The following is a 57,671-nucleotide window of genomic DNA, read 5'->3' on the forward strand; positions in this document are numbered from 1 at the left end:
ACGCCATCTGTGATCGAAGCATTCGGCGCGATGTAGGCATTATTGCCATATTGGGGCGAATTGGCGACCGAAATCATAAAGGCTTCCCGCTCATATTCCTCCCCATCGATCAATAATTTATATTTCTTGGGTTTATATTTACTCAAAAGATTGATGACCGTGCGTAAGTAACCTACCGGTCCACGAAAGGTTTCGCCTGCAAATTTATCGCTTACCGAGGCATCAAAGCCGATGCCTGCGATATTGAAGAAATTCCGGTCTTCGGCCTTGGCACAATCTACGGCCAGGAATTCGAAACGGTTGATTCGGCGCAAAGCGGCCGATTCGTTCATGGGGATTCCTAAATATAAGGCGAGTCCATTTCCAGAACCTTCCGGGACAATGCCCAGTGGAATTTCCGAGCCTACCAAAGCCGATCCGATCTCATTGATCGTCCCGTCGCCCCCCACAGCGACTACCGCATCGTATTTTTCTTCGATGGCTTCTTTGGCCAGCTCATAGCCATGGTTCACATGATTTGTTAATTTAAAGGTAGGTTCAAATCGGCTTAAATCCAACACCTCCAATACCTGTTTATTAAATGCCGTTTTCTTCTTCCCCCCGGATATGGGATTGACTATAAACAGTATGCGTTTCTTTGCCATCTCAATCTGATAATTCCGCTAAAGATAATAATTTGGTTGAAATACTTTTTAAATAATGCAACTTATCGTAGCTTTGTTGCCACCGTAAAAAAAACACTTATGGCATACTTATTTACCTCCGAGTCTGTTTCTGAAGGACATCCAGATAAAGTTGCAGATCAAATTTCGGATGCATTGATCGATAATTTCCTAGCCTGGGACGAAGATGCACGCGTAGCAATCGAAACCCTAGTAACCACCGGACAGGTCGTGTTGGCTGGCGAAGTAAAATCAAAAATCTATTTAGACGTTCAAAAGATAACCCGTCAGGTGATCGAAAAGATCGGATATACCAAATCCGAGTATATGTTCGAAGCCAATTCCTGTGGTGTGCTTTCGGCCATCCATGAGCAGTCGGCTGACATCAACCAAGGGGTTGACCGCGTGACCAGGCAAGAACAGGGAGCGGGTGACCAAGGGATCATGTTCGGGTATGCGAACAATGAAACCGAGAACTACATGCCTTTGGCATTGGATATCTCCCACCGTTTATTATACGAACTAGCGGCTCTACGCCGTGAGAATGATAGCATTCCCTACCTACGTCCTGATGCGAAATCGCAGGTGACCTTGGAATACGATGACAACCACAAACCTGTGCGTATTGATACCATCGTTATTTCGACCCAGCATGATGATTTTGCGGAAGAAAAGGAAATGCAGGAGAAAATCAAATCGGATATCGTTAATATTCTGATCCCGCGTGTGAAGGCACAATTGAAACCTGAATTACAGGCATTGTTCAATGGGGAGATCAAATACCATATCAACCCAACGGGAAAATTCGTGATCGGTGGACCACATGGAGATACCGGTTTAACGGGAAGAAAGATCATTGTGGATACGTATGGTGGTAAGGGGGCACATGGTGGTGGTGCTTTCTCCGGAAAGGATCCATCCAAAGTGGACCGTTCTGCAGCGTATGCAACAAGACATATTGCCAAGAACTTAGTGGCAGCTGGTGTTGCTGATGAGTTATTGGTACAGATTTCTTATGCGATCGGTGTGAAGGATCCGATGGGTATCTATGTGAATACCTATGGTACTTCGAAGGTGAACAAAACCGATGGTGAAATCGCACAGATTATTGCTGAACTGTTTGATATGACGCCTTATGGCATTGAAACTAGATTAGGACTTAGAAAACCGATCTATGCGGAAACTGCTGCTTATGGTCATATGGGTAGAACCCCAAAAACAGTGACTAAGACATTTGAAAATTCTAACGGGGAGATAAAGACGGTAGAAGTCGATTTGTTTACCTGGGAGAAATTGGATTATGTGGATAAGGTGAAAAAGGCTTTCGGGCTGTAAAAGTATAAAAGTCTAAAAATATTATCAGCCGATAATTAAAGCAAAAAAGCAGATTCAAATGAATCGGCTTTTTTTGCTTTAATTATCACATTTCCCTATATTGTAATCTCCTTCAAAAAAGACAGATTTTGGAATTATTCATTTTTTTATGAGATTTGAAAATCTGATTAAATCTATTTCTGTGAAAAAGCTAAGTGAAAATAGGAAACTTATAACCGCCTTAAAATCCGGCTCGGAGAAGGCGTTTACAGAAATTTATAATAAATACTGGAAAAAACTGCTTGCTATTTCCTATCATATTTTAAAGGATAAAGAACAAGCCCAAGAAGTGGTTCAAGAAGTTTTTATTTCTATTTGGAATAACCGAAAAGAAATTGAAATCGATTCAATTGAAGGATACTTGGCAACTGCAGTAAAATACAGCACATTTAAAGTAATATATAAAAACAAAAGACTCAACGAGATTGAGCAAGGTTTGCAACAAGCAGATTCATATCTTGAAGACGACAAAATTGAAGCACGTTTCCTCAAAGACTATTTAGATGGGGTAATAGAAAAACTTCCAGAAAAATGTCGAATCATATTCAAATTAAGTCGAGAAACCTATTTAACCAATCAAGAAATCTCTGACAATTTAAATATTAGTGTAAAAACTGTCGAAGCACATATTACCAGAGCCATAAAAATCCTTCGTATAAACCTCCATAAGGTAGGCCTAAGCTTGGTATTCTTATTACTATTTTAATTTCACTTCTATTTTTTTTAATTCCATATAGGGTTATGTCTTTCGAGAAGGTACATATATATGAAGCCCAAAAATTATGGAAGAAAAACAAATCAAAATTCTGATTGAGAAATACCTCTCTGGAAAAGCATCTCTGGAAGAGAAAAAGAGTCTAGAGATTTGGTATAAATCCCAATTGGAGGATGATATCGTATGGGATTTAGAAGACCAAAGCTTTCAATCCTTTGAAAATAAAATAAAATCTGCCATTTGGGAAGAAACAGTTAATAAGCATGCAAAACTAAAATATCGCAAAAGGATATCTTATTCTGCAGCAGCTGCCATTTTGTTGTTTTCATCATTTTTGATATTTCTTCAAATCAAACAGAAAGATTTTCAGCAACTAGCTAAAACTCCAATAAATCAAGTTGAAAATAGACATATCATATTACCAGATAGTAGTATTGTAATTCTAAGACCCGGAAGTGAAATTTTATTATCAAAAGAATTTGGAATTGAAGACAGAGAGGTTGAACTAATAGGTGAAGCATATTTTGATGTGACACCAAATAAAATAAAACCCTTCATTATAAATTCAGCGAATATTAAAACTACTGTACTTGGAACTGCTTTTTCAATTCTTGCTAACCCAAACGGTAAAACCATTGAAGTTATAGTTGACCATGGCAAAGTACGGGTTGAAAAACAAAATAAAACGTTAGGAATTCTCCAAGCAAAACAAAAGTTAATCATCCCAGAAAACCAACGGGTGGATGAGGATATAAAAATTCTAAATGAAGTTTCCAAAAATGAAATGGCATGGATGGAAGAAGACATGAATTTTGAAGCTTTAACTTTTTCGGATTTAACTAAAAAGCTGGAACGACGTTACCAAGTTAATATAGAATTAATGGATCCCAAATTAGCCAACTTGAAAATATCCGGAGTATATAAAGGAACAGAAAAATTGGAGGAAGTACTTACTAACTTATGCGTAACTACCAATACAACCTTTATAAAATTGAAAAACAAGAGATATCAGATTAAAGAAAACAAAAACCTTAACTAATAACAACCATTAAAACCAAAAAATATGAAACTAAACTCAAATTCTACTTAATCCAAAAAACAAGACCCCCCAAGCCCTAGGAAGCATAATGGGGAGTCCGGAGAATTAAATCAATTGTTTACACTTAATCCCATTACAAATAATGCAAAAACTACGGTTTTTTGCAAGGGGTAGATTACATCTCCTTACCACCTTGCATAAACAGTCTAACTTCCGTTTTCTTATGAAAATAAAATTGGTTTGTGCAATGTTGTCCACAATAACCTTAAACCTATTTGCGACACCAAATAGTTTTGGACAAAATGTCAATACGACTAAAGTCGAAATCAGTTTTAAACAGGCAACTTTAAAACAAATATTATCCGATTTACAAAAACAATCTGGGTTTAGCTTTTTTTATCCTAGTGATATTGTTGCCCAGTATAATGAAATTTCAATTGATTTATCCAATGAAATAATGGCTGAAGCTTTGAACATGGTGCTGAAAAATACGCCATTAACTTATGTACAGCGAGGAAATAACATTATTTTATTTGTAGGAGATAAACCAACGGAAAAGTTAAACAAAAGTTCTGAAGTTTATCAAAAAACGGTTTCTGGAATAGTTGTTAATGAACAAAATAAACCCATTGCCGGGGTTACTGTTCAGGTAAAAAATCTAAAAACTAACTCTTCAAACTTCAAACTAAACACAGCAACAGATCAAAATGGACATTGGAGTCTTATTTTACCTCATAGTCAGGTAACAATAAGCCTATCTATGATTGGATTTGAAACCCAAGATGTTGAACTTGATGGAAGGTCAGAATTAACCATTCAGTTGAAACCTGCAAAAGCCCAAGAAATAGAAGATGTGGTAATTACTGGTTTATTTGAAAGACCTAAGGAAATGTATACTGGGGCAGCAAGATCTTTCACCCAAGAACAATTACAGAATGTTTCCAGCGACAATGTATTAACTGCTTTGCGATCTTTAGATCCCTCTTTTCAAATGCCGGAAAACATAAATTTAGGAGCTAATCCTAATGCTCTACCCGAGGTAACTCTAAGAGGAGGAAATAGTCTAATAGATCCAAACACTTCCACCAATAATCCATTTAATTATTCAAACAATCCAAATACTCCCCTATTTATTTTAGATGGTTTTGAGGTCTCTTTAGCACGAATCAATGATCTGGATTTGACACGAATAAAAAGCATCGATTTATTGAAGGACGCTACTGCGACATCTATCTACGGATCTAGAGCAGCAAATGGAGTTGTAGTAATAGAAACTATACGACCTAAAGCAGGGAAACTAAATTTAACCTATACTGGAAATGCCACCATTGAATCCCCTGACATCTTAGATTACGATGTGTTAAATTCTTCTGAAAAATTAGCTATTGAAAAGCAGATTGGTGTATATGACTATTCCTGGAATTCAGTCGATCAACAACTGAAAACCATATACAATGAGAGATTAAGGGCTGTTACTTCAGGAGTAAACACAGATTGGCTAGCACAACCAATCCGTACAGGGATTGGACAAAAACACAATATTTATGTGGAAGGAGGGAAAGACGAAATTCAATATGGAATCAACTTAAATTATTATAACAACTCTGGAGTTATGAAAGGTTCTAACCGTCAGACTATGACTGGTAATACTTTTCTATCCTATCGTTTTAAGAATCTAATGTTCAAGAACGATCTTACACTGGTAAGTAATTTAGGGAATAATTCACCTTTTGGGTCTTTTAAACAGTATACCCAATTAAATCCATATTGGACTCCGTTTAATTCGGATGGTTCCTATAAGTTATATCTCGAGGAAATTTATAACGAAGATACCGGTGCAAGGCTAACAAATTTTGATACTTACAATAACCTAACGGGTTATGTTGGAAGACCGACTAATCCATTATATGATGCCAGTCTCAATATCTTGGATCAAACGAAGTACCATAGTATTATCAATAATTTTGCCTTGGAATGGCAAGCTTATTCCTGGCTAAAATTACGCGGAACATTTGCTTACCTGTTCCAAGCGGATGAATCCGATAAATTCTTACCTGCACAACATTCAACATTTGCTAACACACCCACATTTGAAAAGGGGTCATACAATAAAGGTTACGGAAAAAATCAGCGTTACGAGGGGATATTTTCAGCCAACTTAAGTAAAACGTTTGGTAAAAACCTCATATTCGCAACCCTTGGAGCAAATATATCCCAGGAGGATAACAATACACAAAGGTTTTTGGTTGTTGGATTTCCAAATGCAAGTATGGATGATATAACTCAAGGGCTTCAGTTCGACCTTGGCAGTAAACCTATCGGAACTGAAAACATAAAGCGACTAGCTGGCCTGTTTTCAAATATATCCTTTGCTCATAACAATCGATATTTATTAGATTTTTCATATAGGGTTGATGGCTCATCACAATTTGGTTCCAACAACCGGTTTGCTCCATTTTGGTCAGCTGGGGCAGGTTGGAATTTACATAATGAAAATCTAATAAAGGATATTGAAGGTATTAATAGACTTAAAATCCGTTATTCGTTTGGATACACTGGATCACAGAATTTTGATTCATTTTACGGACTTACCACATCACGATATTTTACAGCCACGGAATATCGTGGCATGATCGGCACTTATTTACTCGGATACGGAAATCCAAATTTAGCTTGGCAGAAAACTCAAAAGAACAATTTAGGAGTAGATATTACCTTATTTAACAGGCTTGATCTATCGGCGAATTATTACATTGAGAAAACCCAAGGGTCAATTGCTTCTATTTCAACAGCTCCTTCATCTGGGTTTATCGATTTTAAGGAAAATATGGGTGATTTAAAATCAAATGGCTGGGAACTATATTCGAAATTTAATATTATTTCAAATCCTAACAATCGGAACAATTGGTCTATTTTCTTGAACCTATTCTCGGTTAATAATAAAATCGAAAGGGTATCAAACACCATATCTGCTCTGAATAAAGCGGCAGATGAACAATTATCTACTTTACCAATTACTCGATTTGCTGAAGGTCAATCCACCACGGCTATCTGGGCAGTACCATCTTTGGGAATTGATCCTGCTACGGGCTATGAAATCTTCCTAACTAAGGATGGCCGATTAACAAATACATACAATCCATTAGATCAAATTATTGTGGGTGATACTCGTTCAGATCTAGAGGGTACCTTTGGGACAAACTTTGAGTATAATGGAATTGGATTAAACGCATTTTTTCGGTTCAAAATGGGGGGTCAATCTTATAATCAAACCTTGGTCGACCGAGTAGAAAATGTAAATGTTAGACTTTATAATGTTGACAGAAGAGTTTCAGAAGAACGCTGGTTAAATCAAGGAGACCACACGTTCTATAAAGGACTAATAGATGCCGATGGATATGGAAATACTACACCAACCTATGCTACATCAAGGTTTGTCCAAAATGACAATCTCCTGTCCTTAGAAAGCATCTCCCTCTTTTATCGTTTCAATGATGAAATTTCTAAAAAATGGGGTATGAGAAATACGAAGATAACGGCATTCTCAAACGATGTATTTCGATTTTCAAGTATCCGAAGAGAACGTGGCTTAGACTATCCGTTCAGCAGATCATTTACATTTCAAATATCAACTAGTTTTTAATTAAGATGAAATTAATAATGAAAATCACCATGAGAAAGAAATCCATCATTGGACTAATCTTTTTATCAATAATATTTTTTACGCTAAATTCCTGTAATAAGTGGTTGGATGTGCAACCTAGCACACAAACAACGGAAAACAAACAATTCAGCTCGCAACAAGGATACATAGATGCACTAATTGGCACTTACCAAAAAATGGCTGAAAACAATAGCTATGGAAAAAACTTAGGATATGGTGTATTGGATGTCTTGGCGCAATTGTTCCAAAACAAAGCGAATCAAACTGTTGATATGTATGGTCAATTAGCTAGATATAATTATGCCGATGCTGGTGTGGAAGCTACCATTAACAGCCTTTGGAGTGAACAATATAGTATTATTGCCCAAACAAATTACATTTTAAAAGATATTGATGCAAATCGTCATTTATTTCAACAGCACAATTTTAATTTGATCAAAGGGGAATCATTGGCAATTAGAGCAATGGTCCACTTTGATTTATTGCGATTGTTCGCTCCTGTAAAATCACAATTACAACCTATCGAACAATCTACCATCCCATATATGACAGCATTTTCAGTCAATCCTTCTAAATCATTATCCTTTGAAGAAATTATTTCTCAAATTATCATTGATCTAAAAGCTGCTGAAGAATTATTGTCCATCGATCAGGAAATAGATCAAATTAAAGACAATGCTGGGAAAAATAATCTAGAATTGTTTCAATCATTCCGACAGAACCGATTAAATTATTGGGCAGTCAAAGCTTTATTAGCTCGGGTTTATCAATATAATGAAGATAAAGAAAACGCTTTAAAATATTCTAAGGAAGTGATTTCTAGTGAAAAATTCTATTTCGTAAATGGCAACACAAATACTACAAATCCTACATTAGCTTCTTCAAATGCTATTTTTAGTACAGAACATATCTTTTCAGTCTACAAATCAGATTTAAAAACAGTATCTGATCGTTATTTCAAGACTGAAAGTAATGCCGCCGAAGGTGAAGATTATTTTTCTACTCAGACTAATTTGAACAATTATTTTGAAGTATCGGTTTCTGGCCATGCTATAGATATCCGAGGACCTCAAGCCTCCAACTCCAGGTGGAATGTATTTAATGTATCAACTGTGTACAGCAATAAATATTATGTGGGTTCAAACATTAACAATGTGAACCAAAAATTAATTCCAGTTATCAAATTAGCAGAAATGTATTATATAGCAGCTGAAGCTAGTCCTACAGTTCAGGAAGCCTTGGGATATATCAATAAAGTAAGGACAGCGCGCCTTATCCCTGCATTAACTAATACAAACATTACCAATTCAAGCCAACTAGAATCAGAAATCTTTAAAGAATATCGAAAGGAATTTATCGCTGAAGGGCAATTATGGTATTATTATAAACGTAAAAAATTCACTTCCATTCAAAATACAGTGGACTACTCGTTCAACTTAGGAAAATACGTTTTCCCGATTCCAAATAAAGAAATCGAATTTGGATTAAATTAAAATCAAAAAAATGAAAAATTGGACAAATATATTTGGCTTTTTATGTTCACTTCTATTCCTCATTGGTTGTAGTGAAGATAAACCCTTAATGTATCAAGAAGATTCAAAAGTATATTTTCTTAAAAATACTACTGAAACTTCTAGAGATAGTATCGAAAAAAGCTTTGCTTTTGACCCTACCAATGTTACTTCTGATACTATTGCACTCAACTTTAGAATCATCGGCTTTCCTAAGGACGTAGATAGAGAAATTGCAGTAAAAGTTAAAGAAGGTTCCACGGCAAAGTTAGGATATCATTTTAAAATTGATAACCTATTTATTCCCGCGAATAGCTCAAATGGGTCAGCTGAACTTATTTTTTTCAGAAGAGAGGGTCTAAAGGATAGTACAGTCAGAGCAGATTTATTAATTGCAGAAAATGAAAATTTCGAGGTGGGATATGAAGATGTAATAGGAAATTCAAAAATCAATCGAGTTACTCTACGTTTTTCGATAACAGATTTATTGAGTAAACCAACAAATTGGCAAACATTATGGCAGAATATGTTTGGGGATTATTCCAATACTAAAATTTTATTTCTAACCCAACAGTTAAATTATACAGCTTGGAACGTGCCTTATTTATTCCCACAAGACCAAAGCAATATGATCAACAAGGCTAGGATAGCAATTTATGAATATGAGAAAATGAATGGTCCTTTAATGGATGAAAACGGAAATAGAGTGATAATCCCTTAATATAATGATATGAAAATAAAATTTGAAAACACGTTTATAGCCTTCATATTGGGATTAACTATGTATGGATGCGCAAAAGATAAAGGAAATTACGAATACCAAAATGTCCCAAAAATTGAGGTTAACGATCAATCCATTGTGGGAACTATATTTATTCAACAAGGATCTTCATTAAAATTAAACCCTGAAATTCAACTTAATGGAAATAATGATGATCTATCCTACGAATGGTTTGTCTATTTAAATTCTCCAAGTGCGTCCTATGTTCAGGATAGCACAAAAATTTCTAATACGAAGAATTTAGATTACATCATTGACCCTAATATATTTACTATTGGGGAAACTTATAAATTAACCTTTAAGGTTACAAACAACATTAATGGTATTTCTTCATTTCATTTTTACCAGTTAAGTATATCTGACATTTTCACTCAAGGATGGATGTTTTTAGAAGATAAATCGGGAAAAGCAGATTTATCGATGATTTTAAATAATGGCACAGTATACCATGATATTTATTCATTTCGAAACAGCAATCATCCAATCGTAAATCCAAAATCATTTACTATTTCGAATGCATCAATAACTGATGATGTCGGGCCCAGTGGTAAAAAATATTATATCGTTGGGCAAACTGATGCCGTTGAACTTGATGGAACAACCATGAAAAAAAGATTCGATTATGAATACCTGTTCTTTTCGCCACCAAATATTATAAAGCCGTCATATATTGCTTGGGGAGGTAGTTCGGGTAGTAATGTTGGTGTTTTGTTAAATGATGGGCATGTTCATATTAATATGGTCGGAGGTTTCCCAGGAGCTAAAAAATTTGGAGCCCAGCTAAGGTCTCCAAATAATGGTTATGATTATGCTTTGGCCCCTCAACATATTTCTGGCAACAGTTATACAGATACCTATAACATCATCATGTTTGACACAAAAAACAAACGGTTTTATGGAGTTACCACAAGTGCTTTAAATTCATTTGATGAAGCTAACCAAAACAGTAGCATCTTCGATATGAATAACGTAGGCTTAGATCTAATAAAACTAGACTCCTCCAACATAACAGAGATCCGCAATGCCATTATGAAGGATGATGGAGGCAAAGGATATCTGCTCCAATTCCGAACCTTAAGAAACGCCTCAAATCCTTCAATTACTGTTGGAAAACAAGAAATAATTTCACCGGGTATAGCTCAGGCATCAGATATAACTGCCTCCACCCTTTCTCCGCATCTATTTTATGTAAATGATGGAAAACTCTATCGCTATGAAGTAACCTCAAATACATATACTATTGAATACACTCTTCCTTCAAATGAAATTGCAACAAAAATAAAATTCCAAAAACATGGATATGGCAATTCTATCCCCCGTCTTATTTTATCCACGTGGAACGGTTCAGAAGGCAAAGTATATTTCTTTAAAATAAACCAGACTGGAGCTATTGAGAGTCTTGATAAAACATTCTCTGGCTTTGGAAAAATAATTGATTTAGCCTATAAATATTAAAAACATGAAATTTAAAACTACCGCAGCATTGCTATTTATGACAAGTTCATTGTTCGCGCAGAACAAAATTGATGATGCGACAAAAAGAATGAATGAAATTGTTCAAAATGGCTCCTTAGCTCAAAAAAACACACTTGCGAATGAATTAAGTTTAGAGGCAAAAACCTCCAAGGATGCTAACCGTCTAGAAGTAATCAGTAATTACTTATATCAATTAGGACGTGAAGAAAGTTCTGATTCTCTACGAAGTGTAATTGCAAAAAAATATCCGAAAAGTCTTGTGGCAAGACAAGAATTTGTCACTAATGATTTCTATAAACAGAAAACTGCGAAAGACAAAGAAAATAGCTATAAAAAACTGTTAAAAAAATGGCCGATCCCAAAAACAGATGAAATTAAAATAGCATATGATTACCTTATTGCAAATATTGCGAATTCATATATTGAAGAAGGCAATAAAGAAAAATCTTTATCTTATCTAAATCAATTAAATGAACGTTTTTGGCGGGCCCAAGGATTTATTCCTGTTGCGACAACACTACTACAACAAGGAGACACTTTAACGGCAATTCCATTAATTCAAACCTCCATTGAAGATGCAGAATATTTTATGAACCTCCCCAAAGATCAACAAGATAATAAGGCTGGTTTTGCTGCGGTAGGATATCCTGGATATGTTTCACAATTAGCAAATATCTACAGTAATCAAGGTAAGCATAAAGAAGTGATGACATTATTGGAAAATGCCATTTCAAAAAATCCAACATATGCTTCGCGGTTCAGCAATACCTATTTCAAGGCTTTGGAAAATGCAGGCAGAAAATTGGAGGCCCTTCAACAATTAGAAATGATTTATAAATCGGGCAATTTTGCATTTAAAACTAAAATGCATGAACTTTACACTTCATTAAATGGTTCCGATAAGGGTTTTGAAGGTTATATCAATAGATTGGATAATGAAGTTATTAAATACATTCAAGAGCATATTTCACAATTTGCAATAAATCAAACTATGCCAAATTTTGAACTACTAAACCTTAAGGGCGAGAAAGTTAGTTTGGAAAGTTTAAAAGGTAAAACACTAGTATTAGATTTTTGGGCAACTTGGTGTGGTCCGTGTATAAGATCTTTCCCAGCAATGAAAGCAGCACAAGAAATGTATGCCAATGACAATAATGTAAAATTTTTATTCATCAACACTTGGGAAAGGGATAAAAATTATAAAGAAAATGTGGCAAGCTTTATTAGCAAAAACAATTATCCTTTCGAAGTGGTTTATGATGATCAGAAAGATCCTAATAATGGAAAAATATTAGCTGAAAAGTTGGGTATTACTGGAATACCTGCCAAATTTATAGTTGATAAAGATGGTATCATTCGTTATAAGTTAACAGGGTCCTCTTCTGAAATAGATTATATAAAACTTGAGATGAAAGAACTAATAGAATCTGCTAAAAAACCAATTTCGCAGCATTCATTGGCGAAAAAATAATTTTTAAATAAAAAAACAGATCCTTCCGATCTGTTTTTTTATTATTTATACCGTCGCAGACGAGGTCGGGATCTGTCTATTCACCTTCTTTACCAAACCTTGCAATACCGCTCCAGGACCAACTTCCACAAAAGCTTCAGCACCATTTGCCAACATCGTTTCCACCGTTTGGGTCCATCTAACCGCCCCAGTCAACTGCGCAATTAAATTTTCCTTAATAGCCACCGGATCCTGATAAGGGTTCGCATCATAATTCTGATAGATCGGACAAACCGGAATAGTAATCTCCGTATCTAAAATCGCCGCCTGCAATTCTTGCTTTGCAGCTTCCATCAGTGGCGAGTGAAACGCACCACCAACCGGCAATTTCAACGCCCTTTTCGCACCAGCTTCCAATAATTTCTCACAAGCTTTATCCACTCCAGCTACCGTTCCAGAAATCACCAATTGTCCGGGACAGTTATAATTCGCTGCAACCACCACATCTTCAATCTGCGCACAAACCTCTTCCACGATAATATCGTCCAAACCTAAAATGGCAGCCATCGTTCCAGGCTCCAATTCTGTGGCTTTCTGCATCGCATTTGCGCGCTTTGCCACCAACTGAAGACCATCTTCAAAAGACAATGCTCCTGCAGCTACCAAGGCAGAAAACTCCCCTAGTGAGTGCCCAGCAACCATCGCAGGCTGAAATTGATCCCCTAAAGCTTTCGCTAGAATTACGGAATGCAAAAATATGGCAGGTTGGGTAACCTTGGTCTGTTTTAGCTCTTCGTCTGTTCCGGCAAACATGATGTCTGTAATACGGAAACCCAAGATCTCATTCGCACGTTCGAAAAGTGCTTTTGATTCCTCACTCGAGTCATACAAATCTTTACCCATTCCTACGAATTGGGCTCCCTGTCCAGGGAAAATATACGCTGTCTTCATATCAGGTTCTTTTTTCTATCACAAATATAAAAATTCCTTATTCTTCTGGAATGAATGATAAGGAAGAAAGGTTATCATCGCCAAAAACATCGTTGGCGATTTCCTGGATCTCCTTCGTACTCACCTTATCGATCTTTTCAAAGACTTCCGAAAGGGTAACTACGCGGTCATAATCGAGGATATTCTTCGCTTCCGCAATGATCAGGTTCATCCGGTTCTCTTCGGCCAAAGCGATCTGCCCTTTGAACTTATTTTTTGCCCTTTGTAAAAAGGTCTCCGACAAGGGCTGTTCCTTTAGTTTGTTCAGTTCTTTTCGGACCAATCGTAATGCTTTCTCAACCTTTTCCTCATCCGTACCAAAATAGATACTGAAAAGTCCGGTATCCGAATACAAACTGTAATTTGATTCGATGGTATACGCAATACCGTATTTCTCCCGGATATTCAGGTTGAGGATAGATGCCATGCCATAACCTCCCAACAAATTGTTCAACAGCAGTAGCCCCGTTTTTCGGTCATCATAGATCCCATAACCATGTCCACCCAATACATAATGGGCCTGATTAATCGGCCTGGTCAATGCCAGCTCCTGCTTTTTAGGCTTTTGGAAACTCTCTGCGGCATGATCCCAAGGGTTAATGGCCACTCGTCCAAAAACCTTGTTGGCTATTGCCAACAGCTTCTTTTCCGTATAATTCCCCGAAATGGCGATCACCATTTTGGAAGTCGCATAATGGGTATTTATGAACTGCCTTATATCCTGTTGTTCAATAGATTTCAGATCATCCTCCAAACCAAGGATATTATGTCCCAAACCAGATCCTGCAAACACCATATCCTCAAAATCATCCATGATCGCATCTTCCGGACTATCTTGGTAAGATGCCATCTCATCCAGGATTACGCCTTTTTCCTTTTCCATTTCATCCAACGGAAAAACAGAATGGAAAATTAGATCCTCAAATAGATCCAATGCCCGGTCAAGGTAAGGATGGAGAAAAGAGGCATGTATACAGGTATACTCTTTGGTGGTATATGCATTCAGATCGCCTCCGACAGATTCCAAACGGTTCAGGATCTGATTGGTACTGCGCCTCTCCGTCCGCTTGAACAAGAGATGCTCAATAAAATGGGCTGTTCCAAATTTCCCATACTGTTCATGCCTGGAACCCACATCGACAATCAAGCAGGCATGGGTAATCGCCGACCTGTCCGGATGCAACAACACCCTCAGTCCATTATCAAGTTGGAAAATTTTTTGGTCCATCAAGCAAAGGTAGTATTTTAGCGTTAGTATTTAGTAGTTAGTAGTTAGTATTAAGACCTAGGGTTGGATAGCCTTATATAGATAGTCTTCTAATGTAAATCATGATGTTAATTCGAATACCTAACTCTGGGCAGGGTCGTACTGAAACCATGGTGAAAGTAATGTGAAAGTATGTAATTCCTATGGTTTGATCCCATTTTGATGCTTTTACCTTGGTTTAACCATACTTTAAGACCGAATTCATCAAGAAAAGTGTGTTTTATCATACGAAAATGGGATAAAATAAAGAATATAAAAAGAGGCTCCCTTTCAGAAGCCTCTCGCTTTTATGGTGTGATCTATTTTCTACTTTTTATTATCAGACATCCTTTATAAGACATCGATTATCAGACGTATAGAATCTATCTTCTGACATCTATCATCTAATATCTAAAGACATCTAAATTAGAACCTAGGCCCTCTACCGCCTGGCCCTGGGAATCCACGATCATCTGATGGTGGCAAACCAGAGAATTTCTGAAGTTTGAAGGTGAACATCAACATGAAATATCTGCCCAACCTGTTGGTTTGGGTATCCGCGTAGTAGTTTTCTGCTACTGTTCTGGAGATGTTGGTCTGTTCATTCAGTAAGTCATAGGCTTGTAGACGTAGGGTCGCGCGGTCATCTTTCATGAAACGCTGCTCGATATAGGTGTTGATGATAAATGGATTTGCACTGGTCAATGGTCCATATCCTTTATTGAAGGTCTTAGATAAATCGGCACCAAAAATAGTGGATTTGGTAATGTTTACCGATCCGTTCAATGTTGGTGTGATGGATGATACATTGTTGTTATTCTGTGTCTGCAACTGATTTCTCGATAAGTTATAGTTATAACGAACACCTGGACTGATCTCCAAGTTTTCAGAAGGCGTATAGCGGAAACTTAATCCCTGCATGAATACGTAGTTGTTGATCACGTTCTTTTCACCTACTTCAGCAGTAGGATCATTCGAGATATACGACAGGTTCGTGTTGTAAGTAACCCCTCCCATCAACATCAAGTTGTAGGTTTTCTCTTTCAGCGATTTACCGAAGTGGTAGAAGGAACTGATGTTATACACCGGATCTTCTGCATTCAAGAACCTGGTTTCTCTGATCATACCTAAACCTGGCTCATTATAACTTTTGTTGAAGTTGGTAATGCGGTCTTTGGTCAAGCTACCATTAACGAACGCAAAGAATGTATTTCCTTTTTGGAAATCTCCTCCACGATAACGGATGGTCATCTGATGTCTGAATTCAGGATCCAGATCAGGGTTACCGATCGTTGTACTTGTTCTGTTGTTACTTACTTGGTATGGTAAGATCTGATTAACGGAAGGTTCGTTGGAACGACCGGAATAGTTCAGACTCAAACTTTTCTGACGGGAAAACTTGTATTCAAACCTAGCAATAGGAATGAAATTGAAGTTCTTACGGTTGATCAACGCACTGGCGTCATCCGAGGAGGCATCTCCTTCCAAAACGGAAGGTTGAACGGAAGCACCCAATGAATATTTTACCTTCTCGTTCTCGTGCATATAACTTGCTCCGATACGATGGGTAGTGAAGGAATAATCCTGTAGGTAGTGGAAATTTAATTCCTCATCAGGATTAGAGGATCCATCTTCATTAAAGGCATCTTGGAAGTTTTTATTGTTGTATGCGTTCTTATTAAAGTCATACGTCAATTCCAATTTACCAAATTGGGAAAGAGGCTCTGTATAGGATAAGGTAGTACCTGCATTCCAACTTTTGTTATTCACTTCCTGCAAGGTTTTTTCATAGATTTCCCTTAATGGCGTATTCGCATTTTCGGGATCAGCCACCATACGTTCCAATACTCTGTCGTAATCGTTTTCGGTTGCTGAATTATCGTAATTGAAATTGAAGAATAGATTACGCCCTTTATCGTTCAATTTACGGTTATACAAACCACTGATGCTATAACGTGGAACATTGGTGTTGGTCAATACTTTTTGGGTTTGCTCATTATCCAACAAGTCGGAGATAAAAGTGCTTGCAAAGGTATTGGAGTTATTGTTCACATCGTTGTATCCGAACTGTGGAGTAAGTTTGATATAATCCCTATCGGTAATGTTCCATTCTAGATTGGCTTCCATACGATGACTGGTCGTAATTCTATTGCCATTATCTTCGGTGTTTTCCACCTGCTTCAATTCAGGAAGTGTATATTCGATCAAACTCTTTGTAAAAGTGTTATTATCATCCCTTCCGAAAGAATAGTTACCATATACTTTTAGTTTTTCAGAGAAATCATGACGGATATTCACCCCGATGGAACCTACATCTGTAATACCACTTGGGTTACCGAACATACCTCCACCTGGACGGCCACCGCCACCCATTCTTCTTCTGGCACCTCCACCGGAAGTGTTGAAATCAAATAGAGGGGCATTGATGTTATTAAGGTTTCCTAAAACCGACACTTGGGTCTTATCGGTCATGCCCATCCACATACCGGTAGCCTGGTAGGTATTATCCGTACCATAACCCGCCCGGAGGGTGGTCATAAAACCTTTGTTATATTTCGGATCGATCTGGATGTTCAATACCTTTTCGGAATCACCCGATTTATTACCGGTGATGTTGGCCATATCGCCGAAATCATCTACCACCTGGATCTTTTCGATGATATTGGCAGGTAGGTTCTGCGTAGCAGTTTTCACATCACCACCAAAGAAATCCTTACCATTAATGCGTACACGGGTAACATTCTCCCCTTGTGCAGTTACATTACCATCCTTATCAACCTCCACACCCTGAAGACGTTTCAAAGCGTCTTCGGCCACTGCTCCCTGGCGTAATTTTAAGTCTTTCGTGCTGTACTCTACGGTGTCGCCTTTTACCTGTACGGTCAAGACCCCTGCAACCACAACTTCTTCTATTTGATTGGCATTTACCGCCAATGCGAAGCTAGGTACGCGGATTTCCTTTTGCCCTTCCGGAAATTCCACTTCCTTTTCTACCGCTTGGAAGCCTAAACTACTTACCCGAATGGTGAATTTCGTTGCAGCTACGTTGGTAAACGTAAAGAAACCCGCATTCGTTGAACTTGTTTTAAGGGTGTCTGTAGCTGACATTAAGTAAACCGTAGCCCCAGAAATAGGTCTAGATTCCGTGTCTCGCAGCATACCCTCGACCACTCGATTTGCTTGTGCATGAACACTCATGCTCAGCGCTAAGATGCAAACCAACATCAAAGCTTTTCTAATTCTATCCATAAATTAATTTTATTGCTCATTCAGCTTCCCTACAATCCAGACATCCGTCTTCATCTTGTAAGGATTCTTAATGGATGGTGCCGGCCGACCGTACATCCCTCCATACCTTCCCGTCTGGCTAGGTTGGTTCTTTAACATCTTCTGCAACTGGGCAAAACGATTGTTGATCATCACCTGTATACCCAACACTTGCTTAGGATCTTTCAACCCTAATGCACTGATAGGAATTTTTGATTCATAGCTCAAGATTTCATTACCTTCCAGTTTCGCAACGGCCTGCACCCCGTAGGTATTGTCGAAAGACAAACGACCATCCACAATCCTGGAGAATCCTTTCACCCCATAACCTCTACTTCTCTTGATCAGTTCTTCGCGTACATTCATGTTCGGAAGATTCTCATCATTGGCCATTGCCCGTAGGGTCTCACTGTCGGGTACCGGAAAAATCAACTGCGCACCATCCCGCTTCTTCCCATCGGTGTTCACATTGATGATAATCCCATTGCGAACCGCATCCTGCTGTAATACCGCATCTTTGATCCGCATCGCCACATAGATGTATTCGGCATCATTGCTGACCCCAAACATCCAACTGCTATCTGCATCGATCAGATTTAACTTTCCATTCCACTCTGTCAATTCTGCATCCACTTTCACCGGAAAGCTGGGCAGGATCTGGTAATTTTCTTTCTTTTTCTGAGCCAATAAGCTAGAACAAGCAAAAATTAAACAACTAAAAATGATAATTCTTTTCATGTTTACTTTGATAACCTTCTTATTGACAACAGTATAAGTAAAAAAGTTTACTTATCATGAATCTCCTGCAAAGAAAATAATAAGAAGTGTAAATTAATGTAAATAGCGGTTTATATCACATATATTACATTTCAGTAGTTAGTAGTTAGACGTATGGCGCCGAGGTCTTAATACTAAATACTAACTACTAAATACTATCTTTACTATCTTTGTTTCATGGATTTGTTGTCGTTTTTTCAGGAGGAATTTTTGGAGGCGGGCTGTGATGAGGCTGGAAGAGGATGTTTGGCAGGGCCTGTTTTTGCTGCGGCGGTTATTTTTCCGGCGGGATATTGTAATCCGGTTTTGAACGATTCCAAGAAGCTTTCGGAGAAGAAAAGGATGGAATTAAGGCCGATTATTGAACAGGAGGCCTTGGCATTTGCGGTGGCAAGTGTTTCGGCGGAAGAGATTGATCGGATTAATATTCATAAGGCTTCGTATTTGGCGATGCATAGGGCATTGGATATGTTGCAGGTGAAGGCGGAGTATTTGATTATTGATGGGAATAAGTTTATTCCTTATGGGGAGTTGCCGTATAGCTGTATAGTAAAGGGAGATGGGAAGTATTTGTCGATTGCAGCGGCTTCTATATTGGCAAAAACGTATAGGGATGAGTATATGGAGGGTATTGCTGGAGATTTTCCGGAATATGATTGGCGGAGTAATAAGGGATATCCAACTATTAAGCATAGGCAGGCGGTTTTGGAGCTGGGGATAACGCCACATCATCGAAAGACTTTCAGGGTGACGGATCCGCAGTTGAAGTTGGTTTTGTAAAAAAACACGTCATTGCGAGGAACGAAGCAATCTTTGGACTAATCGAAAGATTGCTTCGTCGTACCTCCTCGCAATGACGGTAGAGTTCCTCGCAATGACGAGAATATTATTTCACTACCTGCGGCGCCTTACTTACCTGCGGTGATTTCCCTCTATGCTTCAGCGATATATAAATCGCCCCAGCAAATCCCAGCACCAAAATAATAGAAGCGATCAACGAAATAACATTAGAAACCTTCATACTATTCGGAGCAAAGACAAATTCCACTTTATGATTCCCGCCTGGTAATGACAATCCACGCAACAGATAATCCGTACGGATAATCGGCACTTCCTCGCCATCCACATAAGCTTTCCAACCTTTATCATAAAACACTTCCGAGAACACTGCAAACACCTGATTAGGCGCAGAATACTCATATTTCATGGTATCAGGGTGGTAAGAAACCAATTTGATATCTGAATTTACCGGCTGACCAATAGAAACTGTTCCAAACAAATCCTTTAAGCCTTCATTCACGATCGCCTCTTTCTTAGGATCGAAGGTTTTCATCGCTTCCATCTCCGCATTGCTGCCATTCACAAACTTCACATTGTTCACAAACCACGCATTTCCTAATGCCGAGCTACGACGCTGAATATTCTCTGAACCATTCTCTGGATTTTTCCCAATCAAGTAACGAACATTCATCATATCCAATACATCCTCGTTCAATCCATTATCAAACAGATTCTCGATAACCTCTTGGAAACGCATCAATTTCGCCGCATGGTATCCACCCAAGCTCTTATGGAAATAAGAGGCCGATGCATCTTGGAAAGGACTGGTCGTCAGGTCCAATACTCGGTAAGAAAGATCCTTATCCATATGGACCAACTGATCTACCTCACGCTCCGGGATCGGACGTTCATATATATCCTTATCTACAAAAGAAGTGTTGTTTAAATAGCGTTTATCAAAAGACCAAAGGTCAACCAAAGTAATCAGCCCGATTCCGGCCAACATAATGGCTACATTCGCCTTCTTCTTAATAAATGCCCATACAAACCCAAAGGTCAAGGCTACAATGAAGAAGGAGCGCCAAGCATCCGCAGATGCCATTGCCGAACGGTCCTTGATCAACGCATTGACAATCTCCGTGGTCAAAGCCTGATCCCCGGTACGTTCCTGCAACATGGAAACATATTCCTGATGGGTCGAGGTCCTCAGATTCAATAAACTAGGCATCAAAGCAATCAGTAAACAGATAGCAGCAACAGCTCCACCGGTGTACAACACTTTTTTATCCAGATCCACAATTTCAGTTCCCCTTGTGATGATTTCATGAACCGCCATGATCGCCAATAAAGGAATCAACACCGAAGGAATCACCAAGATCGATTCAACCGCCCTAAACTTGTTGTACATCGGGATATAATCGAAGAAAAGATCGGATATCAGTGGGAAATGGCGTCCGAAGGATAAGAAGATGGTCAATAAGGTTGCAGCAAGGATCCACCATTTCAATCGATCCTTTACGATCACCAAACCCAGGATAAACAGGAAGATAATTCCTGCACCAAAATACCAAGTCCCTTGGGTAAAGCTTTTTTCACCCCAATAGGTTGGTGTTAAGCCATTGGCATATTGCAGGGCTTGATCCGCTGGAATACCCATTTTGGAAAACGTTTTTACCACATTGGATTCCTCATCCAACAGCCCCGATGTTTTACCACCATAAGCGTGCGGAATCAAGAAGGTAATGGTCTCGCCAATACCCTGGCTCCAAGCATAGGCATATTCCTTATCCAAGCCATGTGCATCTTTGCCTGGCTCTGTCACTTTCGTGATATTCGCCTTTCCGCGGATGGTCAGTTTGGAATATTCGTAGGTTGGGAATAATACCGAAGCATTGACCAGAACAGCGACCAATACCCCGATCAGCTGCATGGACGTTGCCTGCAAAAAGTTTTTAAGTTTCTTGTCCCTAATCGCATAGTACAGTTCAAAGCCCACTAATACCAGTAAGGCAATAAACAGATAATAAGTCATCTGTATATGGTTTGAACGGATCTCTAAGGCTAGGAATAAGGCTAAGATAGCAGGCCCCCAGAGTCGGCTCCCCCGATAACAGAGAATGACCGCCCCAATGATGGGCGCCATATAGGCGATGGCATAGGCTTTATTGATATGCCCAGCCTCAATGTACATAAAATTATACGAGGAGAACGCCAGGGCCACCGCACCGATGGCGGCCAACCAAGGTCGAATCTTTAATACCGAAAACAGGAAATAACCCCCTAATAAGAACAACAAAAGAACATCTGCCGGTGGAGGGAAAGCTTTACGCAAAGCTGGACCTATATAACTTGCCACGTTGTTGGCATGGTCGTACCATATTTGGTAGGTTGGCATTCCGCCGAACATGGAGTTGGTCCACAAGGGCGTATTACCGTCTTTTTCTCTGAAATCAAAAATCTCTTTCTGACTTCCTCTGGCTTGCATTACATCACTCTGCAACAAGGTTTTACCCTGCCATACAGGCGTAAAGTAAAATACAACGATAAGGAGGAAAATCCCGATGATAAACAAATGTGTCTGATTTTCCTTAAACCAATTTTTCATGAATTGTAATAAAGGGTTATTAATGATATACGCCCAAAAATATAGAAATGATTTTAATATTTATGCTTTTTGAATCAAGTTCTTAATATTGGACAATTCCCCAAAGAGGACAAGAAGATCATTTTCCCGCAGTACCATATCGGCTTTGGCAATACCGGATGCTTCTTTGGAGGTTCGGGTCACTCCATCCCCTGAGGTTTCTGTTTCTACCTGAACGGTAGTCAGGACGATAACCTTATATTTATTGGTCAGATCAGCTTCTTTCAAGGTCATGCCGATATATTTGGCAGGAACCTTGGTCTCGATGATGCTGTATTTTTCGGAAACCTTGAAGGAATCTACGATATCGATATTGTCCAAGCGCATGGCCAATCGTTCTGCGGCTTCCTCTTCCGGCATGATGTATTCCTCAATGTTCATCGCTTCCAATACGGTTTTTTGCAGGTCGGAGACCACCCTACCGATGATCCGCTTTACTTTAAGCTGTTTCAGCAGCGCGATGGTTAATAGGGATGCACCTTCATCTTCACCGATCGCCACGATCACGGCATTGCTATCCCGAAGAGGGAGCGAACTCACCGCTTCTTTATCCGTACTATCCAAACATACGGTATGGGTAATTTTATCTTTGTTCTGCTCGACCAGATTCATGTTAATATCAGCCGCGATGACCTCATGTCCCGACTCCGTTAAGTGGATCGCCAAGGATCTCCCAAAATGTCCTAATCCTAATACAATATATTTCATAGCGCTTAAAACAGAATTTTTTCAGTTGGATAAATATAACTTTTGTTCTTGGTATTCTTGATGAAGGCCACCAAAAGGGTTAACATACCGACACGACCGACGAACATGGTGACCATCAGGATAATCTTACTGGTGGAACTCAAGGAAGGCGTAATGCCTAATGAAAGCCCACAAGTGGTATATGCCGATACCGATTCAAAAAGCAGGGACATCATGTCCTGGTTTGGATCGGAAAAATTCAATAAGATAAAGCTCAACGAAATGGTCAAGATCGATAAGAGGATAATGGCAAATGCCTTATTGACCGATTCGGAGGCAATTTTTCTTTTGTAGATTTCAATGGATTCCTTTCCTTTTGCCAGTGCGACAATGTTCATCAGGGAAATAGCCACCGTTGTTACTTTCACACCCCCACCCGTAGAGCCTGGAGACACCCCTATCCACATCAAGGTCACGATCATGATCAAGGTTGGAATATTCACAAAGTTCAGATCCACACTGTTGAATCCTGCAGATCGGGAGGAGTTGGCCATAAAAATGGAAGATACCCATTGCCCGTAAGTAGACTTATCCTCCATCAGGGTATGGTTTCTCTCCAGGAAAAAAAAGGAGATCGTAGCCAGGATGATCACCACGATATTGCACAATACAATAAAGCGCGAATTGAAGGAGAAGACCATGGGCTTATGTCGATAGTTTCCTTTTTGGATAACCTTACACCAAAAGGAAATGATTTTTTCCTTTACCAGGGTATAGAAATTAAAGATGGTTCCAAAACCTAAACTACCAAGAATGAACATGGAAGATACGGCCAATTGAAAATTATAATTGAATCGGTAATTCTCATTGGTTACCCCATCTTTAATGATAGTAAATCCGGAGTTACAGAATCCGGATATGGCATGGAATGCGGAGAAGAAAATCTGTTCTCCAATGGATTCAAATAATTTGGGATCCAAAGAAAAGAAGATCAATATTCCACCGATAAATTCAAAGAGGAAAGTGATAAAGATAATGGTCAATTAGGTTGAAATAACGGAGTTTAATTTATCCTCGCCCAAGATCTCCCCGAACATCAATTGGTTCTTAAAGGAAAAGCCGCCGGAAAAGAAATATCCGAAAAAGCCGGTAAAGGTCATGATCCCTAAACCCCCGATCTGTATCAAAGCCATGATCACCGATTGCCCGAAAACAGAGAAATTGGTCGATATATCTGTTACGGTTAGCCCGGTAATACAGACGGCACTTGTGGCCATGAAAAAAGCATCTACAAAACTGAGTGGAGCTTCAATGGTCGTTCTAGGGAGCATCAATAAAAAGGATCCCAAGACGATCAGTCCCAGGAAGGAAACGACGAATAAAATAGTCGGATTAAAGTAGAAGTTATCAAAAAAGAGGCTGCTTCGGGATAGTTCTGAGATAAACATGATGAAAATCCCCAGGTAAAGCCATTCATCTTTTGCGAAGTTTTCAAGGAATCCACCGGTAAAACGCGCGAGGGTGATCAGCAAAAAGTAGGCTGTTACAACGACCCCCGAATAATGGGAAACATTGATCCTGCGAGCCACCAGAATGGAGGAAAACGTCCGGATGGCCTCAAATAAAAATAGCCCGTAATACATGAAAACAACAGTCGTTTCAGTATAACGCGCTAATTCTGGATCCGTAATATAACCTACGTGCAGTACCATCGTGATGGTACAGATGAGGCTGATGTAGAACAGCACCTGATCCACCACCTTATTATGGTACCGGAATATGAATTTTAGGAAGCTGAAAAATGAATCCATTCTACAAACATAGGATTACTTCTCCTTTTTTTCTTCTTTATCTTCGTTATCTTTCTTCTTGAACAGTCCTTTAAAGAAATTACCGGTTTTTTTGATGACGTTTTTAGAGCCTTCGGTTATTTCCTTCACATTTTCCGCCGCCCCTAGGAGTTTCGCCTCACGTTCCTTACTTATACCTGCACATTGCTTAATTCCTTCCAAAAGACTTTGCCACATGGTTTTGAAGAAGGTATGTTCCGGAACACGGGTATAGTTGACTTTTCCAATATGATAAACTTCATTGGCGTCGGGGTTACTATCATTGATCAGGACATTATTGACCACAAAGGATAAGATCCCCTTTTTGGTTTTGTTCATATCCTCTCCCGGTTTGTTGAGCAGGTTGATTTTCAAATGGTCGTAATCGAAACGGAAATCACCCCAGTTACGTCGATCATTCGCTTGCATGTTGAAGCTGATTCCACGGATATTTCCTTCACCGATTTCTACGTTCAGCAAAGGTTTCAATATTTTATTGAAAGCGGTGGCCTGCATCCTTCCCAAGGTTCCCTTATAGGTATGTACACCGGCTTTGCTCATCATATTGAATCCAAAATTGATTTTTAACAATCCTTGGTTCATAATTTTCGCGCTCAGATCTGCCCGCATCCAAGGCTCTTTCTTGAGGTGAAGGCTATCGTTTGTGACATTGGTGATGATCCCCGACGCATTGTTGAAGGTTATAACCCCTTCTTGATGGAATTTCGCGGAGAATTCGCCATATAAGACATCTACATTGCTTAAGAAAACAGTATCAATATGGATCAATTGCTTCAGTTTCAACAATTGTTGGTGTGGTGATTTCCCAATTTTATTGGAGCTCTTCTTTGGATATCGTTTATCGTTGTATAAGGAGATCGATCCATTTTTGATCTGCACATTCCTGGCAATGGTCTGCTGGTCATCGATCACCCGTTTGAAGTCCAGTTTTTCAAAACGAAGGGTATCAAAGCGGAGATCGGCCATGGTTACATTCTGGCCCCTTGTCTTAAAATAGTTCCCTTTGCTCATTTTGGGTTTATATACCACCTTGGTCAATAACACATTCTGTTCTTGCGTATTGATGGTCAAGCGGTCGAATTTGGCCACATATAACCCATTAGAAAGGTCGTATTCGAAACCAGGGACATCGATTTCCACCATTTTTGTGTAGAACAAGCGGGTGGTATCCTTGATAGAGGTTTCATCCAAGAGTACATCATGCACTTTGATCCCGATGCTATCCAATAGAATGTCGGAAGATTTCCCCTCTTCAATTTTGGAGAACTTAAATTTGACGTTATCAATCTTGATATCCCTTACATTCACGGAACTGAATACATCCTTGATATTGTCGTATAAGGTTTTAGTTTCCTTCGGTTTGATCGTATCGTTATAGGCATGGTATTCGGAAATCATGTGGATATCGGGTGATTCGAAAGTGATGTTCTTTATAAATAATTTCCTTTTCCGGATCACATCCCAAAGGTTGAAGCTGCGTACTTTCAGATTGGTCAGTTTGATATGAAAACGGCTGTTCGGTGCTTCCTTGGCCAGGACCATCTTTTGGTAAACAGCAGAGTCCGGAATGAGCTCGGCGTTCTTCAAAGTCACATTTCCAAGTGTGATATTCAGATCCAGGTCGTCGTAACGAAGCGAATAGAGGCCGTTGGTGGAGTTATGCACCACTTCCTTCAATCGCTCTTCCAATAAAGGTTTCCAGTTTCGGTTAAAATACCAACCCACCCCAATAACGGCGATAATAATAACTACTAATACCCCTATAATCCATTTCCAAACTGGTTTCATACGATTCTGTAAACGATGGTTTATTGTCGTTCAATAATACGAAACAAATTTATGGCCAATATGTTTAGTTAGTTGCGATTATTTTCGTTATTGTAGATGCTGAGGTAGCTATCGTAGCGGGAAGGGTCGATCTCGCCATTCTCCAAAGCCTCCAGAACAGCACATCCAGGTTCGTTGATATGTCGGCAATTATGGAATTTACATTGGTTCATCAAAGCCCTCATTTCGGGGAAATAATGGGAGAGTTCCTGCGGTTCGATATCAACGATCCCCAATTCGCGTATTCCAGGAGTATCGATGAGTTTTCCCCCAAATGGAAGCATGATCATTTCGGCAAAGGTGGTGGTATGTTTACCTTTGTCGGACCACTCGGAGATGATCCCTGTTTTCAGTTCCAACCCAGGCACTACGGCATTGATCAAGGTCGATTTTCCTACGCCTGAATGTCCGGAAACCAAAGTGGTCTTGTCTTTCAACAGTTCTTGAAGTTCTTGGATATGCTCTCCTTTCAAAGCCGATACGGCATAACAAGGGTAGCCAAGGCCTCCGTATAAAGCCATGTATTCTGCCAGAATTTCCAATCCTTCCTCGGAGAAGAGGTCTAATTTATTGAAGACAAGGATCGCCGGAATGCTGTACGCTTCGGCCGTAACCAAGAAGCGGTCGATAAAACCGGTGGAGGTGGCCGGAGATGCTAAAGTAACAACCAATACCGCTTGGTCTAAATTAGCACCAATGATCTGGGTCTGTTTAGAAAGGTTCACTGATCTGCGGATGATATAGTTTCTTCTCGGCAGCAAGGTATTGATGACACCAGATTGTTGCCCGGGTTCGAGTTCAAACTCCACAAAATCGCCCACCGCAATGGGATTGGTTGTTTTAATGCCTTGGGTCCTGAACTTCCCTTTGATACGACATTCGTAGTTCTGCCCATCATCGTCCATGACCTGGTACCAGCTTCCTGTAGATTTTGTTACTATTCCTCTCATTTTCTATTTCATTAACAGATGAATCCGCATATCCTTTCGCAAAAATGGAAAAATTTTGTTAATCTTTGGGTCTAATGATTTTGTTAACTTTGTTTATATCGTAAATATTAAAAATTTGAAAAAGTTATTTCTTCTCGACGGGATGGCATTGATCTACCGTGCCTACTTTGCCTTGAGCAAGACCCCACGGTTAACTTCATACGGTTTAAATACAGGTGCCATCATGGGTTTTACCAATACCCTATTGGATGTCTTAAAAAACCAGAAACCCTCTCATATTGCCGTTGTATTCGATACAGAAGCCCCTACCAACAGGCATCTGGAGTTTGAAACCTATAAGGCACAGCGGGAAAAAATGCCGGAAGATCTAGCTGCTTCGATTCCTTATATTTTCCGTTTGATCGAAGGATTTAACATCCCGATCATCACCATGGATGGTTATGAGGCCGATGATATCATCGGTACCTTGGCGAAAAAGGGTGAGAAAGAAGGGTATACTGTTTATTGTATGACGCCGGATAAGGATTTCGGCCAATTGGTATCGGAAAACATCTTCATCTACAAACCTGCTCGGATGGGTAATGGCGCGGAGGTATTGGGTGTTCCGGAGATATTGGAGAAATGGGAGATCAATAACGTACATGAAGTGATTGATATATTGGGTCTATGGGGTGATGCGGTGGATAATATCCCCGGGATCCCTGGAGTTGGCGAGAAGACCGCAAAAAAATTGATCCAAGAATTTGGTTCCGTGGAGAACCTGATCCAGAATACCGACAAATTGAAGGGAAAGCTGAAGGAAAATGTGGAGAATTTTGCGGATCAAGGGTTGATCTCTAAAAAATTGGCAACCATTTTATTGGATGTACCTGTGGAATTGGACGAAAAGGGCTTGGAACTGGAAGAGCCTAATAAAGATGTTTTGGAACCACTTTTTGTGGAACTTGAATTTAAAACCTTAGGAAAACGGATTTTTGGCGATGGATTTAATATGGCCGAAAATGCGGTGCCGAAAGGCGGACAGATGGATCTTTTTGCCATTCCAACGGATGCTGGTGTTGGTATTGTAGCGGAGGAAATAGAAGATTCTTACCCATTGAATACCATTGAAAACACAACACATACGTATATATTGGCCGATGAATTTGCTGAACAGGAGAAGTTGGTGAAACTTTTAGCTTCGCAACCTTCTTTTTCTTTTGATACGGAATCGACCGGATTGGATGCGCTAAATGCGGAGATGGTCGGAATGTCTTTCAGTTTTGAACCTGGGACAGCCTATTATGTACCGGTATCCTCGGATCCGCTTCAGGCTCAGGAAACTGTTAACCTGTTCAAACCGATTTTTGAGAATGAACAGATTCAGAAAATCGGGCAGAACATCAAATACGATATGCTTATCCTTTCCCGCTATGATGTACAGGTAAAAGGGAAATTATTTGACACAATGTTGGCTCATTACCTGATCGATCCGGATACGCGCCATAATATGGACTATCTGGCCGAGACCTACCTGAAATATAGTCCGGTTTCTATTACCGAACTCATTGGTGCCAAGGGAAAGAACCAAGGCAATATGCGCGATGTGGAATTGGCGAAGATCAAGGAATATGCAGGCGAGGATGCGGACATTACCCTGCAGCTGAAACATAAATTTGAACCTTTATTGCAGGAGACTTCGACCTTGCAATTGGCAGAGGATGTGGAATTTCCGTTATTAAGGGTGTTGGCTTCGGTAGAACGCAATGGGGTTAAGATCGATGAGCTGACCTTGCAGAATTTCTCGAAGGAGATCGAAAAGGATGTGAAATTATTGGAACAGCAGATCTATGAAAAAGCTGGCTGTACCTTTAACATCGCTTCTCCAAAACAATTAGGCGAGGTGTTGTTCGATAAACTTCAATTGGATCCGAAGGCTAAGAAAACAAAAACCGGACAATATAAAACCGGAGAGGATGTATTGTTGGCACTGGCCAACAAATCGGACATTGTTCAGGACATCCTTTCCTTTAGGCAGTTACAGAAATTGAAATCAACTTATGTGGATGCGCTGCCAACCTTGGTCAACCAGCAGACTGGCTTGATCCATACTTCCTATAACCAAGCTGTAGCCGCAACGGGACGTTTGAGTTCGACGAATCCTAACCTTCAGAATATCCCTATCCGTACGGAAAAAGGCAGGGAGGTTCGAAAAGCTTTTATCAGTAGGGATGAGAATTGGACACTGTTATCGGCGGATTATTCGCAGATTGAGCTGCGTATCATGGCCGAATTGAGCAAGGACAAGAATATGCAAGATGCCTTCCATCAAGGTTTGGACATTCACCGTGCGACAGCAGCAAGGGTTTATGGGGTAGCCCTGGATGAGGTGACCTCGGATATGCGTAGGAATGCAAAGGCGGTGAACTTTGGGATTATCTATGGGCAATCGGCATTCGGCCTATCGCAAAGTTTGGGGATTCCAAGAAAAGAAGCGGCTGAGATCATTGACCAATATTTCTTACAATATACAGGTATTCGCCAATACATGAGTGAGGTGATCGAATTCGCAAAGGAGAATGGCTATGTGGAAACAATTTTAAAAAGACGTCGTTATTTAAGGGATATCAATTCGGCCAATATGACGGTTCGCGGTTTTGCGGAACGAAATGCGATCAATGCGCCTATTCAAGGTTCTGCGGCAGATCTGATCAAAATTGCGATGATCAATATCCAACAGGATATTGAGGAGAAGGGCTTGGCGGGGAAAATGATCATGCAGGTGCATGATGAGCTTGTGTTTGATGTTCCGAATCACGAAATTGAAACTTTTAAAGCGATCATTTCAGATCGTATGAAATCGGCGATCAATATGGAAGTTCCTATTGAGATCGAAATTGGTCAAGGAAGAAACTGGTTAGAGGCACATTAATCAACGCTGTTGGAAGGATAATAATCATGAAGATATTCAAGGCAATCTTAATAGGGATCATGCTTTTTGTCCTTGGGTGGAACGCCCAAGCTCAGGAAGCGAAACCTGTATTTATGGAAAGGGCGGATAGTAATCTGGTCCGTTTTTATTACGACAAGAACTACTTTTTGGTCGATAAAAACTGTGAGTTCCATTCCATTGAACGGATTGCCGAATTTAATGCCAAAACAAGCTTTTTTATTGGGGAGTTCAAGGATTATTCACTGGATGGTAAGTTATTGCTGGAAGGGAATTATCGTCAAGGCATCAAAGAGGGTGTTTTTAAAGCCTATCATCCGAATGGACAATTAAAATGGCAGATGACCTATCAACAGGGTGTTCCTGTGGGTGAATTGAATTTCTTCTATCCTGATGGCAATCTCTTGATGACGGTGCTGCATCAGGGTGAAACCGTGAAATTAATGACGTTGATGGATGACCGGGGTCGCCGTTTGGTGATGGATGGCAATGGAAAGTATAATTTCAAGGTGCCTTACGCAGGCTATAACCCCTATGGATTTCCATTTGTGCGTTTGCGCGGAAATATCAGGGATGGATTTGCAGTTGGTAAATGGCAGGTATTATTTGAGGATGACAAAGGGACGGTTGAAGCCGGCGAAGAATATTATGCGCCTAATGGCGCATTCAGGGAGGGCTACGATTACTATACACAAGAAGTATATGATGCTGCTCGATATCCACTTTGGCCTATAGAGCCTTTTATGCGCGGCGAACATTTTGTGTCCAAAGATTGTACATTTGATGACTTTACGGGATATACCATGTATTTAGGAAAGGCCATCAGCGATTATTTTGAGGGCGCAGAAATCCCTGATCTATCCAAATATGAAATCACCTATACCGTGGAGGTGGATAAGAGGGGAATTCCCAAAAAGGCAAAGGTAGCGACCAAGTTCAATCCGGATTTTGACCGTATTTTTGCTTCTGCCTTGGGGGAAATTGGAAATTATATTCCCTCATTTGTAAATGGGGAATATGTGGATGATGAATTGACAGTGAATCTCATAGCGCAAAAAGCTGGGGATGGTTCGTTGCTCTTTCATTCGGTTAAAATCATTAGAAAAGCAGAGAACCCTTAGGATTTCCTAAGTTTAATTATATTTGGAGAAATTTTTAATCATGAAATTCCATAAAGAAGGATATACCAGTTTAGCACTTGTTGTTTTATTCATATTCGTGATCTTGGCCATTGCGCATTATTTTGATGCGGGCAAGGTAGTTACTTGGATACTTTATATTATATCTGCATTCCTATTTATCACGATTGTGCAGTTCTTCAGGAGCCCAATCAAAAAGATCAGCATTGATGATGGTGTAATTTTATGCCCAGCGGATGGAAAAGTAGTGGTTATCGAAATAGCGGAGGAAACGGAATATTTCAAGGAAAGAAGATTGCAGGTTTCGATCTTTATGTCGCCTGTGAATGTGCATGTGAATAGAAATCCTGTTTCTGGAATGGTAAGTTTCTTCAAATATCATCCCGGTAAATTTTTGGTGGCTTGGCATCCGAAGTCTTCCACGGATAATGAACGTACGACGGTTGTGGTTAAACGTAAAGATGGTGTAGAAGTGTTGTTCCGCCAGATCGCCGGAGCCTTGGCCAGAAGGATCGTATGGTATGTAAAAGAGGGTCAGGAAGTAAAACAGGGCGATGAATTCGGATTTATCAAATTCGGTTCTCGTGTGGATTTATTCTTGCCTTTGAATGCCGAAATCAATGTTAAAATCAACGATAAAGTGGTAGGTGGAAAAACGGTTATCGCTCGCGTATAATCCATGAATTTCAGATCGCTCATATTGATCATCAGTTTTGTGTTCTCGCTGATCCTGGCGGGCATGAACTTTTATTATGAACGGGATTTCCCAACTTTCATCTTTATTCTCATCCTGAGTTTTATCCTTTCGTTTTCCCTACTGAACTATGTTTTTCAGAAATTTGTATACGAAAGGATAAAATCAGTCTATAAATTGATCCACAACCTGAAGTTGGGTAAAGAGCTAAAGGACGCCTTAGGTGACCATAAGTCTGACGATCCTATCGGGGATGCGGAGAAGGAGGTTAGGGATTGGGCGAAACAGAAGGCATCCGAAATCGATCAACTTAAAGCTCAGGAGAAATTCCGTAAAGAATTTCTTTCCAATATATCACACGAATTCAAGACTCCACTGTTTGCTATTCAGGGTTATATAGAAACCTTGCAGGATGGGATGATGGAGGATAATCCGGAAATGGCTGTTAATTTTCTGAATAAGGCTTCTCGGAATCTGGACAGGTTAAGCTATTTGATCCATGACCTGGATGAAATCGCTAAATTGGAATCCGGAGCTGTGCTGATTGAAAAGGAAAAATTTGATCTGCAGGTGTTGATCAAAGAGACGCTGGATGACTTGGAATATAAAGCCAACGAACAGAACATTGTTTTAGATTTTAGTTCAAAAGGAAATCATCCGATTTTTGTAAAAGCTGATCGGAAGAAGATACAGCAGGTTTTGGTGAATCTGATTGACAATTCCATCAAATATGGAAAGAGAAACGGAAAAACGAGCATTAAGACTCATCCTTTAATCGATCAGATTTTGATCGAGATTACGGATAATGGAGTTGGGATAGAGGAAAAGAACCTGCCAAGGGTTTTTGAGCGGTTTTTTAGGACAGATAAAAGTAGGTCGAGGGAGATTGGCGGTTCAGGTTTGGGCTTAGCGATTGTGAAGCATATCATTGAAGCTCATCGTCAAAATGTGCATGTGCGTAGTACCGAGGGCATTGGGACCACCTTTTCTTTTACATTGAAAAAGGCCTAATTGGGGGTATTTATAAAAACTTAACATTAACTTAACATTAAGTCCATATTTTTGCGCTACTAAAATTCAAAATATGTCGTTGAATAGCATTTTTCAATACTTCGTTCCGAAGGACAAAAAATTCTTCCCTTTATTTGAGCAAGCTGGCTCGAATTTGATCGAAATGGCTAAGTTATTAAAAGAGAGTGTTCATACCTCTGATCTACAACTTAGAAAAAACAATTCCAAATTGTTGGAAGACCTAGAACACAAAGGGGATAACCTAACCCACCAGATCCATTTAGAACTTGGAAAAAACTTTATTACTCCATTCGACCGTGAAGATATCCACGCTCTAGCGAGCTCATTGGATGATGTTGCTGACTTTATCCATGGTGCTTCAAACCGTATGGAACTATATAAGGTAGAAAACCCGAGTGATGCGATGAAAGAGATCTCTGATCTTATCGTAGAAGCTACTGAACATGTTGCCAAAGCATTATTTGAACTGAAAGACCTGAAAAACATCAGAAATATTACGGATTCTTGCGTTCGTATCAACAGTGTAGAAAACAAAGCGGATTACATCTTTGATAAAGCTGTAGCTGATCTTTTCGAATATGAAAAGGATGCGATCAACCTGATCAAGAACAAAGAGGTATTATCGGCTATGGAAGATGCTACCGATAAATGTGAGGACGTTGCCAACGTATTAGAAAGTATCCTAGTGAAAAACGCGTAATCGTTTTTTAACCTTTATTTCATTACAAAATTTTATCATGGGGATAACCACATTATTAGTTGTCGTGATTGTTTTGGCGATTGCCTTTGATTATATCAATGGTTTTCATGATGCAGCAAACTCCATCGCGACCATCGTATCGACCAAAGTGCTTACGCCATTTATGGCGGTTCTTTGGGCGGCAATTTTCAATTTCGTTGCTTATTTCGTATTTACTGACCATAAGGTTGCCAATACGATCGCCAAGACGGTAATTGAAGAGTACATCACCCTCGAGGTGATATTCGCCGGCCTCGTCGCGGCCATTTCCTGGAACTTATTTACTTGGTATTATGGAATTCCATCCAGTTCGAGCCATACATTGATCGGGGGTTTTGCCGGTTCGGGGATGGCTTTCGCTGTTTTCCAAGGTGTAAATCCAATCGAGGCCATTAACTTGAGTGCTACATTAAAGATCTTATCTTTTATTATCCTAGCGCCTCTAGTAGGTATGACGATTTCGGTCATCATTACTTTAATTATTATCAATATCTGTAAAAAAGCGCGTCCGGCAGTTGCTGAACGTTGGTTCAAGATCCTGCAGTTGATTTCATCAGCAGGTTTGAGTTTTGCGCATGGTGGTAATGATGCACAAAAGGTAATGGGTATCATTGCTACGGCATTAATTGCGCAAGGCGTAATAGGTACATTTGAAGAAATGCCTGAGTGGGTGCCATTGGCCTGTTATGCAGCCATTGCTGCTGGAACCATGAGTGGCGGTTGGAAAATCGTGAAGACCATGGGAACCAAGATTACAAAAGTAACGCCTTTGGAAGGGGTCAGTGCGGAAACTGCAGGTGCGATTACCTTAGGTATTACGGAACATTTTGGTATTCCGGTTTCCACGACGCATACGATTACCGGTGCGATCATTGGGGTTGGTGTGGTGAAAAGGGTATCAGCTGTGAGATGGGGAGTAACCATTAGTTTATTATGGGCATGGATTCTAACCATACCTGTGAGTGCCTTATTAGGTGGGCTTACCTTGGCTGTTATCCATTACATCTTGTAGCAAAAAGGCTACAAGGGGATTAACCTTGTGTCAATTTTATTGAATTGGAACAAAGTTTTATCAAAAAATTTGCGTTATAAAATGTTAATAACTATTTTTACGCAGAAAAAGCACCGTTTTTAGTATTGAAAATACGCTTTTTAAGTTTTAACATTTTTTGGCATCGTTATTGTTAAGTTATGTTAAATTGATTAACAACTAGAAACAATTAAAAATTTTAATAACCTTAAAAAAAAGAGTATGAACTATTCTACAATTAAAAAAACAGCTGTTGCAGCTTCTTTAGTAGCCGCTTTAGGTTTCGCTGAGACTGCACAAGCACAAACCCCAACAGTATTTGGTGGTAGAGGTCAGTACAGAACTTGGTCTATCGGTGTTCAAGGTGGTATTACTACTCCTAACACTATCTTAGGTGGTCAGAACGGTTTTGGTCAAAAAGTAGGTTACTTCCAAAATAAAGTGGGTGAGTACTATGGTTTAACTATCCGTAAACAATTCTCACACCTATTCGGTTTAGAATTAGAAGGTAACCGTGGTCGTATCAAAACATATAACCATGAAATGGTTACTACTCCAGAAACTGCTAATGGTGCAAGATCTGCTGAGACTGCAGTTAACTGGGCTGCTAGCTTAAATGGTGTATTCCAATTAGGTACTATCGACTTCATGAGAAGAGAAAATGCTGTTAACTTCTACGCTAAAGTAGGTATGGGAGTTATGGCTCATAACCCAGTACAATACTCAACTACTGATTTCTCTGGAACTCCTGTATTCAACAACGAAGGTAACTGGGGTGAAGAAGTATTCGGTGACCGTACTGATGTTGGAGATCGTGACAACCGTTTAACAGGATTTATCCCTGTAGGTGTTGGTGTTAAATTCAAATTATCTGAAGTTGTTGCCTTGAACTTAGGTTACACAATGAACTTCACTGATGATAACTTGTTATACGGACCAGTTCGTTACGACGGAAAACAAAAATTCTCTAACCTATACGGTGGTTTAGAATTCACTTTAGGATCTCGTGATAAAGAGAACTTAACGTTCACTAACCCAGTTGCTACTTTATATGATGAGTTGAAAGACCCTTCATTACGTAACGAAGTTGAAGCTTTGAAACAACGTGTATCCACTTTAGAAGGTACTGTTGATCAATTGAGCAAAGACTCTGATGGTGACGGTGTATCTGATAAGTTTGATAAATGTCCAGGAACTCCTGCAGGTACTGTAGTTGATGGTTCAGGATGTCCAATCAAATTCCCAGAGCAACAATTAACTGATGGTACTGTTTCTTCAGGATACTACGCTCCAATTCAATTCGAATTTGATAGCTCTGTATTGAAAACTGAATCTTACGCTACCTTAGATAAATTAGCTCAAGAATTGAAAGCTAACAACTCTAACGTAACTTTAGATGGATATGCATCTGCAGAAGGTACTGAAGCTTACAACATGAACCTTTCTAACGACCGTGCAAACGCAGTTAAACAATACTTAGTAAATGCTGGTGTTTCTGCATCAAGCATCACTGCTACAGGTTACGGAGAAGCTAATCCAGTTGCATCTAACGCTACTGAAGAAGGAAGAATCCAAAACCGTCGTGTTGAAATCAAAAAATAATTATTAGCAATAATAATTAACACATAAAGAGGTGCCGGTTCTACAACCGGCACTTTTTTTTATGCATAAATTTTACTTTCCTACCCACTGACAGTCATAGGATTGTGGATATGTTGAAAATAATATGATACGTTCCGTAATTTAATTTGCTATTTTCAACAAGGGAAAGAAGTTAATCGATAATTTTAAAGGAGGAGAATAATGGAAGAAGACTTTGAATTTGAATCACCTGAAGAGCAAAAATTCTCAGTTGATCGTTATGAAGAGATGCTGAGGAATGAAGATCAATACTTTTTCGATGCCAAGGCTTTTGAAAGCATCATTGACTATTACATAACGAAAAATGACCCCGTAAAAGCTCTACAAGTTATTGAATTCGCCGCGGCTCAGCACCCATTTGAAACAACATTCTTAATAAAAAAAGCCCAACTATTAGCAAGTACCATGCAGTACGAGCAAGCATTGGATGCTTTGACCAAAGTAGAATTTTTAGAGCCTTCGGAAGCCGACATCTATCTAATCAGGGGAACAATTTTCTCCGCCATGCAGGATCATGAACTTGCGGAAGAAAACTTTTTCAAGGCATTATCATTAAGTGATTCCAAAGACGAGATTTACTATCAGATAGCCGGTCTATACCAGATGCAGGGACATTATGCCAAAGCCATTCATTATTTAAAGAAATGTTTAAAAATTAATAATGAAAACCAGGATGCCCTATACGAAATAGCTTTTTGCTATGATGTATTGGAGCAACAGGAAGAAAGTATCGCATTTTATAAGCAATATATAGATACCGATCCTTATTCTTATGCTGCATGGTATAACCTGGGCAATGCACATCATAAATTAGAACAATATGCGGCCGCCATAGATGCATACGATTATGCAATCCTTATCAAGGATAATTTCTCATCGGCCTATTATAATAAAGGAAACGCATTGGTCAATCTAGATCGATATGCGGAAGCCATAGAAGTATATAAACATACTTTTGAATACGAACCCCCAACCGCCGATACCTATTGCGCGATTGGTGAATGCTATGAAAAATTGGAACAGATGGATGAAGCCCGTTCCTATTACAAGAAGGCGGTAAAACTGGATAGCAATCAAAGCGATGCCTGGTTTGGAATCGGTGTAACACTTGATTTTGAGGAACGCTATTTCGAATCCCTGCATTTTTATAAAAAAGCATTGGATATCGATGATGAGAATCCGGACTACTGGTTTGCCATTGCTGATGCTCGATACAAATTGAAACAATACGATGAGTCCATCGAGGCCTATACCAAGGTAGTGGAATTGAACAGTACCGATATCGAAGCCTGGTTAGACTTTTCATCGTTATTGTACGAATTGGGCAAATTGCAGGAAGCTACTGAAGTTATTGCTGAGGCCATCAAATGCAACCCGGATGAAGCGGTCCTTTATTACCGCATGGTCGCCTACCTTTTTGCTGCAGGAAAATATAACGACGCATTGAATTATCTGGAAATCGCCTTGAACAGCGACCCTGAGAAACATTACATCTTATTCGAATACCTTCCGCAGTTACAGGGTAATCCGATAATTTTAGATATCATCAAAAAGTACTCCGAAGGAAAATGAAATACTTAGGATTGATAGGTTATCCCCTGGGACATTCCTTTTCCAAAAAATACTATTTAGATAAATTTGATAAAGAAAACATACAGGGTATAGACTACGATCTATACCCTATTTCTGATATCGAAAAGTTCCCAGAACTTTACACCTCCAATCCTGATTTCTACGGTGTCAATGTAACTATTCCTTATAAACAGGATGTCATTCCTTATTTGGATGAGCTATCGGAAGAAGCAAAGGTAATCGGGGCGGTCAATTGCATTCAGATCAAACGACAAGAGAATGGAAGGCCCTATTTAAAAGGTTTCAATACCGATGCCTATGGCTTCGAGCAATCGCTATTGCCCTTCCTCAAACTTGAGCACAAAAAAGCCCTGATACTAGGAAATGGTGGAGCGACCAAGGCCGTTAAGTATGTATTGGATAAACTTCGCATCCCCTACCAAGTCGTAAGCAGGACCAAAGACGCAGAAAACATCAGTTATGCTGATCTTACCGACAGTATCATTGCACAACATCAGATCATTATCAACTGCTCGCCTGTGGGCACTTATCCCAACATCGATCAATGTCCGGACATCCCCTTTGAAGGCATTGGACCAGGTCATCTGCTTTATGACCTGATCTATAATCCCGAAGAAACCCTGTTCCTCCAAAAGGGAAAGGCGCGGGGGGCCGCCATCAAGAATGGATTCGAAATGCTGGTATTGCAGGCGGAGAAAAACTGGGAAGTCTGGAATCAATAATAATTCCTATTTTTGGATATGCTACATATCAAAACGTTCACCTTTAACCCTTACCAGGAGAATACCTATATCATCTATAATGATGAGAAAGAATGCATCATTGTAGACCCTGGCATGCATAATTACCAGGAAGAAGAAGTCTTCAAATCCTATGTAGAACAGCAAAACCTCAAACCCATTGCCCTGATCAATACACATGGCCATATCGACCACGTTTTGGGCAACAGATTTATCTATGAAACCTATGGCCTAATGCCACAATTCCATGAACTGGAGCTTCCATTGGTCGTTCAAGTGCAGAATTACGCGCCTCAGATGGGCATACGATATGAGCCATCGCCAATCCCGGAAACCTTTTTAAAGGAAACCGATCAATTGAAAATTGGTGATGAAACCATTTCCTTGATCTTCGCTCCAGGGCATTCCCCTGGTCATTTATGTCTGTACAGTAAAGACCATGGCTTTCTGATCGGTGGAGATGTCCTATTTCATCGCAGTATCGGCCGCACAGACCTTCCAGGAGGCAATCATCAGCAGTTATTGAACAGTATTGCCCAGAATATCTACAGCCTGCCTGAGGAGACGGTAGTCCATCCAGGCCATGGTCCCTCAACCACGGTTGCGGAAGAGAAACAGATGAACCCTTTTATCCGCGCATAAACCATGAGGTTACCTGTATTCTTCGCCAAGCGCTATCTATTTTCCAAAAAATCAGTTAATGCCATCAACATTATCTCCGGAATCAGTGTGGTCGGTGTTCTGGTCAGTACAGCAGCCTTGGTCATCGTGCTATCATTCTACAACGGCTTGGAGAAGTTTATCCTGTCGCAATACAGCATATTCTCACCCGAGCTGCGAATAGAACCGTCCAAAGGGAAAGTCTTTTCCGGCCAGGGCGAAAAGTTCAAGCAACTTCGCGAAAACCCAAATATCTCCTCCTATAGTGAGGTTTTGGAAGATAAAGTACTTGCAGAATACAACCATCAACAATTCATTGGAAAGATCAAAGGGATTGAACCCGAAAGCATCAAAAGCCACGCAACACAGGATATGTTGTTTGCGGGAAATCTTTCCATTCAGGGCGACAGTATAAATTTTGGGATACTGGGGGCTCAGGTACAGGCCAATCTGCAAGTGCCCTTACGTGGGGCAGACGATCAGGTGCTTCTGCATATTCCTGACAAACATGCTTCTCCAAACAATATAAATCCCTTGGAGGATATCCGTTCCAGACCGATCACCCCGAATGCCATCCTCCGGTTCCAACCCGGTTTCGATGACCTCATCATCGTTCCTATAGATTTCGCGAAGGACCTATTGAACGAACATCAGCATATCTCAGCCATTGAGCTGTTTGGGAAGAATGATAACGATCCGAAATTAAAATCCGAGATCCAGCATTTATTAGGTGATGATTTTCTGGTCAAAAACAGGGAACAACAAAATCCGACGCTATACAAAACGGTGAGATCCGAGAAATGGATCGTCTTTTTTATCGTCACCATCATCGGCATCATCGCCATTTTCAATATCATTGGTTCCTTGACCATGCTGGTGATCGACAAGAAACAGGATGTAGTCGTGCTAAAAAGCCTAGGCGCGAATGATGGGCTGATCCAGAACGTCTTCTTCTACCAGGGGATCATGATCGCTTTGATCGGAAGCCTTGTGGGTGCTGCAATCGGTCTCGTTTTTTGTTGGCTGCAGGAACGTTATGGCTTGGTTACCACCAATGAGGGATCCCTTTTTGATGCTTACCCTGTGGATGTCAGATACAGCGATATCTTCCTGATCCTATTGACGGTGATGTTGGTATCCACACTGGTGTCCTATCTTGCATCAAGATTGAACATCAAAGGTTTCAACAAAAGAACCATGTTGGAATCCTAATAACAGCATTCCCAATTCTAAAGAATTTAAAAAAAGAATTAGTATTTCAATCGTTCGCGACTATAATCACCACGCTTGATCTGGTTGATCAATTGTCCCCAAGCAAATGGGTTCAACAAAGGATTGTTGAAATTCTGATTGATGTTTCTATTCGACATGTTAAGATGTCTTTGCATGCTGTTAAAAGCCTGGATTTCTCCAGCGCTACGTGGCAAAATACGAGATAACGAAGCAATAGACTCTGCGGAGGTATTCCTTTTGGCCGACATCAGATCATCACTGTACACATTCATGGCCAGGAACTCCCTATTGAACTCCTCAATACTCGCCCAAGGCAAAGGTCTGCCAAGCGTGATCACAGGAAGTTCTTCCACTAAAGGTTCCAATTCGATCTTTGCGGTATATTTATCCGAACTCACATTAGGGATCGTGAATTTAACGGGGGCATATCCAATGGAGGAGAATTCGATCACATCGCCTACATGGGCAACAAAAGAGAAGTAACCCTCATGGTTTGCCGCATAGGTTTCATTCAGGTAGCTAGAATTTTTAACGGTAACAAAAGGGACTGCGATTTCAGTGCCCTGAGCATAGGTAAACCCAGAAAGCTGCACTATTTTTCGCTGTTGTGCACTTGCCTGCAAACAAAAAACAAATAGGGTAGCCATTAAAATATATTTCATCCAGGTTTTCATCTTTCCCACAAAACTAACACATTAATTCATAGACCGTTGTTAAATTGTGTTAACCGTATCTAAAAATTTTATTACAATTGGTTTGGGGTAATGGCATTAGGATCGTTCATGTCCGTTAAATTGATGGCTTCCACCGCTACAATCTCGGGAACGGCCTTTTTGATCGCTTGTTCCAAACCGGCTTTAAAAGTCATGATACTCATGGAGCAATTAGCACATGTGCCCAACAGCTTCAATTTAACAACATTGTCGGGGGTAATCTCCTCTATAGATACATTTCCTCCATCTGTTTCCAGATAGGGCCTAATGGTATCTAATGCCTGCTCAACTCTCTCTAATAGATTCATGTTCAAAAAAATAATCTTTTTATAGGGTAAATATAGCTAATTTTTAACAAATGTTCAAAGCGGCCTATATTGCTATAGAACCGCTCTCAAACAATTAATAATTGATTTGGTTGAATATTATATCCGCTGATAATAACCAAAATCTATATTTTAAAACCTATAGCTTAAAGTCGTGGTAAAACTGCGCGGAGGTATAGGGTTCACACTATAGTTTTCATGCACGTAATAGTTGAAGGTATTTCCGATATTGCTCACTTTAGCCAAGATATTCCATTTACCATATTGATATCCCGCAGAAAAATCAAAGGTGGTAAAAGCCCCGATCGGAATAATCCTGTCCAGACCCTCGCGTTGATTAGCTTTTGTGGTATTCCAACCTGCGTTTCGTTTTCCGGTGTAGAATACGGAAGCTCCCAGTTTCAACCCTTTGGCCGCTCCATCCTGAAAGGTATAAAATACCGTTCCGTTGGCCGTATGGGCAGTGGTTCCGACCAATCGCATATCCTCCAGGATACCATTTTCATTGGTCTCCAAGTAGCGCATATAGTTGTAGGCATATCCAGCAAGTACATCAAGTCCTTTGGCCAATTCCCCTGCCACATCCAGTTCCACACCATCAGAAGCTGATCTTCCTGTAAACTCTTTCATATTACTATCGGCCACTTTACCATCATCTCCGATGATGGTCTGTGCATACCGATTATTGATGATCTTATACCAGGTCACGTTCGTCGATAAGCGTCCTTGGAAAAAATCATTCTTGATCCCAGCCTCGTATTGATCCAATAGCGATGGTCCCATCGGTTGATAGTTCACATCATAGCCCGAATTCGAGATGAAATTATTGGCGTAACTTACATACAGACTTGTTGCCTTCAACGGTTGATAAATCAAGGCAAATTTAGGTGACCAGGCTTTATCCACCTTATCGCCCATATCCACTTTATCTTTACCAGGGTTCTCCGTTACGCTGGTCGTATTGGTTTTATAATCATAAACCTCACTTCTACCTGTTTTCTGATAGGTATATCGGATACCCGCCAAAACCTTAAACTGATCCGTAATCGATAGCAAATCCTGCACAAAAACCCCGTATCTGCTGATATTGGTATTCGTTCGAGTCTTCAGGTCTGCCGTAGGCATATCCGAGCGCATGCCACTTGCATAAGGATCAAAAACATTGATGTTATCATAGGCCGTACTTGGCGCCACATTCTCGCCGGTTCCATTGGCGAAGATGTTGAAAGCATAATTCTTGACCTTGGATTGATCCGCATCTGCACCCACCAAGACCTGATGTTGGAAGGTACCTGTCTGCAGTTTCCCGGTCAGGTTCAGTTGTTGGTTGAAGGTCAGTTCGTCCTGTTCCGAACGGTTCAGTGCCCGGGGAGCAATCCCTTGCGCATTCGCCTGAATACGTTCAGAACCATAATAATCCCGAAGGTATTTCTGATAGCTGGCCAACACATTCAATTTCCAATCGTCGGAAAATTGATGGCCAAAATCCACCTGTGCATTGGAAGAATTGGTTTTATTGTATGCCCAAGGCACATTGATAAAACTATTTCTACCCACTTTTTCATTTATTTTTCCCTCTACGGAACCTATTCCAAAATCGGGTGTAAAATCACTCTTGAGATAATCAAACATAACATTGATGTCCGATTTATCCGATATTTTGTATAATAAAGAAGGGTTTACATACAACCTTTTGGATTCTACCTGATCGCGGTAACTCTCTGCGTAGCCACCTGTACCCACAATCCGGAAAGCCAATCTTTGGGATAATGGGCCATAAACATCCACCATGGGCTTGTATTGGTTATAACTACCGATTCGCATGGCCACCTCTCCACCATGTTCAAACTTTGGTTTCTTGCTGATCAGGTTCACCACTGCCCCGCCGGTCACTCCGCCATACAGCAAGGCCGCACTCCCTTTTAAGATCTGAACAGACTCCAGGGTACTCGCCTCGATGGATCCTCCATTATTGGTCCTCGCCCCATTCTTAAATATATTATTCGTTCCTAAGCTATACCCTCTCGCATAGAAATTCTCATTCACACCACCTCTATTGGCACCCAAGGCTACTCCATTGGCATTCTTCAAGGCATCGCTCAACACATTGATCTGTTGATCCGAAATCACTTGGCTATTGATGACCTGTACCGCTTGCGGAAGGTCTAGATCTTTCACCCCCGATTTACTGACCTCCAAGGAACGATGGTTCACCGAATTGTACCCCTTTACATCGATCTGCTCGATCTGTTGATTATTTTGTTGCAAGATCAGCGCCGATAATTCCGTGATTGTTCCCTGTGGAACAACAGCAAGTTCTTGTTTTTGAAATCCAATGCCCGTAAATTGCAATTGAAATGTTCCTGCAGTTGGGATATAGAGTTCATACTCGCCCTGATCATTGGTTTTTGTATGCTTGTTCGATCCATGAACACTGATTCCCGCCAAGGATTCGCCTTTTTGGTTAAGAATCTTTCCCTTTACGGTTGTTTGGGCATCCACTTCCTGTGCAATTGCCATTGCCGCTAAGAGGATAAATAGTTTCGTGAGCTTCATCTTTATTTGTACTAAATCTAAATAGTAGGCAAAAATAAGCTCCAGCGCGCTACCAAAAAATAAAGAATCCGACAAAAAGCTTCAAAATCCGAAATTTTTTAGTCCGCGAGAGTGTTTAGGTTCGTATTGAAAGCATACTGAAAAGTAATGTAAAAGTATGCTTTTAGTAAATCAGCATATTAAAAACGTGCTTTAAGAATGCTTTAACCTTGTTTTTACCTCGAAAACATCCCATTTACATAGGAAAAACATAGACTACATCGCAAGAAAAAAGCCGGATCAAACATTGCTATCTGATCCGGCTTCGATATGTATGCTTACTTCTAAAGTAATTCTTAATGCCTACTCATCGAAGTTCCAGCGAACAAAAGCTTCGATGGCTTCGTAGTTTGCCAATCCCAATTGATGGTAAAGGCCAGCGGTTTCACTAGTACGGTCTTCTGCACGCACCCAGAATTCTCTTGGATCATCTCCGGGGAAAACTGGAAGATCCTTTTGTGATTGATGCTTGAAGATCGCCAAACGCTTGCGTTTAACCTCTTGCGGCGACAGAGGAACCGCCATTTCAATCTCGTGGATTGGGTATTCATGCCATGCACCGCGGTATAACCACAACCAACAGTCTTTCGTCCATTCGTCCGTTTCGCGAAGGCGTTTCAAGGCTTCTAAAATAATATCGAAACAAACCTTATGCGTTCCATGCGGATCAGCGAAATCACCGGCCGCAAATACCTGTTGAGGTTTTACTTGGCGCAATAATTCCATGGTCTGCTGGATATCGTCCTCAAAGTCGATCTCTTTGGAGAATTTTCCACGGTCATAGAACGGAAGGTCCATGAAGTGGATATTTTCATCCGGAAGGCCTACGAAACGTGCACCGGCAATTGCTTCCCCTTTGCGGATCAATCCTTTAATGGTACGTACGATTTCAGGATCTACCTGATTTGGTTTCTTAACTTTGAAAAACTCGCGGGAGTCATCGTAGATTTTACGGGTAACCCCATTATCATCTTCCACTGCAACAGCGAAATCCTGTACAAATTCTAAATAACGCAATACATCATCGTCCCAAACGGCGGTATTACCGGAGGTTTGATAAGCTACATGGACATTATGTCCTTGATCGGCCAAACGGATGAACGTACCTCCCATCGAGATCACGTCATCATCCGGGTGTGGCGAAAAAAGGATCACATTCTTACGGGCAGGTTCCGCGCGTTCTGGGCGGCTGGTATCATCGACACCTGGTTTTCCTCCTGGCCAACCCGTAATGGTACGTTGAAGCTCGTTGAAGATACGGATGTTGATACTGTAGGCAGTACCCTGTTCCGTAATCAACTGCGCCATGCCATTATTGTTATAATCGTCGTCGGTCAATTTAAGGATGGCCTTGTCCAAATGAAGGGACAACCAAACCACCGCTTTCTTCACCAAAGTATCATCCCATTCCACGTCGTGCGCCAACCATGGAAGGTTGAAACGCGTAAGTGCGGAAGCAGCATCTTGATCAAGAACAAATTCTACATTGTCCGACATCTGTAGGTAGGTAGCCGGGATATCGGAAGAGATTTCGCCTTCCACTGCTTTTTTAACGATTTCGGCTTTTTTCTCGTTCCAAGCCATCAACACAATTTCCTTTGCTTTGAAAATTGTTCCAACCCCCATGGTAATCGCTTTCGTTGGTACATTTTCCTTACCACCGAAATCGCGTGAAGCATCTCTACGGGTAAGGTCATCTAAGGTTACCAAGCGCGTACCAGAGTTAGGTGCAGAACCTGGTTCGTTGAAACCGATGTGGCCTGTACGTCCAATACCTAAAATCTGGATGTCCAATCCTCCTAAGCTGGAAATCTTTTGCTCATAGGCCATACAGAACGCCTGAACGTCTTCTGGAGCCAAAGTGCCATCAGGAATGTTAATGTTTACTTTTGGGATGTCGATGTGATCGAACAGGTTTCTGTTCATGAACACCACATAACTTTGCTCTGCTGTAGGTTGCATTGGATAGTATTCATCCAAATTGAAGGTAACGACGTTACTGAAACTTAAACCTTCTTCTTTGTGTAACCTCACCAATTCCTTGTAAACCTTTACTGGAGTAGCACCTGTTGCTAGTCCAAGTACAGCCTGCTCCCCTTTTGCCTGCTTGCCTCTGATGAGGTTTGCGATGCGTTGAGCGACTTGAATAGAAGCTTCCTCTTGAGTGGGGTATACCGTAACTGGTACTTTCTCAAATCGGGTTTCTTCTAATAAATTTAATCTTGCCATTTAAATTAAAAAATACCTTAGTGAGTTTCAAATTTAACAATTTAAAATCCCTCAAACGCAAAAAATGCAATTTCTTTTTCAGATTTATTGAAAATATGTTATAATTTTTACATGTTAATGCGTTTAAATGAAAGGCTTATCTTTATTTTTGATAGATAAAATTTGTAGAACTATGAAAAGTATATGGTTTTTGCTGATGTTGGTGCCGTGTTTGGTATTTGGGCAGAGCAAGGAGGAGATGATCGCGCAGGTAAAGGCAAATCCGAAAGATGCGAATTCGTTACGGTTGATCCAACGGATTGGTGGGTATGACCCGGAATATGTAGAATTGAACAATCTGTTTAAGAAATTGGATAAGAAGGTAAGGAAATCGAATGATGGATTGTTGTTTGAAAGATACTTAAAGGCGTTGAAAAGTACGCAGATCGGGAAAAAGGCACCGAGTATTACGCAGTTGAACTTGGAGGGAGACCCTTATTCTTTGTCGGATCTGAAGGGGAAATATGTATTGATCGATTTCTGGGCGTCCTGGTGTCCGGATTGTAGGAAACAGGTTCCTGCTTTGTTGGAGACTTATGGGAGGTTTAAAGACAAGAATTTTGAGATCTTAGGGGTTTCTTTTGATCGGGAGTATGAGCCTTGGGCAAAATATGTGAAGGAGCAGAATTTGGCCTGGAAACATGTTTCGGATTTGCAGAACATGAATAATTCTGCAGGACAGACTTATGGGGTTCGGGCGATTCCGCAGAATGTGCTGGTGGATCCGAATGGGATTATTATCGGAAGGAATTTGCACGGCGAGGATTTGAATGCTTTATTGGCGGAGGTGTTGAAGTAAGGAAGGCCACGTCATTACGAGGAACGAAGCAATCTTTTATACGAATAGAAAGATTGCTTCGTCGTGCCTCCTCGCAATGACGCGGTACCTACAAGCTCAACTGATAAGCGATCACTGAGTTATTCAAAAAAGTAGGCACATATAAAATCTTTTCCTTTGCATTATACCCCAAATCTGCGGTATTCATTTTCCCTTGCACATCCAACAACTCCTTCACTTCCCCATTTGCAGAGATATGATATATCAACCCACCCCAAAAAGTCACCAAGAAACTCCCATCACCCACAGGTTCCAAACCATCACCACCAAGTTTCAATCCCTTCGCAATAACCGTTTTCTTTTTATTATCAATTTTCCATAATTCTGGACCTGCCATCGCGTATAAACTTCCATTGATCACTTTCAGCCCATTCACACTTGGCACATCGCTCATATAAAGACTTGGTCTATTATTCTGGAGCATATATATTTTTCCTTCCCTAGTATCCGACACAAATACCTTTCCTGACGCATCCACGGTAACATCATTTAAAAATACTGCCCCTTCTATTTTTATCTGGTTGATCACATTCCCGGTAATAATATCTATCACCACGACCTCATTGATGTCCGCCACATATAATTGATCCTTATACAAAGCCATTCCCTTTGGTGCGTTCAACCCTTCCACCCAAGTTGCATTTTTCAGGCTGCCATCCATGTTCAAAATCGCTACCCCACCTTTTCCATCAGCAGCAGACCCATCACCATCAATCAAGGAAACAAAAAGTTCATTACGTTCTGGAACATATAGAACAGACTCTGGAACAGGTAACTGTTCTTTAGACTCCCATAAGGGCGCCAATTTAGCCTGCCCATGAGATTGCATGGATGATCCTAATAAAGAAGAACTTAATAAAGCAGCGGAAAGAAATAAAGATCTCATAGTTAAAATGTTTGTTTTCACTAAATTAACAAATTAATGCAAGAAAAGTTCAACCCCCCTATTTCACATTAACCCAATCGAAAATTAATATTCTATTAACGCAAGAAAATTCAGGTAAACCTCTGTATTTACAGCTACTAACTAATTATTAAACTCTAATTATTATAATATGCTTGAAGCACTTTGGATCCTCATCAACTTGGCCTTAGTCTTTTATGGATTTTACCTTACGATAAAATCAATTGGCTATCTCTATAAAGCAAAAGGTGTTTTTCCTGCTGTAGTTCTAGGGATATACATATTGTCTCTCTTTGCTCACCAAATCGAAAGTGAAGATCAAAAATACGAAATCAACAATCTTACGTTCATCATTAAAAACCACGAACAACTATTAGAAAACAATTTGGTAACAAAAGTTATTCTGCGTGTCAGGAGTGCAGATGGCCAAACTAAACTCCTGCTTTCTAAGAATGGACTAGTACCCGGATTAGATTATGAAATCGAAAATGCTACATTATACCCAGACCACATTCAATTGAACGTATTTAAAAGCTGGAAAATTTTGGCCTCACTTTGATAACCATTATAAAAATTATAAGGTAAACATCAATAAATAAAGATTATTTCTTAATTTCATTCCTTATAATTTAACCATTCACCCTAAATTTAATGGAGAGCATAAAACCTTTCTTAGACGAGCATTTTCTATTACAGAGCAGCATTGCAGAAGAACTATATCATCAGTATGCCAAGGATCTACCAATCATAGATTACCATAACCACCTACCACCCGATCAGGTTTCGGGGGGCCATCAGTTTGAAAACATCACCCAGGCTTGGCTATATGGCGATCATTATAAATGGCGGGCAATGCGTGCGAATGGGGTCAATGAGCATTATATTACCGGTGAAGCTTCGGATATAGAAAAATTCCAGAAATGGGCCGATACGGTTCCCTATACCATGCGGAACCCTTTATACCATTGGACCCATCTGGAACTACAGCGCTATTTTGATGTGCGGGAAACTTTACACTCCAACAATGCGGAAAGTATCTTCCATGATTGCAATGAAAAATTAAGAGATCCCGCCTATAATGTGCACGGCCTGTTGAATAAGATGAATGTGGAGATAATCTGTACCACGGATGATCCGATCGATAGCCTGGAATTCCATCAATCATATGCTCAGCATCCATCTTGCTTCAAGATGTTTCCTGCTTTCCGACCGGACAAGGCGATGAGCCCGGAGCATCCGGAGAACTTTAACCAATATGTCGACCGCTTGGGCGAGGTTTGCAACCTGGAGATACAGAATTTCCAGAAATTCCTGGATGCCCTAAAGGCTAGGCATGATTATTTTGCAGCCAATGGCTGTTGCCTTTCCGACCATGGCTTGAGCCACCTCTATGCGGAGGATTATACGGATGAGGAAATCGCCAAGATATTCCAAAAGGTCAGGGGCGGATCTCACTTGATGCACGACGAGATCAACAAGTTCAAATCGGCCATGTTGGTGCATTTTGCGGCTTGGGACTACGAAAAAGGTTGGGTACAGCAGTTCCATGTGGGTGCTTTCCGGAATACCAATACTTGGGCATTGAAGAATTTAGGTCCAGATACGGGGTTCGATAGTATTGGAGATTACAAACAGGGAGAAGCCATGGTGCGCTTTTTCGGAAATATGGCTGCCCGGGAGCAGCTCGGAAAAACCATCATCTATAACCTGAATCCATCCGATAATGAGCTGTTCGCGGCGATGGCCGGGAATTTCAATGATGGCGAGATCATCGGAAAAATGCAGTTCGGATCCGGTTGGTGGTACAACGACCAAAAAGAAGGGATGACCAGACAGATCAATGCCCTTTCCAATATTGGCCTATTGAGCCGCTTTGTGGGTATGCTGACAGATTCCAGGAGTTTCCTTTCCTTCCCTCGACATGAATATTTCAGACGTTTGCTCTGCAATATCTTCGCGGAGGACATCAAAAATGGCGAATTACCGCATGATATGCCATGGATCGGAAAAATGATCCAGGATATCTGTTATTATAATGCCAAATCCTATTTCCCGTTCCAGGGTTAGGATCTTTCCAGGTTGAGCCATTTAGGCACTTCAGGGGCAACATAAGCATCCATTTTATCCAAAAGATCATGGATATTGTTGGCATAGAGCAACATGTCCTGGTTTTCCTTTTTCAAGAGCCCTGCATCCACCATATGTTTGATGAACTGGATAAGATGATCGTAGAATCCATCCACATTCAATAGCCCGACGGGTTTTTGATGCAGTCCCAATTGCCCCCAGGTCAGCATTTCGAAGAGTTCTTCCATGGTACCGAATCCTCCGGGCAGCGCAATAACCGCATCGCACAGGTTATTCATCTTTGCTTTACGTTCGTGCATGGTATCCACTTCGATCAGTTGGCTGATTCCGGTATGACCTATCTCCTTGCTGTTCAGAAATTTTGGGATCACACCGACCACCTGACCGCCATTCTCCATCACGCTATCCGCAATTCCGCCCATCAAACCTACTCTTCCACCGCCGTAAACCAATTGAATGCCCTTTTCGGCAAATACCTTCCCCACCATGCGCGCAGATTCCATATATACTTTTTCATGGCCTGGACTTGAGGCACAGAACACCACAATCTGTTTTAATTTCATGCTGCAATCTAGCAATTTTATCAAAATAAAAGGCCGGAGGCGGGGAGCCAACGACCTTTATTAACTAAACATTGAAACAAAATCTTAATTTGCCCTATTGGTTTCCTCGTTGTTCGATTCCTTCTTGCGGAATTGTTGTTTCAGGTTACCAAATTTATAGGTATATGTCAATCGCACTGTCTGGTTATCATTATATTGTCTAAAAGTGGATTGGAATTCATTGAAATCTGTACTAACCGTATTTTTGTTCGTACGGAAAATATCGGTCACTGCCAATTTCAGGGAACTGCGTTGGTCCTTGAAATTATAGTTCATCCCAGCATCGATGTTCCATCTACCGTGAATCTTGTACACATTGTATAGGAAAGGTGTGCTGCCGTTAAAGCTCAATTCTGCCGATAGGGCGCTGTTGATCTTAAAGGTATGCATACTGTTTGCTTGGATAAAAAAGGAACCAAGGTCTGCATAATGCCCCGCGATAGGCCCTTTAAAGTGCATGTAAATACCGGTAAAGTTATTGTTCATCGTCCAGAACTTACCAACCCGATATGGGGCATTGATGTTGATATAAGAGGTGCTTGTTTTCGCCAAGTTATCCCTGGTGATCCATGTTTCGTTGGTAATTGAATCCTGGCCTAGACTTTCCACCATCGCATCGTTCGTGATATCGGTACCTAAGGTAAAGTTGAACATCTGCATCAGGGTATAGGTCAAGGTCAACCCATGCGTATACTGTGGTTTTACATAAGGGTTACCTTCCTGGTAAGTCAACTTATCAATATAATAACGGAAAGGATTCAAGAACCTATAATTCGGTCTGGTGATCTTTTTCGCATAGCCAAAGTTAAGGATATGGTTCTGACTGATGTTATACCCTACATTTGCAGAAGGGAACAGGTCAAAATAATCCCGTTTTACGCGGTTGTTCTTGGTTACGGAATTACCATCCGAAATGGTATATTCTCCGCGTAAACCTGCTTTCAACGACCATTTTCCGATGGCTCTGCTATAATCCGCATAGGCGGCTGCAATCTGTTCGGTATAGATGAACAGGTTCGAGCGATTGGCGATGTCTACCCAGTCCCCAGCCTGCGTTAAGGAATCAAACTGCAGGTTATTATCGGATTTTACATTACTGTATTTCAGTCCGGTTTCTATTTTACCCTTTCCAACGATTTTCTCTAAATCTAATTTGGCCACATAGATATCGATGGCCGATGGCATGGCTGAACGTTCTTTTTGAACAGGATAATAAAGACTGCCATCCGGTCTTTCGGTTCTATAGATATAATCATTGTCGTTGCTGTTCTTGAACATGCTCCAATCAAAATCGAATACCAACCTGCTACCTAATGTATCCAATTTATACTCGTTGTTAAAGTTGGTCGAGTATCTGTTGAAACGATTATCACTGATGGCGGTGGTCCTTAGGATAGAATCTACGACCGAAGGGTTTTTGGAAATATCGGTATTGGAAATATTCTCACTGATCTCCTCGTTATTGTTTCCGGTGAACTGGAGCATCATGGTATTCCTGTTGGAAGTCTTCTGCTCCACGCCGAATCTATAATTGTGGTTCTTTTCGGTTTCCACCAAGAAAGCCTCCTGATTAAAATCGGTGGAAACATTGCCATTGGCGATGGTGCGTTCCAGATCAAGATCAAATTGACGTTTGTTCTGGGTATAGGCATAAGAACCGAACAAAGTGTTATTGTTCTTTTTATAGTTGAGGTTTAAGCTGGAGTTCCCACGGTAGTGTTCGCCTTTGGCGCCACTCACCAAGAATGTTCCATTAAATCCTTCTAAATTGTTCTTTTTCATCACGATATTGATAGAGCCTACCGCACCTTCCGCATCATCTTTTGCGGAACGTGTGGTACTTACTTCCACACTTTTGATCATACTACCATCGGTAGATTTCAGGAAAGTAGCCAATTGCTCTCCCGTCATAAAGGTTTGTCGCCCATCGATGGTAATTGTTACACCTTGCTGTCCCATTAATTGCAGATTATCGTCCTTATCGACGCTTACCCCTGGCGCTCTTTTCAAGACCTCCAAGGCATTGTTACCTGCAGCAACGGTGGAATTCTCCACGTTAAGGACCAGTTTTCCATTTTTGCTCTGAACCATGGGAACTTGTCCCTGAACCGTTACGGCTTCAATAGCTTGGCTCTGTGGACTCAATTGGATAGTAGGCACCTGGATATTTTTATCGCCCAATTCAAAAACGGACGATTTTGTCACGGCAAAACCTACCGATGTCACTTGGATGTAATAGCTTCCTTTAGGGGCTTTTAATATACTGTAATCGCCATTCTCATCGGTTACTGCCGTTTTGATCAGCACGTTTGCTGATGACGACATCAGGTAAACCGAAGCGGAGGCTACTGGTTGATTGCTTGCATTGATGACTTTGCCCTTTACATCCGCATCCTGCATGCCCGCAAATGATTGGCCTATCATCCCGACAAGCATCAAAATAAAGAGGGTAATTGTTCTTCCCATGGTTAGTTTTTATATGTTTTCAAAGTTTGGTTTTATTTAATAGACGAAGCTTCCTTTCTATAGGTTGCTTCGTCTATGTTATTTTTTTGTTTAGCTATTACGCTGAGCGTCCCGGATCTGTTTCTTAACCTCATCCTGCGCTTCTTTGATCTGCTTGAAGGCCTCTCTCTGCGCTTCTTTTGCTTCTTTCTGCGCTTCCTTCAAGGCTTCCTTCGCTTCTCGCTGTGCCTCTTTAACGGCATCTTCTGCTTCTTCTTTGGCATCTTTCTCCGCTTCTTCCGCCTCTTCTTTAGCGTCTTCCAAAGCTTTTAAACGCTCTTCTTCCATTTTCTTCACACAACGCAATCCCGCTTTGGTCATGATCCATTCTGAAAGTTTCTCGCCTTCATTGTTCGGACAGTCATAAGCCCAAATATCCTGCACCTTGTTTTCTACATTGTCGTTGATCATCACTTTTGTACCGATTGGTAGGAACATTTTGATGCTCACGTGCTGATCCCTAATGATTGGTTGTTTAAGGATCGAGAAATGGCTGTCGAAAAGGATATTTTCTCCGTTCTGCTGTACCTGGTATTTGATCTGGGAAGCACGTGCTGATGCATCACCATAACTGTTTCCTCTCGAAAAATAATTGTACTGCATATAAGGCGCCTTCAAGGAATCAATGGCTTCGAAACGGATTCCGATATTGTCCCTTAATACCCCGGATATGGTTTTTCCATTCCTGGTCACCTCAAATTTATTGGATCTGAAATCCTCATCCGAAGCTTTGATCACTCGAACATCATTTAAGGAAATGGTATACTGGGCTTTTTTCTCCAATGGTTTTTCCACACTGATCGTACTTTCCTCTTTAAATTCCTGATTCGTAACGATCACCATATATAGGATCACGATGATGGAACCTACCCAAGCGGCAAACATGGAAACACTTGCATAATTATTCAATGGACTTCCTTTGAACAATACCCTCAACATCAGGAAGAAAAAAGCCAAGAAAGGAATACCGATAGCTAAAAATCCTGCTGTTATCGCGATGAATGCAGAGGTTGGCTCCAATATTTCCAACGGTGGAAAGTAGATGTCATTATCATATCCCATGATGTTCAGTACATTGAACACCCAGAAGATGAACAGACCAACAACGGTCGCTCCAGACACAAACAAACCAATGGATGCAAATATCTTACCTATAATCGAGAAGGATCTACCTATCACATCACCTGCCGAACGTGCTCCTCGATTAAACTGCTCGCCGGCGCCCGAAAAATTTTCCCGTACATTCTTCATCTCTTCATCGAACGATTTCTTGAAGTTATGCAGGTTTGCCTGCTCCCCACGCATCGCCAATTTATCTGCCCGTGTTAATGCTTTCGGCATGACCGCCCAAAGTACAAAGTATAATAACACCCCTGATCCTCCGAAAAGGAAAAACAGAATGAAGATGATCCTTACCCATTTCGATTCGATGTTGAAATATTGCGCCAAACCGCTACATACCCCACCGAAAACCTTATCGTCCATGTCGCGCATCAATCTTTTCGACATGGTATAATTCGCAAAGCTCGATTCGTTATCAACGGGCTCTTCTTGTATAGCATTCGGCTCTTCTGCAAAAGTAGGCTCTCCCTCCGCTTGGAATGTGTTCGCTTCAGTACGTGCTTCCGAACGGTTTTCGTTCTGGATTTCATCCTCTAATTCCGAATCGAAATCACTTACGCGTCCCATTTGGGCGATGACTTCATTGACATCTTCCATATTGATGACTTCCTTACGCCCGCTATGGATGCGCTCGGAAAACATTTCAGCAATACGGTTTTCGATATCTTCCAGGATTTCTCGGCTATCCTCTGATTTTCCAAAGTGCCTCTTGATCTCGATCATGTAGGCCCTTAGGGTCTCGTATGCATCCTCCTCTATGTGGAAAACGATACTATTTATATTAATGATGATGGTCTTGTTCATGACAGTATTTAGTTAATAGTTTAGATTATATTTCACGGTTAGCAATCGATATCTCCACGGCAAACAGTAATTCCTTCCAGGTGATATCCAGTTTCTTCAACACTTCCAATCCTTCGGAAGTAATCTGGTAGTACTTTCTTGGTGGACCTGATGTAGACTCCTGCCAACTATAACTCAACAAGCCATTGTTCTTCAACCTCGTCAATAGTGGATAGAGCGTCCCTTCAACCACCAACAACTCTGCCTTCTTCAATTCGGCAATGATGTCTGAGGCATATATTTCTCCCCGAGAAATTATGGATAGAATACAGTACTCCAGTATTCCTTTCCTCATTTGGGTTTGTGTATTTTCTGCTATCATAACAATACAAAGATATATCCTTTGGATGGTACTTTGCAATACATAGTACTATAAAAATTTAAAATACGTATGTAATTAGCTGATTTACAGCGTAATAATTTTTAAATAAAAAGATTAAGAAAATGTAATCATTATAAAAAATACCTGAAAAGACTTTTTATTACGAGATATTAATCCGACTTTAGGCATAATGAACTGGCTTATAAATTACGCATGGGCAATTCTTTGGGCAATAATCATGATGACGTTGCTCTTATTGCCACCCGACAACCTACCATCAGGCAATTACTTCCCCGGTTTTGACAAATTGGTACACACTGGCTGTTTTTATTTATTGACAACCTTAATATTATTTGGAAGAGTCATAGACACGAAACGAAGAGCTGGAAAATGGAAAACCTTTTTCATCGCCTTGATATCCGCTTCTTTCTTTGCGTTCTTAACGGAAGGTGCGCAGATGTATTTCACCAATAGCAGACATGCAGAGTGGTGGGATGTTTTTGCGGATTATGTAGGTATTGGGATGGCTCTATTCAGCTATCTACTGTTGTACAACCGTCGGGCACAGTACGATTAAGCCTTAGCGATACAAAATATGGAGAATTTAGTGCTTGGATAGGTGGCCTGAAGAGTTTCTCAAGCCGAACTAAGCGTAGCTCCTGTGGTCAATACATCATCCAATAGGATATACTCCTTACCGGAAAGCAGCTTATTGGGCAGTACTTCGAATACCCCCTCTACATTTTTCATGCGTTCGTATCTAGAAAGCAAGGTCTGTGTTTTGGTATGGACTTTCCTTTTCAGGATGTTGGTATGAATTGGAATCCCGCTTATTTGATGCAAACCCTTGGCAAATTCTTCGGTTTGATTATACCCCCGCCATTTTCTTTTTTGGGGTGGAAAGGTATGGGGATAAAGGCCTCCATATCCTTCAAGAAACCATCTTCCATCAGTATTTCAGCATAACGCTTTCCCAAGAATAATCCTACTTTGGGTTTATTTCCGTACTTCAGGTGATAGAGCAATACTTCTACACGGCTAGAGGCATTCAAATGCAGCATGGCAGCTGCCTTGACTAAAGGCACTCTGTCCTTTAACTGTTGTATACATGGATTGTTAGGATCTTTGTGGAATTGTGTAAAAGGGAGGTGGAATAGGCATTTTGTACAAATAAACTCTTCCTGAACGACCAATAAGGCTGAACAGGCATGACACTGTTCAGGAAAGAATTAATGGAAAAATGCTTGGAAATAATTTGTTAACACCTGCAAGCGATATCTTTTCAGAAAGCTTGGTATCTGTTAAGAAATCCCTATTGAACAGGTATTAACTTATTTTTAAGCTTGATCAACAGCTTCGGTGTTATCCTTTTCCTTGATCGCCAATTGACCACAGGCGGCATCTATATCCTTTCCACGACTACGG

45 protein-coding genes and 1 pseudogene (2 of these 46 only partly in view) are annotated in these 57,671 nt (G+C 40.5%); 24 read left to right on the forward strand and 22 right to left on the reverse strand.

The genetic code is table 11. The features are described from left to right. Nucleotides 1–644: the 5' portion of a diacylglycerol/lipid kinase family protein gene (locus tag E3D81_RS16345; protein WP_099365003.1), read on the reverse strand. 232 nt of this gene lie to the left of the window's left edge; only the first 644 of its 876 coding nucleotides appear in the window; its start codon is at nucleotides 642–644; its stop codon lies beyond the left edge, outside the window. A 99-nt stretch (nucleotides 645–743) separates the two neighbouring features. On the opposite strand from E3D81_RS16345, the gene metK reads away from it, so the two are divergent. The 8 genes from metK to E3D81_RS16385 all read left to right on the forward strand — a co-directional run bounded on the left by metK (nucleotide 744) and on the right by E3D81_RS16385 (nucleotide 12,693). Next, nucleotides 744–1,997: a methionine adenosyltransferase gene (metK, locus tag E3D81_RS16350; RefSeq protein ID WP_134778249.1), complete on the forward strand. Its 1,254-nt coding sequence runs from the start codon at nucleotides 744–746 to the stop codon at nucleotides 1,995–1,997. Between the two features lie 148 nt (nucleotides 1,998–2,145). Continuing rightward, entirely contained in the window at nucleotides 2,146–2,742 is a 597-nt protein-coding gene (locus E3D81_RS16355; protein ID WP_099365005.1) for an RNA polymerase sigma-70 factor, read from the forward strand. Between the two features lie 76 nt (nucleotides 2,743–2,818). Beyond that, complete coding sequence (locus tag E3D81_RS16360) at nucleotides 2,819–3,790, forward strand: FecR family protein (protein ID WP_134778250.1); 972 nt, start codon at nucleotides 2,819–2,821, stop codon at nucleotides 3,788–3,790. 223 nt (nucleotides 3,791–4,013) lie between these two features. After that, a complete protein-coding gene (locus E3D81_RS16365) occupies nucleotides 4,014–7,433 on the forward strand; it encodes a SusC/RagA family TonB-linked outer membrane protein (protein WP_167554356.1) in 3,420 nt (1,139 codons plus the stop codon). A 29-nt stretch (nucleotides 7,434–7,462) separates the two neighbouring features. Beyond that, on the forward strand, nucleotides 7,463–8,947 hold the full coding sequence (locus tag E3D81_RS16370; RefSeq protein WP_167554357.1) for a RagB/SusD family nutrient uptake outer membrane protein: 1,485 nt from the start codon (nucleotides 7,463–7,465) through the stop codon (nucleotides 8,945–8,947). Between the two features lie 10 nt (nucleotides 8,948–8,957). Continuing rightward, nucleotides 8,958–9,686, forward strand: coding sequence for a DUF4843 domain-containing protein (locus tag E3D81_RS16375; RefSeq protein ID WP_099365009.1), 729 nt, complete (start codon nucleotides 8,958–8,960; stop codon nucleotides 9,684–9,686). A 9-nt stretch (nucleotides 9,687–9,695) separates the two neighbouring features. After that, nucleotides 9,696–11,201 carry a PKD-like family lipoprotein gene (locus E3D81_RS16380; protein ID WP_099365010.1) on the forward strand — a complete coding sequence of 502 codons (1,506 nt, stop codon included), beginning with the start codon at nucleotides 9,696–9,698 and terminating at the stop codon, nucleotides 11,199–11,201. Nucleotides 11,202–11,205: 4 nt separating this feature from the next. Next, a complete protein-coding gene (locus E3D81_RS16385) occupies nucleotides 11,206–12,693 on the forward strand; it encodes a TlpA disulfide reductase family protein (protein ID WP_134778253.1) in 1,488 nt (495 codons plus the stop codon). A 45-nt stretch (nucleotides 12,694–12,738) separates the two neighbouring features. Here E3D81_RS16385 and fabD read toward each other — a convergent pair whose 3' ends face one another. From fabD to E3D81_RS16405, 4 genes are all read right to left on the reverse strand, one after another. Then, the gene (gene fabD / locus E3D81_RS16390; RefSeq protein ID WP_134778254.1) at nucleotides 12,739–13,623 is read right to left on the reverse strand and encodes an ACP S-malonyltransferase; all 885 of its coding nucleotides are present in this window, start codon (nucleotides 13,621–13,623) and stop codon (nucleotides 12,739–12,741) included. Between the two features lie 37 nt (nucleotides 13,624–13,660). Continuing rightward, nucleotides 13,661–14,890: a M16 family metallopeptidase gene (locus E3D81_RS16395; protein WP_134778255.1), complete on the reverse strand. Its 1,230-nt coding sequence runs from the start codon at nucleotides 14,888–14,890 to the stop codon at nucleotides 13,661–13,663. 444 nt (nucleotides 14,891–15,334) lie between these two features. Continuing rightward, nucleotides 15,335–18,157, reverse strand: coding sequence for an outer membrane beta-barrel protein (locus E3D81_RS16400; protein ID WP_134778256.1), 2,823 nt, complete (start codon nucleotides 18,155–18,157; stop codon nucleotides 15,335–15,337). A gap of 9 nt (nucleotides 18,158–18,166) precedes the next feature. Further along, entirely contained in the window at nucleotides 18,167–18,913 is a 747-nt protein-coding gene (locus E3D81_RS16405; protein WP_134778257.1) for a hypothetical protein, read from the reverse strand. A gap of 216 nt (nucleotides 18,914–19,129) precedes the next feature. On the opposite strand from E3D81_RS16405, the gene E3D81_RS16410 reads away from it, so the two are divergent. Further along, nucleotides 19,130–19,732 (forward strand): ribonuclease HII, encoded by a 603-nt coding sequence (locus tag E3D81_RS16410; RefSeq protein WP_134778258.1) that lies wholly within the window; start codon nucleotides 19,130–19,132, stop codon nucleotides 19,730–19,732. A 106-nt stretch (nucleotides 19,733–19,838) separates the two neighbouring features. Here the strand turns inward: E3D81_RS16410 and E3D81_RS16415 are convergent, their stop codons facing one another. The 5 genes and pseudogenes from E3D81_RS16415 to rsgA all read right to left on the reverse strand — a co-directional run bounded on the left by E3D81_RS16415 (nucleotide 19,839) and on the right by rsgA (nucleotide 27,690). Then, nucleotides 19,839–22,337 (reverse strand): YfhO family protein, encoded by a 2,499-nt coding sequence (locus tag E3D81_RS16415; RefSeq protein WP_134778259.1) that lies wholly within the window; start codon nucleotides 22,335–22,337, stop codon nucleotides 19,839–19,841. A 60-nt stretch (nucleotides 22,338–22,397) separates the two neighbouring features. Beyond that, complete coding sequence (locus tag E3D81_RS16420; RefSeq protein ID WP_099365018.1) at nucleotides 22,398–23,084, reverse strand: potassium channel family protein; 687 nt, start codon at nucleotides 23,082–23,084, stop codon at nucleotides 22,398–22,400. A 5-nt stretch (nucleotides 23,085–23,089) separates the two neighbouring features. Continuing rightward, nucleotides 23,090–24,874 (reverse strand): annotated as a pseudogene (locus E3D81_RS16425) (TrkH family potassium uptake protein). Between the two features lie 15 nt (nucleotides 24,875–24,889). Next, nucleotides 24,890–26,701, reverse strand: a complete 1,812-nt coding sequence (locus E3D81_RS16430) for a hypothetical protein (protein ID WP_134778260.1) — start codon at nucleotides 26,699–26,701, stop codon at nucleotides 24,890–24,892. 68 nt (nucleotides 26,702–26,769) lie between these two features. Beyond that, nucleotides 26,770–27,690, reverse strand: coding sequence for a ribosome small subunit-dependent GTPase A (gene rsgA / locus E3D81_RS16435; protein WP_134778261.1), 921 nt, complete (start codon nucleotides 27,688–27,690; stop codon nucleotides 26,770–26,772). Between the two features lie 115 nt (nucleotides 27,691–27,805). Between rsgA and polA the strand changes: the two genes are divergently transcribed. The 11 genes from polA to E3D81_RS16490 all read left to right on the forward strand — a co-directional run bounded on the left by polA (nucleotide 27,806) and on the right by E3D81_RS16490 (nucleotide 41,099). After that, nucleotides 27,806–30,601: a DNA polymerase I gene (polA, locus tag E3D81_RS16440; RefSeq protein WP_134778262.1), complete on the forward strand. Its 2,796-nt coding sequence runs from the start codon at nucleotides 27,806–27,808 to the stop codon at nucleotides 30,599–30,601. Nucleotides 30,602–30,627: 26 nt separating this feature from the next. After that, complete coding sequence (locus tag E3D81_RS16445; protein WP_134778263.1) at nucleotides 30,628–31,740, forward strand: toxin-antitoxin system YwqK family antitoxin; 1,113 nt, start codon at nucleotides 30,628–30,630, stop codon at nucleotides 31,738–31,740. Between the two features lie 40 nt (nucleotides 31,741–31,780). Next, the gene (locus tag E3D81_RS16450; protein WP_134778264.1) at nucleotides 31,781–32,434 is read left to right on the forward strand and encodes a phosphatidylserine decarboxylase family protein; all 654 of its coding nucleotides are present in this window, start codon (nucleotides 31,781–31,783) and stop codon (nucleotides 32,432–32,434) included. Nucleotides 32,435–32,437: 3 nt separating this feature from the next. Further along, the gene (locus E3D81_RS16455) at nucleotides 32,438–33,463 is read left to right on the forward strand and encodes a sensor histidine kinase (RefSeq protein WP_134778265.1); all 1,026 of its coding nucleotides are present in this window, start codon (nucleotides 32,438–32,440) and stop codon (nucleotides 33,461–33,463) included. Nucleotides 33,464–33,536: 73 nt separating this feature from the next. After that, nucleotides 33,537–34,184 (forward strand): DUF47 domain-containing protein, encoded by a 648-nt coding sequence (locus tag E3D81_RS16460; RefSeq protein ID WP_099365026.1) that lies wholly within the window; start codon nucleotides 33,537–33,539, stop codon nucleotides 34,182–34,184. Nucleotides 34,185–34,221: 37 nt separating this feature from the next. Further along, the gene (locus E3D81_RS16465) at nucleotides 34,222–35,235 is read left to right on the forward strand and encodes an inorganic phosphate transporter (protein ID WP_134778266.1); all 1,014 of its coding nucleotides are present in this window, start codon (nucleotides 34,222–34,224) and stop codon (nucleotides 35,233–35,235) included. Between the two features lie 240 nt (nucleotides 35,236–35,475). Next, nucleotides 35,476–36,855 carry an OmpA family protein gene (locus E3D81_RS16470; RefSeq protein WP_134778267.1) on the forward strand — a complete coding sequence of 460 codons (1,380 nt, stop codon included), beginning with the start codon at nucleotides 35,476–35,478 and terminating at the stop codon, nucleotides 36,853–36,855. A gap of 201 nt (nucleotides 36,856–37,056) precedes the next feature. Next, nucleotides 37,057–38,466, forward strand: coding sequence for a tetratricopeptide repeat protein (locus E3D81_RS16475; RefSeq protein WP_134778268.1), 1,410 nt, complete (start codon nucleotides 37,057–37,059; stop codon nucleotides 38,464–38,466). Then, on the forward strand, nucleotides 38,463–39,209 hold the full coding sequence (locus E3D81_RS16480) for a shikimate dehydrogenase family protein (protein WP_134778269.1): 747 nt from the start codon (nucleotides 38,463–38,465) through the stop codon (nucleotides 39,207–39,209). Before E3D81_RS16475 ends, E3D81_RS16480 begins: the two co-directional genes overlap by 4 nt. Nucleotides 39,210–39,227: 18 nt before the next feature. Then, nucleotides 39,228–39,869 (forward strand): MBL fold metallo-hydrolase, encoded by a 642-nt coding sequence (locus E3D81_RS16485; RefSeq protein WP_099365031.1) that lies wholly within the window; start codon nucleotides 39,228–39,230, stop codon nucleotides 39,867–39,869. Nucleotides 39,870–39,872: 3 nt separating this feature from the next. After that, nucleotides 39,873–41,099, forward strand: a complete 1,227-nt coding sequence (locus E3D81_RS16490; protein ID WP_134778270.1) for an ABC transporter permease — start codon at nucleotides 39,873–39,875, stop codon at nucleotides 41,097–41,099. 38 nt (nucleotides 41,100–41,137) lie between these two features. Here E3D81_RS16490 and E3D81_RS16495 read toward each other — a convergent pair whose 3' ends face one another. The 4 genes from E3D81_RS16495 to nagB all read right to left on the reverse strand — a co-directional run bounded on the left by E3D81_RS16495 (nucleotide 41,138) and on the right by nagB (nucleotide 46,983). Then, the gene (locus tag E3D81_RS16495; RefSeq protein ID WP_245153241.1) at nucleotides 41,138–41,782 is read right to left on the reverse strand and encodes a hypothetical protein; all 645 of its coding nucleotides are present in this window, start codon (nucleotides 41,780–41,782) and stop codon (nucleotides 41,138–41,140) included. An 83-nt stretch (nucleotides 41,783–41,865) separates the two neighbouring features. After that, nucleotides 41,866–42,141, reverse strand: coding sequence for a NifU family protein (locus E3D81_RS16500; protein WP_099365034.1), 276 nt, complete (start codon nucleotides 42,139–42,141; stop codon nucleotides 41,866–41,868). Between the two features lie 150 nt (nucleotides 42,142–42,291). Then, complete coding sequence (locus E3D81_RS16505) at nucleotides 42,292–44,715, reverse strand: TonB-dependent siderophore receptor (RefSeq protein ID WP_134778271.1); 2,424 nt, start codon at nucleotides 44,713–44,715, stop codon at nucleotides 42,292–42,294. Between the two features lie 342 nt (nucleotides 44,716–45,057). Then, entirely contained in the window at nucleotides 45,058–46,983 is a 1,926-nt protein-coding gene (gene nagB / locus E3D81_RS16510; protein ID WP_134778272.1) for a glucosamine-6-phosphate deaminase, read from the reverse strand. 172 nt (nucleotides 46,984–47,155) lie between these two features. On the opposite strand from nagB, the gene E3D81_RS16515 reads away from it, so the two are divergent. Beyond that, nucleotides 47,156–47,821, forward strand: a complete 666-nt coding sequence (locus E3D81_RS16515; RefSeq protein WP_099365149.1) for a peroxiredoxin family protein — start codon at nucleotides 47,156–47,158, stop codon at nucleotides 47,819–47,821. An 88-nt stretch (nucleotides 47,822–47,909) separates the two neighbouring features. On the opposite strand, the gene E3D81_RS16520 is transcribed toward E3D81_RS16515, so the two are convergent. Further along, a complete protein-coding gene (locus E3D81_RS16520) occupies nucleotides 47,910–48,746 on the reverse strand; it encodes an ATP-binding protein (protein WP_134778273.1) in 837 nt (278 codons plus the stop codon). 169 nt (nucleotides 48,747–48,915) lie between these two features. On the opposite strand from E3D81_RS16520, the gene E3D81_RS16525 reads away from it, so the two are divergent. Further along, nucleotides 48,916–49,323, forward strand: coding sequence for a hypothetical protein (locus tag E3D81_RS16525; protein WP_134778274.1), 408 nt, complete (start codon nucleotides 48,916–48,918; stop codon nucleotides 49,321–49,323). Nucleotides 49,324–49,424: 101 nt separating this feature from the next. Beyond that, a complete protein-coding gene (gene uxaC, locus E3D81_RS16530; protein WP_134778471.1) occupies nucleotides 49,425–50,831 on the forward strand; it encodes a glucuronate isomerase in 1,407 nt (468 codons plus the stop codon). On the opposite strand, the gene E3D81_RS16535 is transcribed toward uxaC, so the two are convergent. The 4 genes from E3D81_RS16535 to E3D81_RS16550 form a co-directional block, all read right to left on the reverse strand. Further along, the gene (locus tag E3D81_RS16535; RefSeq protein WP_134778275.1) at nucleotides 50,828–51,415 is read right to left on the reverse strand and encodes a TIGR00730 family Rossman fold protein; all 588 of its coding nucleotides are present in this window, start codon (nucleotides 51,413–51,415) and stop codon (nucleotides 50,828–50,830) included. The genes uxaC and E3D81_RS16535 overlap by 4 nt on opposite strands. Nucleotides 51,416–51,499: 84 nt before the next feature. After that, nucleotides 51,500–53,920: an outer membrane beta-barrel family protein gene (locus E3D81_RS16540; RefSeq protein ID WP_134778276.1), complete on the reverse strand. Its 2,421-nt coding sequence runs from the start codon at nucleotides 53,918–53,920 to the stop codon at nucleotides 51,500–51,502. Nucleotides 53,921–54,010: 90 nt separating this feature from the next. After that, nucleotides 54,011–55,885, reverse strand: a complete 1,875-nt coding sequence (locus E3D81_RS16545; RefSeq protein WP_134778277.1) for a PspC domain-containing protein — start codon at nucleotides 55,883–55,885, stop codon at nucleotides 54,011–54,013. Nucleotides 55,886–55,910: 25 nt separating this feature from the next. After that, nucleotides 55,911–56,246 carry a PadR family transcriptional regulator gene (locus E3D81_RS16550; protein ID WP_099365042.1) on the reverse strand — a complete coding sequence of 112 codons (336 nt, stop codon included), beginning with the start codon at nucleotides 56,244–56,246 and terminating at the stop codon, nucleotides 55,911–55,913. A 190-nt stretch (nucleotides 56,247–56,436) separates the two neighbouring features. Between E3D81_RS16550 and E3D81_RS16555 the strand changes: the two genes are divergently transcribed. Next, nucleotides 56,437–56,823 carry a VanZ family protein gene (locus E3D81_RS16555; RefSeq protein WP_099365043.1) on the forward strand — a complete coding sequence of 129 codons (387 nt, stop codon included), beginning with the start codon at nucleotides 56,437–56,439 and terminating at the stop codon, nucleotides 56,821–56,823. 59 nt (nucleotides 56,824–56,882) lie between these two features. Here the strand turns inward: E3D81_RS16555 and E3D81_RS17655 are convergent, their stop codons facing one another. From E3D81_RS17655 to rlmN, 3 genes are all read right to left on the reverse strand, one after another. Continuing rightward, on the reverse strand, nucleotides 56,883–56,996 hold the full coding sequence (locus E3D81_RS17655) for a ComF family protein (protein ID WP_410528427.1): 114 nt from the start codon (nucleotides 56,994–56,996) through the stop codon (nucleotides 56,883–56,885). An 80-nt stretch (nucleotides 56,997–57,076) separates the two neighbouring features. Next, complete coding sequence (locus tag E3D81_RS16560; protein WP_134778278.1) at nucleotides 57,077–57,331, reverse strand: hypothetical protein; 255 nt, start codon at nucleotides 57,329–57,331, stop codon at nucleotides 57,077–57,079. A gap of 252 nt (nucleotides 57,332–57,583) precedes the next feature. Further along, on the reverse strand, nucleotides 57,584–57,671 hold the 3' end of the coding sequence (rlmN, locus tag E3D81_RS16565; RefSeq protein ID WP_134778279.1) for a 23S rRNA (adenine(2503)-C(2))-methyltransferase RlmN. 989 nt of this gene lie beyond the right edge of the window; only the last 88 of its 1,077 coding nucleotides appear in the window; its start codon lies beyond the right edge, outside the window — the gene reads right to left on this strand; its stop codon occupies nucleotides 57,584–57,586.

It is taken from the genome of Sphingobacterium sp. CZ-2 (assembly GCF_004526235.1).
GTDB classification, from domain to species: domain Bacteria; phylum Bacteroidota; class Bacteroidia; order Sphingobacteriales; family Sphingobacteriaceae; genus Sphingobacterium; species Sphingobacterium tenebrionis.

What these genes read in the sequence shown, in the direction of transcription:
- metK (WP_134778249.1), top strand. Translation starts at nt 744, where the DNA reads ATGGCATACTTATTTACCTCCGAGTCTGTTTCTGAAGGACATCCAGAT.
- E3D81_RS16355 (WP_099365005.1), top strand. Translation starts at nt 2,146, where the DNA reads ATGAGATTTGAAAATCTGATTAAATCTATTTCTGTGAAAAAGCTAAGT.
- E3D81_RS16360 (WP_134778250.1), top strand. Translation starts at nt 2,819, where the DNA reads ATGGAAGAAAAACAAATCAAAATTCTGATTGAGAAATACCTCTCTGGA.
- E3D81_RS16365 (WP_167554356.1), top strand. Translation starts at nt 4,014, where the DNA reads ATGAAAATAAAATTGGTTTGTGCAATGTTGTCCACAATAACCTTAAAC.
- E3D81_RS16370 (WP_167554357.1), top strand. Translation starts at nt 7,463, where the DNA reads ATGAGAAAGAAATCCATCATTGGACTAATCTTTTTATCAATAATATTT.
- E3D81_RS16375 (WP_099365009.1), top strand. Translation starts at nt 8,958, where the DNA reads ATGAAAAATTGGACAAATATATTTGGCTTTTTATGTTCACTTCTATTC.
- E3D81_RS16380 (WP_099365010.1), top strand. Translation starts at nt 9,696, where the DNA reads ATGAAAATAAAATTTGAAAACACGTTTATAGCCTTCATATTGGGATTA.
- E3D81_RS16385 (WP_134778253.1), top strand. Translation starts at nt 11,206, where the DNA reads ATGAAATTTAAAACTACCGCAGCATTGCTATTTATGACAAGTTCATTG.
- fabD (WP_134778254.1), bottom strand. Translation starts at nt 13,623, where the DNA reads ATGAAGACAGCGTATATTTTCCCTGGACAGGGAGCCCAATTCGTAGGA.
- E3D81_RS16395 (WP_134778255.1), bottom strand. Translation starts at nt 14,890, where the DNA reads ATGGACCAAAAAATTTTCCAACTTGATAATGGACTGAGGGTGTTGTTG.
- E3D81_RS16400 (WP_134778256.1), bottom strand. Translation starts at nt 18,157, where the DNA reads ATGGATAGAATTAGAAAAGCTTTGATGTTGGTTTGCATCTTAGCGCTG.
- E3D81_RS16405 (WP_134778257.1), bottom strand. Translation starts at nt 18,913, where the DNA reads ATGAAAAGAATTATCATTTTTAGTTGTTTAATTTTTGCTTGTTCTAGC.
- E3D81_RS16410 (WP_134778258.1), top strand. Translation starts at nt 19,130, where the DNA reads ATGGATTTGTTGTCGTTTTTTCAGGAGGAATTTTTGGAGGCGGGCTGT.
- E3D81_RS16415 (WP_134778259.1), bottom strand. Translation starts at nt 22,337, where the DNA reads ATGAAAAATTGGTTTAAGGAAAATCAGACACATTTGTTTATCATCGGG.
- E3D81_RS16420 (WP_099365018.1), bottom strand. Translation starts at nt 23,084, where the DNA reads ATGAAATATATTGTATTAGGATTAGGACATTTTGGGAGATCCTTGGCG.
- E3D81_RS16430 (WP_134778260.1), bottom strand. Translation starts at nt 26,701, where the DNA reads ATGAAACCAGTTTGGAAATGGATTATAGGGGTATTAGTAGTTATTATT.
- rsgA (WP_134778261.1), bottom strand. Translation starts at nt 27,690, where the DNA reads ATGAGAGGAATAGTAACAAAATCTACAGGAAGCTGGTACCAGGTCATG.
- E3D81_RS16445 (WP_134778263.1), top strand. Translation starts at nt 30,628, where the DNA reads ATGAAGATATTCAAGGCAATCTTAATAGGGATCATGCTTTTTGTCCTT.
- E3D81_RS16450 (WP_134778264.1), top strand. Translation starts at nt 31,781, where the DNA reads ATGAAATTCCATAAAGAAGGATATACCAGTTTAGCACTTGTTGTTTTA.
- E3D81_RS16455 (WP_134778265.1), top strand. Translation starts at nt 32,438, where the DNA reads ATGAATTTCAGATCGCTCATATTGATCATCAGTTTTGTGTTCTCGCTG.
- E3D81_RS16460 (WP_099365026.1), top strand. Translation starts at nt 33,537, where the DNA reads ATGTCGTTGAATAGCATTTTTCAATACTTCGTTCCGAAGGACAAAAAA.
- E3D81_RS16465 (WP_134778266.1), top strand. Translation starts at nt 34,222, where the DNA reads ATGGGGATAACCACATTATTAGTTGTCGTGATTGTTTTGGCGATTGCC.
- E3D81_RS16470 (WP_134778267.1), top strand. Translation starts at nt 35,476, where the DNA reads ATGAACTATTCTACAATTAAAAAAACAGCTGTTGCAGCTTCTTTAGTA.
- E3D81_RS16475 (WP_134778268.1), top strand. Translation starts at nt 37,057, where the DNA reads ATGGAAGAAGACTTTGAATTTGAATCACCTGAAGAGCAAAAATTCTCA.
- E3D81_RS16480 (WP_134778269.1), top strand. Translation starts at nt 38,463, where the DNA reads ATGAAATACTTAGGATTGATAGGTTATCCCCTGGGACATTCCTTTTCC.
- E3D81_RS16485 (WP_099365031.1), top strand. Translation starts at nt 39,228, where the DNA reads ATGCTACATATCAAAACGTTCACCTTTAACCCTTACCAGGAGAATACC.
- E3D81_RS16490 (WP_134778270.1), top strand. Translation starts at nt 39,873, where the DNA reads ATGAGGTTACCTGTATTCTTCGCCAAGCGCTATCTATTTTCCAAAAAA.
- E3D81_RS16495 (WP_245153241.1), bottom strand. Translation starts at nt 41,782, where the DNA reads ATGAAATATATTTTAATGGCTACCCTATTTGTTTTTTGTTTGCAGGCA.
- E3D81_RS16500 (WP_099365034.1), bottom strand. Translation starts at nt 42,141, where the DNA reads ATGAATCTATTAGAGAGAGTTGAGCAGGCATTAGATACCATTAGGCCC.
- E3D81_RS16505 (WP_134778271.1), bottom strand. Translation starts at nt 44,715, where the DNA reads ATGAAGCTCACGAAACTATTTATCCTCTTAGCGGCAATGGCAATTGCA.
- nagB (WP_134778272.1), bottom strand. Translation starts at nt 46,983, where the DNA reads ATGGCAAGATTAAATTTATTAGAAGAAACCCGATTTGAGAAAGTACCA.
- E3D81_RS16515 (WP_099365149.1), top strand. Translation starts at nt 47,156, where the DNA reads ATGAAAAGTATATGGTTTTTGCTGATGTTGGTGCCGTGTTTGGTATTT.
- E3D81_RS16520 (WP_134778273.1), bottom strand. Translation starts at nt 48,746, where the DNA reads ATGAGATCTTTATTTCTTTCCGCTGCTTTATTAAGTTCTTCTTTATTA.
- E3D81_RS16525 (WP_134778274.1), top strand. Translation starts at nt 48,916, where the DNA reads ATGCTTGAAGCACTTTGGATCCTCATCAACTTGGCCTTAGTCTTTTAT.
- E3D81_RS16535 (WP_134778275.1), bottom strand. Translation starts at nt 51,415, where the DNA reads ATGAAATTAAAACAGATTGTGGTGTTCTGTGCCTCAAGTCCAGGCCAT.
- E3D81_RS16540 (WP_134778276.1), bottom strand. Translation starts at nt 53,920, where the DNA reads ATGGGAAGAACAATTACCCTCTTTATTTTGATGCTTGTCGGGATGATA.
- E3D81_RS16545 (WP_134778277.1), bottom strand. Translation starts at nt 55,885, where the DNA reads ATGAACAAGACCATCATCATTAATATAAATAGTATCGTTTTCCACATA.
- E3D81_RS16550 (WP_099365042.1), bottom strand. Translation starts at nt 56,246, where the DNA reads ATGATAGCAGAAAATACACAAACCCAAATGAGGAAAGGAATACTGGAG.
- E3D81_RS16555 (WP_099365043.1), top strand. Translation starts at nt 56,437, where the DNA reads ATGAACTGGCTTATAAATTACGCATGGGCAATTCTTTGGGCAATAATC.
- E3D81_RS17655 (WP_410528427.1), bottom strand. Translation starts at nt 56,996, where the DNA reads ATGAAAAATGTAGAGGGGGTATTCGAAGTACTGCCCAATAAGCTGCTT.